We start from the raw sequence: 47351 nt of genomic DNA, 5'->3' as shown, positions 1-47351 counted from the left end.
ATCCCGTTCCTGGGGGCTCCGCCCCCAGACCCCCGTTCGGCCTGAACGGCCTCGTCCTCAAACGCCGGACGGGCTGGAAGTGGTCAGGGGCGCGGGGAACTGCGCGCCCAGCCCCCACCCTCCCGCAGCAAAAGAACCACCTGCCGGGGGTCCGGGGGCGGAGCCCCCGGGGGATGGGACGGGTAGGGGCGGCGGGGGCGAAAACCGGCTCGGCGGGCCCACTCCGACCCCCGGTAGACTTGGTGCACCACACCCCTCGCTCACCGCCGGAAGGCAAACCGTGCCAGAAGTGTCCCCCGCCGCCCCCGACACCGTCCTGGTCGTCGACTTCGGTGCGCAGTACGCCCAGCTCATCGCCCGCCGCGTCCGCGAGGCCCGGGTCTACAGCGAGATCGTGCCGAGCACCATGCCGGTCCAGGAGATGCTCGCCAAGAACCCGGCGGCGATCATCCTCTCCGGCGGCCCCTCGTCGGTGTACGCGGAAGGCGCCCCCCGCCTCGACCGCGAGATCTTCGAGTCCGGTGTCCCCGTCTTCGGTATGTGCTACGGCTTCCAGCTGATGGCGACGACCCTCGGCGGCACCGTCGACAACACGGGCGCCCGCGAGTACGGCCGTACGCCGCTGCACGTGTCGCAGTCAGGGTCTCGTTCCACCCTCTTCGAGGGCACCCCGGACGAGCAGTCGGTGTGGATGTCGCACGGCGACGCGTGCAGCGCCGCCCCCGAGGGCTTCACGGTCACGGCGTCCACGGACGTCGTCCCGGTCGCGGCCTTCGAGAACGACGAGAAGAAGCTGTACGGGGTCCAGCACCACCCCGAGGTCATGCACTCCACGTACGGCCAGCAGGTGCTCGAGCACTTCCTGTACCGGGGCGCGGGCCTCACCCCCTCCTGGACCACCGGCAACGTCATCGACGAGCAGGTGGCGCTCATCCGCGAGCAGGTCGGCAGCAAGAGGGCCATCTGCGGCCTCTCCGGCGGCGTGGACTCCGCCGTCGCCGCCGCCCTCGTCGCCAAGGCCATCGGCTCCCAGCTGACCTGCGTGTATGTCGACCACGGCCTGATGCGCAAGGGCGAGAGCGAGCAGGTCGAGAAGGACTTCGTGGCCGCCACCGGCGTGCAGCTGAAGGTCGTCGACGCGGAGGAGCGGTTCCTCGCCGCGCTCGCCGGGGTCTCCGACCCCGAGGAGAAGCGGAAGATCATCGGCCGGGAGTTCATCCGGGTCTTCGAGCAGGCGCAGGCGGAGATCATCGCCGAGGCCGCGGAGGGCGAGGACGTCGCCTTCCTGGTGCAGGGCACGCTCTACCCGGACGTGGTCGAGTCCGGTGGCGGCACCGGCACCGCCAACATCAAGTCCCACCACAATGTGGGCGGTCTCCCCGAGGACCTCGAGTTCGAGCTCGTCGAGCCGCTGCGCAAGCTGTTCAAGGACGAGGTGCGGATGGTCGGGCAGGAGCTCGGTCTTCCGGACGAGATCGTCCAGCGCCAGCCGTTCCCCGGCCCCGGCCTCGGTATCCGTATCGTCGGCGAGGTCACGAAGGAGCGGCTCGACCTGCTTCGCGACGCCGACGCGATCGCCCGCGAGGAGCTCACGGCCGCCGGCCTCGACCGCGACATCTGGCAGTGCCCGGTGGTCCTGCTCGCCGACGTCCGCAGCGTGGGCGTCCAGGGCGACGGCCGTACGTACGGCCACCCGATCGTCCTGCGTCCGGTCTCCTCCGAGGACGCGATGACGGCCGACTGGTCGCGTCTCCCGTACGACGTCCTCGCCAAGATCTCGACCCGGATCACCAACGAGGTCGCGGACGTCAACCGAGTCGTCCTCGACGTGACGTCGAAGCCCCCGGGCACCATCGAGTGGGAGTAGTCCCGCGGCTCATGTCCGCCTGAGAGTGCGCACCGGCTCTCCGGGCTTCCAGATCTCGACGACCAGATAGGTGTCGTCCTCGATGTAGGTCCGTACGACCTCCGTCAGCTCGGTGCGGAAGAGGTGGAACGGCTGCGGCGGTTCCACCTCTTCCACGTACAGGGCCTTCGCCCCGGGCTCGTCGACCTCGACCGCCCGCCCGCTGATCCGGACGTCACCCCCGGCCATCCCGGTCCCCGGCCCAGGGTTCGCCTGGAGCGCGAAGCGCGGGTCGCGGCGCAGGTCGAGCGCCTTGAGCGAGTCCGGCATCATGCCGAGCCAGAGCTCGCCGTGCACAAAGCGCACCTCGAGGCCGCTGGTGCGGGGCGAACCGTCCGCGCGGAGGGTCGCCAGGACGTGGTGCGTGAAAGCGCCGAAGCGGTTTTCGGCCAGCTGGGCGAGGTCGGGTTCGGCGGCCGTGAAGGCTGCCCAGTTCGTATGACTCGTATGGCTGGTCTGGCTCGTCTGGCTGATCCGGCTCATACGGTGAGTCTCGCGCCGATACCTGACATCTTCTGTCTGGTATCGGCGAGGCCTTTTCGCCGGACGCGGCCGTACGACATCCCGCTCCACACCCTGCGTAACGGTTGCGCACTCTCTTCACGGAACGGCTCTGTTCTCCTGCACCGGCCGGAGGTACCTTCCGCTCCGTCACCGCCGAACAAGCCAGCGCTGGAGGACCTATGCAAGGGCCCACGCCGCCCCTGCCCCTGCCCACCGACCAGCTGCAGTTCGCCATGCCGCCGATGCACGAGTCGCCGGACGACGAGCGGCGGCACCGCAAGGAGCGGCTCGCCGGGGCGTTGCGGATCTTCGGGCGGCTCGGATTCGAGGACGGGGTCTCCGGCCACATCACCGCGCGTGACCCGGAGTACAGCGACTGCTTCTGGGTGAACCCCTTCGGGATGCCGTTCAAGCACGTGACCGTGAGCGACCTGGTCATGGCCAACCAGGACGGGCAGGTGATCGAGGGCCGCTACCACGTGAACCAGGCGGCGTTCACCGTGCACGCGCAGGTGCACGCCGCCCGCCCCGATGTCGTCGCCGTCGCCCACTGCCACTCCGTGCACGGCCGCGCCCTCTCCGCCCTCGGCGCCCTCCTCGATCCGATCAGCCAGGAGAGCTGCGCCTTCTACGAGGATCTCGCGCTGTACGACTCGTACACCGGTGTCGCCGTGGACGCCGAGGAGGGCCGCCGGATCGCCTCCGCGCTCGGCACCCGCAAGGCGCTCGTCCTGCGCAACCACGGGCTGCTGACCGTCGGCGACTCGGTGGACGCGGCGGCTTGGTGGTTCCTGTCGCTGGAACGCTCCAGCCAGGTCCAGCTCCTTGCCCAGGCCGCGGGCCGCCCGATCCTGATCGACCACAAGCAGGCGACCGCGACGCGCGAACAGCTCGGCGGCGACCTGGTGGCGTGGATCAACTACCAGCCGCTGTGGCAGGACATCAGCAGGAGCGAGCCGGACCTGCTGAGCTGAACGTCCCGGAAGCCCTCCAGACAGGCCCTGGCTCAGAAGCCCCGCAGGACCGCCGCTTTCGTCGCCGCGAACTCCTCGTCCGTGAGCACGCCGTCGCGATGCAACTCGCCCAGCTCCCGCAGACGCCGCAGGAGTACGTCGTGGTGGTCGGCCTGGGGCGGAACCGCGGAGGCGAGTTGCGGGGGCTGGTCGACGTGTTCGCCCGCCCGCGCGGACGGATGCGGCAGACGGGCCGTCACAGCGGCGGCGACGAGCGCCGTCAGCAGGTCGCGGCGGGCGCTGCCCCACAGGTCCAGGGCGAACGGGTCCTTTTCGGGGGGCAGTTTCGAGAACACGGCCTCGCGCGTCACGAAGCGCAGAAACCCGTCCTCGTAACCGGAGTTGGGCAGCCACTCCACCTGCACCAGGTCCCCGACGGCGATGATCCGCGGGCCCGTCGCCCGCTTGACCCGGTCGGAGGTGTCCGCCCAGTCGATCCGCACCTGTGTGCCGTCGAAGGAGACCGTGCCGTCGCTGGAACGGACGGACACGGGCACCGGCGGGCCCGCGAGGAGGTAGGCCTTGGACGGCTCCTTGGGGATCTGATCGAGGAGCAGGGCATGCCGGATCTCCTCGGCCACGTACTCGGCGACCCCGGAACGGTCGATGTCGACCATCAACCGGTACGGATCTGCCGCGTCCGGAAGCCGGCCGCCGGTCGCCTGGAGCAGCGGATCGGCGCCCTCGCGGAGCCTGAGGCGCAGCCGGCCGCGCTTGCGTTCGGGTTCATAGACGATGCCGGAAACCGCCTCCAGGGGAACGGTGATCTCTCCGTACGTCTGCCGGAACAACGGAACGGAGCGGTGGAGTCCCGGCGTGATCCTGACCGTGCTGCCGTCGAAGGCCCAGGTCCCGTCGCGCTGGATGATCTCGGCCATGGACAAATTCTCGCAGCCCGGTCAACACGGAGTCCGCCGCTTCACCCGCGCTGACCAGACCTGCCGGATGCGAGCGCTGTTACGTACGGCACAATGCGCTGTCATCGCAAGGCAGTTGTACGGCGGTCAGGCGTACGGAACTCGTACCGAGCAAGGCCTGGCCGCACGAGAGTTCTTGGCGCGGAAGGCGGCAGTGGGCGTGGCGGTGCAGGAGGCTAGACACGGCGCGGAGCGCGGTGGGGGGTCCGGAGGCGGGCTCGGCGCCGGGCAGGGCGCGCACGGGGGCGGCTGCACCTGCGGGGACTGTCCGCACGGGGCGCGCGAGGGGCACCGGCGGGCGGTCGCCGCGTTCCTCGCCAAGCGCGACGAGTTGGCGTCCGGGCAGGGGCTGCCCGCAGCCGTCGCCCACTCGGCGTCCGCGTCCCGGCAGTGGGTTTCGGACGAACTCACGCAGTCCGCGGACCTCGTCGCCGAGCGCGGGCGCGTCGACGGTGAGGCGTGGCTGGGGCGGCTGTGGCGGCGTACGGCGTTCGCGGTCTGGGGAGCTGTCGGCGTACTGCTTCTCGTACAGGCACTCACCGCGATCGGCGCGGGATGGACGGCCGCGCGGACGGCGGGCCTGCTCGCCGCCGTGCTCGTGGGCGGCCTGCTGACCGGCGCGGGCTACCTGCACCGGGCCCGCGGCGGCGCCCTCGCCCCCGTCATCGGCGAGGACAACCGTCTCTCCACCTCGCGTGTGATGGCCGCGGGGTGGGTGTTGTTCGTGGTGTACGCGGTGCTCGTCCTGGTGGGCCAACTGGCGGCGGCCTCCGCCCATGGGAAGCGCGACGACCTGATCGCCGGTCTCGAACTCGCCCGGGGCGCCGGTGCGGTGACCGTCGTCGCCGTGGTCTGCGGGATCGCGGTACTGGTGCGGCGGGTGGTAGGCCTGCGGGTCCACGGACAACGTCTGCAGAAGGTCCCCGCCGACCGGCCGCGCGCCGCCGACCTCCTGACCGACGACTCCGGCCGGGGCAGCTTCGCCGACATCCAGTACGTCGTCATCGGCGCCGTCGCCCTGGTCTTCGCGGCGGTACGACTGGCCCGACGGCCGGAGCAGCTGCCGGATCTGCCCTGGGGGCTGGCGCTGCTCGTGCTGGTGTCCGCGGGTACCTACCTCGCCGGGAAGTACGCCGAGGGCGGGCGTCCCGTGATCCTCTCCGTCGTCCGCTCCCGCGAGGCGGGCGACCTCGACGCGCCGATCCGCACCGGCGACGACATCGAGATCCGCGGGGCCGGATTCGTGCCCCCGGGAGCCCAGACCGCCGACCGACTCTCACGGATGGTCGTACGGATCGGCGCGGTCCATGTCCATGTGCCGTTGGTGCCGGTGCCGGGCGGCTTCAGCAATCCCACGGACGCGGTGCTCACCGTGCCGGTGCCGGTGGATGTGGAGCCGGGGCGGGTGGAGGTGCAGGTGGTGACGGCGGCCGGGGTGGAGACGAACCGGTGCGTGATCGATGTGACGGACTGAGGGGGCTCCGCCCCCGCTGCCCCCGTTCCTGGGGGCTGCCGCCCCCAGACCCCCGCTTCGGCCTGAACGGCCTCGTCCTCAAACGCCGGACGGGCTAAAAAGATTGCCCCCGGCGCTGTTGGCGTCAGCCTTTTGGGCGAGCGGGGGTTTGGGGGCGGGCGGGGGCGAAAACCCACCCCGGTCAGCCCCACACCGATGGGCCGGAGTAGGGCCGTAACTCGGCCGAAGTCAGGAAAACCGCCCCCAAGTATTGAGCGGGGACCGGCTGTCGTACGTATGGTCTCTTGAGGGGTCAACGGCACGCGGGCGAGAGGCGGCGGAGAGCGATGACTCACGGTATGCGGACGGATACCCCTACCCCCTACCTCGACGGCGGCGGTGGACGGGACTGGCGAGACACCGCCACCCGCTACGCTCTGCTGCCCCTGCGCGTGTTCCTGGGTGTCACCTTCATCTACGCCGGCCTCGACAAACTCACCGACAGCGCCTTCATGTCCGACTCCGGCTCCGGTTCGGTCGGCGACATGATGCGCACGGTGCGCGACTCCTCGGCGATCCCGGCCCTGGTCGACCTCTCGCTGAAGAACCCCGTCGGCTTCGGTTACGCCATCGCCCTGGGCGAGCTGGCCGTCGGCATCGGCACCCTGATCGGCCTACTGGCCCGCCTCGCCGCGTTCGGCGGTGCGCTCATCTCCCTCAGCCTGTGGCTGACCGTGAGCTGGGCCGCCGACCCGTACTACTACGGCAACGACCTCGTCTACCTCATGGCCTGGCTGCCCCTGGTCCTCGCGGGCGCGTCCGTCTTCTCCCTGGACGCGGCCCTGCGCACGAGGCGCAGGCAACGGGCCGGTGACTACGGTTACTAGTAGTCCTGGGCAGGGCGCAGGGCGCAGAGGGCCGCTCCTATGCCGGCCCCGGCTTCCGTCGCCTCGAGCGGTGTCTGCGTATGCCCTGGGTCAGGAGCGCCACCGCCCACGCCAGACAGAGCCCACCCGTGACGACGGGGATCACCGCGAACCACGGGGTTTCCCACAGGCCGCCCGCGTCACCCGCGTAGATGACGCCCGCCAGGGTGAGGAAGAAACCCGCGACCAGTTTTCCCGGCTGGAACTCATGACGTAGCACGGGTCACCTCCGCCTGGCCCAGGCCGACGTGCAGGTCGAGGTCCAGCGTGCCGCCGTTCTTGTCGGCGGTCGGGGGTGACAGCGTCACTTGCTTGCTCTTGCCCGGCTCCACGTCCACGTCCTTCTCGTCGTCGCCCGGCAACTGGATGTCTCCTACGCCCACGTCCACGTTCAGCTTCACGGTGGCGTCCTTCGGGACCACGACCTTGAGTTGGCCCACGCCCACTTCGGCGCTTGTCGTCACTGTCTGGCCCTTGGTGAGGTTCAGGTGGGTGAGGTCGAGGGTGCCGACGCCCGTGCCGAGGTCGTACGTCTTCTGTACGTCGGCGGTGGCGGTGGGAGCCCATTCCGTGCGTATCCAGTGCGTGCTGATGTCCTTGGGCAGAGCCGTGGAGCCGGCCAGCAGGCCCGCCGTGATCACGGCCAGGAAGATCGAGCCCGCTCCCGTACGCCCCAGGAACGCGCTGAGCGCGATGCCCACGCCGAACACGATCAGCGCGCAGGACAGACCGGTCTGCAGGCTGGTGCCGAGCGCGTGGTCCTCCCACGTCAGGCTGGTGCCGAGGCCGCACGCGAGGAGCGCGAGCAGGAACACCCAGCCGCCTGTCCAACGCGGGCCGCGCGGCTGTGGTTCCCGGGTCGCGCGCTCCGGGCGGGTCGTGCCGCGGGCGATGTTGACCGCCGCCGCGACATCGCGGTCCCGGGTGTCCTGCGGCCCCCACAGATAGCCGGTGCCTCCTACATGCGAGCCGTCCTTGACGATCGGGTCGCGCCACCAGGAGGGGTAGGAGGTGGGGACGGGTGGGGCCTGCGCCTCGGGCGGGGCGTCAGCGACGGCCTGGGCGGCGAGGGGGTCGGGGTCGGGGGCGCCGCGCTGCTGCGACCAGAACCCGGCGCCCGCCAGGAGCAGGGAGAGGACCACGGCGAAGGTCAGCACCCCGCCGTTGTTGAGCATGGAGAGGAACACTCCGCAGCCGACCAGCGCGAAGAGGACGGCGGCCAGCGCATGTCCGTCCACGCGGCCGGTGAGGAGCCTGCGGACCTCGTTCTCCTCCTCGTCGTCGTACGACACGAACAGCCATACGAAGCCGTAGAAGATGAGGCCGATGCCGCCGGTCGCGGCGAGCACCGCGAGGACGATCCGGAAGATCACCGGGTCCATGTCGCAGTGCCGCCCCAGCCCGGCACACACCCCGCCCAGCATCTTCTGCCGCCGGTCGCGCCGGAACTTGCGCGGCACCTCGGGCGCGGCCGGGTCCGAGGGCTCGGCCGCGCCCTCGTGCGCGCGCGACTCCTCACCGCCGGCGCGGGTGGCGCCGGTGGCGGTTCCCGGGGCGGGCGGGACGGCTTTCCCCGGCCCGGCGCCCGATGGTGGGGGGCCGGGGCCGCGGTCCGGCTCCGCTGCCGCGTGCTGCTGATCCGTCATGTGTCCATGGTGACGGGCGAGGAGCCGCGACGGCAGTCGGGATGACCCTGGCCGAACCCTGATATCGGCCCTGACGGAGGCGGCGGGATCCGTTCGGTCACCGGTTTCTCGAAGATCAGGGGAGTCTCGGGGGTCGACCCTGATGCTCCGGCCCTCCCGCCATGTGAACATCGATGGCATGCCGGAAGCCGCAGCAGTGTCCCTCGACGACCCGCGGCCCCCGCGCAAGCTCTACCGCAGCAGCGACGGGCGCTGGCTCGGGGGAGTGGCGCGAGGGCTCGCCGGGCATCTCGGGCTGCCCGTCATCTGGGTGCGGCTGGTGTTCGTCGGCCTGTTCATGGCGGACGGGCTGGGGGCGCTGCTGTATGCCGCGTTCTGGTTCTTCGTGCCGCTCGGGGTCGGCGGCGTCGGCTCCGGGCGTACCTCGGCCTTCACCACCGAGACCGCCCCGGACGGCCGCCGCCGACTCGTGGCCCGCAAGCCGGACAAGGGCCAGATAGTCGCCCTGCTCCTCATGGTCGTCGTGGCCATGGTCTTCGTCGGCAATGTGAACCTCGGCGGCGGAGCCACGGCGTATCTCTGGCCGACGGTGCTCGTCGGCGCGGGCGTCGCCCTGGTCTGGCGCCAGGCGGACAACGCGCGGCGGGCCCGCTGGGTCGAGGTCGGCCGTCGCCGGCGCACCCTGACGCTGCTGCGGTCCGCGGCCGGTGTCCTGCTCGTCACCGCGGGCGTCTCCGGCATCTTCGTGCTCCAGGGCTCCGCCGCCCACCTCGGCTCCGTCCTGCAGGCCGCGCTCGCCGTCCTGGTCGGGATAGCGCTCCTCGCCGGTCCCTATCTCGTGCGCATGACCCAGGACCTCTCCGAGGAGCGCCTGATGCGCATCCGCGCCCAGGAGCGGGCCGAAGTCGCCGCCCACGTCCACGACTCGGTGCTGCACACCCTGACCCTGATCCAGCGCAACGCGGAGAACGCGAACGAGGTGCGACGGCTCGCCCGCGCCCAGGAGCGCGACCTGCGGACCTGGCTCTACAAGCCGGAGGGCACCGGCAAGGACGAGGCCGACGAGCCCACGACCCTCGCCGAGGCGGTGCGGCGCAACGCGGCGGAGGTCGAGGACAAGCACGGCGTTCCCATCGAAGTGGTCGTCGTCGGTGACTGCCCGCTCGACGAGGGCCTGACCGCACAGATGCAGGCCGCGCGCGAAGCGATGGTGAACGCGGCCAAGTACGGTGGCGAAGGCGGCGCCGTACAGGTCTACGCCGAAGTCGAGGGCAGTACGGTCTTCGTGTCCGTCCGTGACCGAGGCCCAGGCTTCGACCTCGACGCGATACCCGCCGACCGCATGGGCGTCAGAGAATCGATCATCGGCCGCATGGAGCGCAACGGCGGCACGGCGCGGCTGCGCGCGGTGCCGGGCGGCGGCACGGAGGTCGAGCTGGAAATGGAGAGGGCGGAGAAGACGTCATGAGCGACGCGAACGGACCGACCGAGGCCAAGGGAGCTGCCGAGCCCGGCAGTTCGGCCACCACGGACGAAGCCCCGCTGTCCGGCGAGTCCGCGGCCGCCCCTGAGCCGGCCGCTGCCGGATCGGCCGCCGCCGGGTCGGGCAGCGGTGCGGGCGGGCGACGGGCCCGGGTCGTGCTCGTCGACGACCACCGCATGTTCCGTACGGGGGTACAGGCCGAGATCGGAGAGACCGACCGGACCGGAGTCGAGGTGGTCGGTGAGGCCGCGGACGTGGACCAGGCGGTCACGGTCATCACGGCCACCCGGCCCGAGGTCGTCCTGCTCGACGTCCACCTGCCGGGCGGCGGTGGCGTCGAAGTACTGCGCCGCTGCGCCCCGTTGATGGCCGACGCCGAGCAGCCCGTCCGCTTTCTCGCGCTGTCCGTCTCGGACGCCGCGGAGGACGTCATCGGCGTGATCCGTGGCGGCGCCCGGGGGTACGTCACCAAGACGATCACCGGCACGGACCTGGTCGACTCCATCTTCCGCGTCCAGGACGGCGACGCGGTCTTCTCGCCCCGCCTGGCCGGATTCGTCCTGGACGCGTTCGCCTCGACCGACGCCCCGCCCGTCGACGAGGACCTCGACCGCCTCACCCAGCGCGAGCGCGAGGTTCTGCGTCTCATCGCCCGCGGTTATGCGTACAAGGAGATCGCCAAGCAGCTGTTCATCTCGGTGAAGACGGTCGAGTCCCACGTCTCGGCGGTCCTGCGCAAGCTCCAGCTCTCCAACCGGCACGAGCTGACGCGGTGGGCGACCGCGCGTCGACTGGTGTGACCTACGCGGTCCCGGCTGTGTGGAGTCGGAGTGGCTGCGCGCGTACCCGGAGGGCCGGCGCCGGTTCCCTACTGGTGTTTGTCTACGGGCGCCGGCCCCAGCATTCGTAGCGCCCACCGGTAGTGGCGTACGGCCTTCACGATCCCGATGAGGCCGGTCAGCCACAGAATCAGGCCGATCCCCATGCCGAGCACGACATCGCTGTACAGGCTCCGGCCGTGCTCCGCCTGCGCGGCCGCGGCGAAGGAGGACCAGGCGCCGATCGCGCAGACGCCGAGCGAGGAGAGCAGCCAGAAGAGACTGAGGCCGGGGGAGCGGAGCCGGGAGTCGGTCGCGGGGTGACGGTCCAACGCGGACCAGACGTCGAGCAGTTCGTGTATGTGGCGATCGTGGCGGACGGAGAGGGTGACGGCGACGACGGACGGGGCGAGCGCGGCCAGGCCCAGCAGGGCGAAGAGCGGACCCAGGATGAATCCGGTGGGGTCGTGCTGCTCGAACTGTTGCAGCGGCAGCACCAGCAGGGCCCAGCCGACGATCGCCGCGAGCGCCAGCAGCCAGAGCAGCAGCACCCGGTGCACCCCGAGACTCCGTCTCCGCAGCTCCTCCAGCGCCCGTCCCCGGTCGGCCAGCAGCGCCGCCCGGTCCGGCCAGGTCCTGATGTGCGCGGGCGGCGGGGGCGGCGGCAACAGGGAGGAGGGCATCAGAACCTCTCGAACGGCCGGACGGGACGGCCGACGCTACCGCGATCCGCCCGCCTGCCCCATCACGCCCTGTCGGTTTCGGCCGCGCGCCCTCATGCCCTCACGCCACCCGAGTGGCCCCCGCGAACGGCATCTCGTCGACCGGCGCCACTCGTACGGGCGCCGACGGATTCGGGGCGTGGATCATCATGCCGTCACCGACGTAGATCCCCACATGGCTGATGCCCGAGTAGAAGAACACCAGGTCACCGGGGAGGAGTTCGGAACGTGAGACCCGGGGGCCGGCGTTGATCTGGGCGTACGTCGTGCGCGGCAGCGAGATGCCCGCGGCGCGGTACGCGGCCTGGGACAGCCCCGAGCAGTCGAAGGCGTCGGGTCCGGTGGCGCCCCAGACGTAGGGGCTGCCGAGCTTCCCGTAGGCGTACGAGACGGCCGCCGCCGCACGGGAGGTGGGGGCCGCTGCGGAGCCGGACGGCATGGGGCCCAGGTCCCGTGCGGCGGAGCGCGAGGCGTGCTGCCCCGCGTACCCGGCCGCTCCGGTGCCTCCAAGCCGCGTGCGCTGCTCGTCGGTGAGTTGCGACAGCAGCCGCCGCGCCGCGTCCAGCTTCCCGGTGATGGTCTGCTTGGTCCGCTTCAGTTCCGCCTGGCGCGACTTGAGCGAGGTCAGCTCGACATGTGCGGCCCCGCGCAGCTGTTCGATCTCCCGCAGCTGCTTGCGTACGCGGCCCACCGCCTGCGACTGCCGGCTTCCGGCCCGCTCGGCGTACGCGGCCCCTTCGAGGTACTGGTCGGGGTCGTCGGAGAGCGCGAGTTGCAGCGCGGGGTCGAGGCCCCCGCTGCGATACTGCGCCGTGGCGATCGCACCCAGCGATTCCCGCGCCGAGTTGAGCCGGTCCGCCTTGCGCGCCGCCTCGTCCTGCAGCGACCTCAGCCGCCGCCCCGCCGTGTCGGCCTTCTCCTTGGCGCCGTTGTACTTCTCGGTGGCTATCTCCGCCTCCTCGTACAACTTGTCGACCTTGGCCTTCACCTGCGCCGGGGACAGTTGCGGCTCCGCGTGCCCCGTCCCCTCGAAGCCGGTCGCCGTCGCCGCTCCCGCGAGGGCGATGGTCACGGCCGTGCGGGCCGTGTTCCCGCCGAGCGAACTCTGTCTGGGCTTGCGGTGCGCTGCCACTAGGGCCCACATCCTTCCCGGGGGCTTCCGTACGACCGCCGAGGCGAGACGACCGCCAGGACGAGCGCGGTCAGCCCTTACGCGTCCGGCGGCGGCCTACACAGGGGGAGCGGGCCGCCGCCGGACCTTCTCGGCGGTGGTGTCCGGCTGCCGCCCCTGGCCCGGGCGGCGGTGGGGAGCCGGTCACCTGGTGGAGGACGCTAAACCTGAGAGTGATGCCTTGGTAACACCATGTACGGAACTGGCGTGACTGGATCGCCGGCTGACCGCATCAGGCCGTGATCCCGGCCCGGCGCGGGCGACTTCGCACAGCGTGATGACCGATGGGGTGGTTCCGGGACGACCGTGGGTTCCCGGGTGCTAGGGGTCTACATGGGGTGGGCCGGTGACAAGGAGGATGGGTAGCGCCGATTAGGGTCGTGCGCAGTGCTCCTGATGGCCTGTGCATCCTTGGTGCGACTGGGTATCACGGGGTGGTGCTCAATGTGGTGCGATCAGGTTTTTGTGGCACTTTCCAGTGACGGTGCGTCTGTGAGGTGCAGGAGCGTGATGGTGGGCCCGGTAACGTGCGTGCCACTGCGAGGCCGGTGGGAGCAGCAATCACGATTCCGGTCTCCTTGAGAATCCGCCCCGTGCCCAGGAAAGCGACGCGGGGTCCCCGCCCCGCCCGGGTCCACACCGGAGCGGAAAGCGTCCGGCGGGGCGGATACCGCAGCCTCCGAATCGCCGCAGCCGGCAGCGCCACAGGCGGCAGGTACCGCACACGATGAGCACCCGCACCGCACCCGGCGGCGACGGCCCACGGTCCACCGGCAGGCGTCCACACCCCGCCCGGCACGACGGACCGCTTCCCGGCATCCAGGAAAACCCAGGATCGCCCAGGGAACCTCAGCTCATCAGCGACGCTCCGGTTTCATGGACGTACTCATCCATCTCGAGGATCCGCCGCCTGCCGCGGACGCGACGGCTCCCGCCGCGATGGCCAGCCAGGCCGCGACCGCGATCCACAGCAGTACCTGCCCGGTCCCCCTGAGCCACGGGACGTCGGCGGCGGCCGCGACCGACAGGGCCGCTGCCGCAGTCATCCCCATCGGGAAGACCGTCGCCCAGCGCCGCACGTCGTAGCGCGGGCGCGGCCACCCCAGCTCCGCGAGGACCAGGACGCCGTACCAGCCGAGGGAGAGCACGGCCAGGGCGAGGGTCACGGCGCGCAGCACACCGCTGTCGTCGTCGTTCCACAGGTAGGCGTTCACATGGTGCGCGGCGATCAGCTTCGACCCGGCCAGCGCCGAGATGGCGAGCGCTCCGCCCGCGATCCAGTGGTCCCCGGTCCCCACGGCGATCTCCCGGAAGTCGAAGCAGAGCAGCGCCACCACATACAGCACGATCCCCAGCCAGAACAGCACCAGCGCCGTGTGCGCGAGCCAGTCCGCGTGTGTGACCGGGGCGAGCACCGCGCCCAGCACCGCGAGCCCCTGCGTGGCCACACACCCGAGGAACACGGCACCGGGCATACGGGGCCTGAAGCGCCGTACGACCAGGAAGAGCAGCCCCGGCCAGAGCACGGCCGAGAGGGCGAGCAGGGCCTCGGCCACTTCCTGCCGGCCCAGTGTGGTGAGCCGGGTGCCGAGCACGGTGGTCGCCGCGACCGCGGTGAGCGCACCCGGCGTGCCGGCCTCCGCCACCCACCGCACCCGCTCCCGCAGCAGCCGTACGACGAAGTCGGCGGCGAGCCCGAGCCAGGCGACGGCCGTCAGGACCAGCGCGATACGGGACAGGGTCTCGTGGCCGGTCTCATACAGCCCGACCGAGATGATGCCGGTGGCCATGACGGCGGCTCCGTCGCTCGGTGGACGCCGCGCCCACCAGGCGCGAAGTCGGGCCCACCGGGTGCGGGGCGGGGAGGTGGCTGGCATGGGCCTGATGCTAAGGAACTTTGGACCGGTTGCCCGCGGGGCACGCGCGCGTGGAGCTCGACGAGTCTCACGCGCGCGTGCCCCGCGGCCAAGGCGTTACGCCGGACGCACCACGCTGTGGATGATCGACTCGCCGGCGTAGAAGATCGACTCCTCGCGGACGTACGTACCCGGCTTGGGGGCGTGGATCATCATGCCGTTGCCGACGTAGAGGCCGACGTGGCTGATGTCGTCGTAGAAGAAGACGAGGTCACCGGGTTTGATGTCGGAGAGGGCGACCGTCGTGCCCGCCGTGACCTGGTCCCAGGTGGTGCGCGGGAGGGTGACGCCGGCGGCCTTCCAGGCGGCCTGGGTGAGACCGGAGCAGTCGTACGAGCCGGGCCCGGTCGCGCCCCAGACGTACGGCTTACCGATCTGGGCGCGGGCGAAGGCGATGGCCTTGTCGGCCTTGGCGGTGTACGAGGCGTCGGTGGCCGAGGTCCCGGAGGAGCTGGAGCTTCCCGTGGTCGCGGACGACGAGTCCGTCTCCTGCTGGGCCGCCGCCTCCTGGCGCGCCTTCTCCTCCGCCTCCGCGGCGGCCTGCTGCTGCGCCAGCTCCGCCGCCTTGCGATCGGCCTCTTCCTGCTTCTCCTTCTCGATCGCCGCGAGTCGCGCCTTCTCCTCGGCGGTCAGCTTCGAGAGCAGTTCGCGCGCCTCGGTGAGCTTGCGCTGCACCTCCGTCTTGGACGTCTGCAGCGCGTTCTCGGAGGTGGTGAGCGTCTGCAGGCTCTGGGAGGCCTCCGCGCGCTTCTTCGTGGTGTCGGCCTGCTCGGTGATGTAGTCGTCGACGGCCGCCTTCTGGCGGGTGGTGAGACGGCTCATCAACTGGGTCTGGTCGAAGTAGTCCTGCGGGTCGTCGGCCAGCAGAAGGGTCGCGGTGTCGGGGGTGGTGGCGCCGGTGCGGTACTGGGCCGCGGCGAACGAACCCAGCTCCTCACGTGCGGTGTTGAGACTCTCGGTGCGCTGGGCCACGTCGTCGAGGAGGGCGTCGACGCGCTTCCGCTGCTTGGCGGTCTTCTCCCTGGTCGCGTTGTACTTCTCGGTGGCCGTCTCGGCCTGGTGGTAGAGGTCGTTGACCTTCTTCTCGACCTCTTCGATGCTCGGCTTGGGCTCCGCCGAGGGCGCGGCGTTGGCCGTCTGGGAGAGCAGGGCCATGGAGGTGAGGGCCGCCGTGGCGAGGGCGGGAGTCCGTATGCCCGCTACCCGCGCGCCCCTGGAACTCCTCTTGTGTTGCGACGCCAAGAGAGGCGACTCCTTCCGTGATCCGCCTACCGAGTTAGCTGTCGGGTTCGGGCGGGTACTTCCGGAAGGTTTGCCCTACGGTCCTTGTCCCCCAGGACAGTTGGACCGATTCACCCCAAGGTCGGTTGGGTCCCCGGCTCCGACTGCCTTACGGCGCACCGGACTCGGCGGAGGCCGCACGGCCCGGCGACGTTCGCCGGTGAGTGTCGAGCGGCCTGCCCGGCACGCTAGCCAATGCGTGTGGCTTCTGTGAAGTTTGATGTGCGATATGCCCGATACATTTTCGTGACCTTATTCGGTGGCGTTGTTGTGCGCGGGAAATCCTGGGGGGATAACTGGTGGTTTTTCGCTTTCTGTCCATTCATTACTGGCGGATTGCCGACCGTAATGGAGCGATTCTGGAGGGTGATGGGGCGGCGACTGGGACGGCGACGGGGTGGTCTGCCCGTCCCGGGTCACGGAATCCGGTCGAGTTCGCGGGGTGGCGGCGGGGTGTCAGTGGGGCGGCCTAGACTCGGAGAGCGATGAGCAGCCTCTTTGATGACAGCTTCCTGGCGGACCTCAAGCCCTCGCGGGGCCATGAGGGAGAGCCCCCGCCGCCGCCCGAGGACGATCACGTACCGGAGCCGATTCCGGACGATCTGTTCGGCGGCAAGTTCGACGTGCCGCCGGACCGGGACGCGTACTACCGCGACGGCGCCCCGCGCCCCGCCGTGGACCCGGCCGCGCTCCTCGACGGGCTGAACGAGAACCAGCGAGCGGCCGTGGTGCACTCCGGCTCCCCGCTGCTCATCGTGGCCGGCGCCGGCTCCGGCAAGACCCGTGTGCTCACCCACCGGATCGCGCATCTGCTGGGCGAGCGCCATGTCCACCCCGGCCAGATCCTCGCGATCACCTTCACGAACAAGGCCGCGGGCGAGATGAAGGAGCGCGTCGAGCACCTCGTCGGCCCGCGCGCGAACGCGATGTGGGTGATGACCTTCCACAGCGCGTGTGTGCGGATCCTGCGCCGTGAGTCGAAGAGGCTCGGCTTCACCTCCTCCTTCTCGATCTACGACGCCGCCGACAGCAAGCGCCTGATGGCTCTGGTCTGCCGCGACCTGGACCTCGACCCGAAGCGCTTCCCGCCCAAGTCGTTCAGCGCCAAGATCTCGAACCTGAAGAACGAGCTGATCGACGAGGAGGACTTCGCCGCCCAGGCCACCGACGGCTTCGAGAAGACCCTCGCCCAGGCGTACGCGATGTACCAGTCGCGGCTGCGCGAGGCCAACGCGCTCGACTTCGACGACCTGATCATGACGACGGTCAACCTCCTGCGCGCCTTCCCGGATGTCGCCGAGCACTACCGCCGCCGCTTCCGCCACGTCCTGGTCGACGAGTACCAGGACACCAACCACGCGCAGTACGCGCTGGTCAGGGAGCTCGTCGGTCCGGCGACCGGCGACCGGCCCGAGGACGCGCCGCCGGCCGAGGGCGACCTCGAGCCCGCCGAGCTGTGCGTCGTGGGCGACGCCGACCAGTCGATCTACGCCTTCCGCGGCGCGACCATCCGCAACATCCTCCAGTTCGAGGAGGACTACCCGGACGCGACGACGATCCTCCTGGAGCAGAACTACCGCTCCACCCAGACGATCCTCAGCGCGGCCAACGCGGTCATCGAGCGCAATGAGTCACGCCGCCCCAAGAACCTGTGGACCAACGCGGGCGCCGGTTCCCACATCACCGGGTACGTCGCCGACACCGAGCACGACGAGGCGCAGTTCGTCGCCGACGAGATAGACCGTCTCACCGACGCGGGTGAGGCCAAGGCGGGCGACGTCGCCGTCTTCTACCGTACGAACGCCCAGTCCCGTGTTTTCGAAGAAGTCTTCATCCGCGTCGGCCTGCCCTACAAGGTCGTCGGCGGAGTCCGCTTCTACGAGCGCAAGGAGGTCCGGGACGTCCTCGCGTACCTCAGGGTCCTGTCCAACCCCGAGGACTCGGTCCCGCTTCGTCGCATTCTCAACGTGCCCAAGCGGGGCATCGGTGAGCGGGCGGAAGCGATGATCGACGCGCTCTCGCAGCGCGAGCGGATCAGCTTCCCGCAGGCGCTGCGCCGCGTCGACGAGGCGTACGGGATGGCGGCGCGCTCGACCAACGCGGTCAAGCGGTTCAACACGCTCATGGAGGACCTCCGTACGATCGTCGACTCCGGAGCGGGCCCGGCGACCGTCCTGGAGGCGGTCCTCGAGCGCACCGGCTATCTCGCCGAGCTGCAGGCCTCGACCGACCCGCAGGACGAGACACGCATCGAGAACCTCCAGGAACTCGCCGCCGTGGCCCTGGAATTCGAGCAGGAGACCGGCGAGGGTGAGGGCGGGGGCGAGGCGCAGGCATCGGGCGGACTCTCCGACTTCCTGGAGCGGGTCGCCCTCGTCGCCGACTCCGACCAGATCCCCGACGAGGAGGACGGCAACGGCGTCATCACTTTGATGACCCTGCACACCGCCAAGGGCCTCGAGTTCCCGGTCGTCTTCCTCACCGGCATGGAAGACGGCGTCTTCCCGCACATGCGCGCGCTGGGACAGGTCAAGGAGCTGGAGGAGGAGCGGCGCCTCGCGTACGTCGGCATCACGCGCGCGCGGGAGCGGCTGTACCTCACCCGGTCGGCCCTGCGCAGCGCGTGGGGCCAGCCCTCGTACAACCCGCCGTCCCGCTTCCTGGAGGAGATCCCGGACGCGCACCTGCAGTGGAAGCGCACGGGTGCGACAGCTCCGGTGTCGTCGGGTCCCGTCTCCGGCGTGGCGGCCTCGCTTTCGTCCTCGCGCTCGCGGTCCGCGGCGTCCGGTGCCTCCGGCTTCGCGACGCGCCGCGGGGTCTCCGAGAAGCCGGTGGTCTCACTGGCGGTCGGCGACCGGGTCACCCACGACCAGTTCGGCCTCGGCACCGTGGTCGGGGTGAAGGGCACGGGTGCGAACGCGGAGGCGACGATCGACTTCGGGGAGCCGAAGCCGAAGCGGTTGCTGCTGCGGTATGCGCCGGTGGAGAAGCTGTAGCCCCTCGGGGGCTCGCTGGTGGGGACCCGGCCGTTGCCTACGTCGGGTTCGGGGCCCGGCGGTTGGTTACGTCGGGTCCAGACCGTGGCTGCGCAGCCACGCCAGCGGGTCGATCGCCGAACCGCCGGCCGGGCGGACCTCGAAGTGCAGGTGCGGCCCGGTGGAATTGCCGGAGTTCCCGGAGAACGCGATCGTGTCACCGGCCTTCACGGTGGTGCCGGACGCGACGTTGTAGCTGGAGAGGTGGCAGTACCACGTCTCCGTGCCGTCCGTGCCGGTGACGATCATCATGTTTCCGTACGCGCTGTTCCACTGCGTCCGTACGGTTCCGTCGGTCGCGGCCAGCACCGTCGTGCCGTACGACACCGGGAAGTCGATGCCCGTGTGCACGGACATCCAGTTGACGCCGGCCTGGCCGTAGTAGGCGCTGAGCCCCTGCTGCGCGACCGGCAGCGCGAACTTCGGCCGCAGCCGCTCCTTGCGGGCCGCTTCCTCTGCCGCCTTCTTCTTCTCGACGGCCTGCTGAGCCTTGAGGTCGATACGCTCCTGCGTGCGGCTCGCCCGGTCGGCGAAGTCGTCCGCGCCCGCGGAGAGGCTCTCGAGCTGGGTGTCCAGCTTGTTGTTGACGGCCGAGGGCTTCACGGCGACCGCGTCGGACGCGCTGGTCGTCGTGTTCTTGCTGTCGCTCGCGCCGCCGCTGCCCACGGAGGCGGCCGCGATCCCCGCGACACCCATCACACACGCCGAGGGCACGGCGACGGTCAGCATCGCGGAACGTTTCGCGGGGGTACGGCGGCGGGAGCGGGAGGCCGACCGGGACGCGGAACGGGGGGCCGGAACCACTTCTTCCATGTCGTCGAGCAGCGGCGTCTCGTGCGCGTCGCCGACATCCCCGAACTCGCTCTCCACCGCGGCGGACTGCTCGTGCGCGACCTGTTCGAAGGTGGCGGTCGCCTGCTGGTCGAAGGTCTCGGGTTCGGATTCCGGTTCGGGCGCGGGGTGTTCGTACGTATCGGTGGGCTGCTGCTGTTCGTACGCCTCGTACGTCTCGTACGTCTCGTGCTCGCCGGTGGTGTTCCACTGCGTGGCGTCGTACGCGCCCGTGTCCTGGGTCTGCGCGGTCCACTGTTGGGCCTGGCCGGCCGTCTGCTCGGGCTGGAGCCAGGCCGCGGCGTCCCACTGGCCGGTGGCGTCGGGGCCCGGGTGCTGCGCGGGGATGTGGGCGAGCTGCTGGTAGCCGGTCGCCCAGGCGGTCGTGTCGTAGGCGCCGGTGTCGTACGCGGCCTGGTGCTGTGCCGCGTACGGGTCGTAGTTCAGCGTCTGGTGGCTGCCGGTGGACCACTGGGTGGCGTCGTACGAACCCGTGCCACCGTTGTCCTGCATGTCGCCGAAGAGGGGGTCGGTCGCGAAACCCGCGGTCTCGAAGCTCGCGGTCGGGTAGGCGCCGGTGCCGGTCGAGCCCGGGTCAAAACCGGTGGTGGCATAGCCGTCGTACGTGGTGAAGTCGCCGTACGAGGCTTCCTGGCCGCCGTAGGACGCGTAGTGCGCCGAGACGGCATCGGGAGCCGGAGCCGGGGGAGTTGCGGTCCCCGACGGGTGACGGTCGTTCACCAACTTCTCTTTCGCCTCGACAACAGGGGCTGGCAGAGCAGTGCGGCGACTGTACCCGGCGGTAAGCGGGCGCGACAATCTTCGGCAGGTTTCCCGCGCGCAGGAAACGGGCATTCGGCCGTGTTTCGGGGGACTGTGGGCACGGCTTTGGCCTGGTGTTCGACGAGTGTTCGAAGTTGGGTCGGTGTCCGGTGGCTGTCCGGCGGGTCTCCGGCGGTGGTTATGCCACTGTCAGGTCGCCGGTGTCGGCGGTGGGGCGGGCTTCTGTCTGCTCGATGTCGAGTGCCTGCCGTATGCCGGCGGCGACGGCAGGATGGACGGGCAGGGCGAGATGGCCGATGCCGCTCACCTGAACGCTCTGCGTGAGCAGGTCCGGATGATCGATGGCGGCCGTCTCGAGCGGGTCCATCAGGCCGTCGAGGTCGCTCCAGAAGCTCACGAACTGCGTGCGGCAGCCCGGCGCGGGCTTGCGGAGATCCTCGATCACCTTCGAACCCGGGCGCATCTGACGGACGATCGGGTGTGCGTTCATCAGCGGGAGGACCCGGGTGCCCGCGTGGGGGGTGCCGAGCGTGACGACCGTGCGCACCCGCAGGTCACCGCCGAGGCACTGCACGTAGTACCGCGCGATCAGTCCGCCGAGACTGTGTCCGACGATGTCCACCTGGTCGCGGCCCGTGCGCTCGCAGATCTCCTCTATGTGCCGGCCGAGAAACTCTGCGGCGGCGCGGATGTCGCGCGTCAGCGGCGAGTAGTTGAGCGACTCGATGTGCTGCCTGCCGTGCTGCGCGAGATTGCGGCGCAGGAAGAAGAAGACCGAGCGGTTGTCCACCAGCCCGTGCAGCAGGACGACCGGGGGCTTGGCCTCGGTGGGCAGTTGGGTGGCATCGGACGGCGGGGGAGCGGGGGCGGTGCGGCGCTCCTGCACGATGCCGGATGGATAGAGGAGGAGGTGTCCGGCGAGGATCGCGAGCTCGAGAGCCGTCGCCTTCAGCAGGGCCATCGAGAGCCCCGCCAGCGAGCTTGGCAACAGGCGCTGGCGGAAGGGGAGAAAGGGCGACTCTGCCCTGGTGACCTTCATGGCCGACCTCCAGTCGGCACGCGACGGGACCGCTCTGTCCCCCGTGTGCCCTCGTGGAAAGCCGTGATGACGGTGCCCGACGGTGCGTACGCGGCGCGTGGTGCGCCGGTGACGCGAGGGGAATCCCTGCCGTCGTGCTCTCGCCGGTGTGTCGCACCGCCGCCGCCGCGCCTCAACGGCACGACGGCGGTGCGACCACCTGATGGCGGCTCTCCTTGCGCAGACTCCGGCTGCGGCCCGTGCGCCGCAGGTCCATGCGGTGCGCGGGCCGCGGGTAGGTGGAGTGGTGCGCGGCGAATGTGTCCCACCGTGTGATTTCCCCCTCGGTCTTCAGCGGGAAACTGCGGTTTGCACGCTTCTGACGATAACGTTCGTTCACTTGCCCGGCCGGTGCGGTGCGGGCTGCCTGCGCCGCCGAGACGCGTCCGGTGCGGTGAGCGGCAGAATGTTCCATATGTATCGGTACGGTTCGGTGTAGTCGGTTCATGGAGGCAGTGATGGGTGTGGCAGCCGGTCCGATCCGCGTGGTGGTGGCCAAGCCGGGGCTCGACGGCCACGATCGCGGGGCCAAGGTGATCGCGCGGGCGCTGCGCGACGCCGGTATGGAAGTCATCTACACCGGGCTCCATCAGACCCCCGAGCAGATCGTCGACACCGCGATCCAGGAGGACGCCGACGCGATCGGCCTGTCGATCCTCTCCGGCGCCCACAACACGCTGTTCGCCGCCGTCATCGACCTGCTCAAGGAGCGCGACGCGGAGGACATCAAGGTCTTCGGCGGCGGGATCATCCCCGAGGCGGACATCGCGCCCCTCAAGGAGAAAGGCGTCGCCGAGATCTTCACACCGGGTGCGACGACCACGTCGATCGTGGAGTGGGTGCGCGCGAATGTGAGGCAGCCGACGGGGGCGTAGCGCCTTGCCGGCGGGGGGTTGGGCGCGTCGTCTGCCGGTGGTGTTGCGGGTTGGCTCGGTGCCAGTGCCAGTCTCGGTGGCAGTGGCAGTGCCGGTGCCGGTGCCGGTGGCGGGTTGGGGCCGGGTGGCAATTTCCAGCCCGTCCGGCGATTGAGGACGAGCCCTTCGGGCGACCGGGGGTCTGGGGGCGGAGCCCCCAGGGGACGGGACCGGGTAGGGGCGGCGGGGGCGAAAACCCCCGAGCCCGGCACTCACGGCACGGTCAGCTCCGAGGCCATCGCCGCGCGGAGCCGCAACGTGGTGACGAGGCGTTGGAAGGCCTCGGCCCAGTACCCCCCGGCACCGGGCGCCGCGTCCTCCGGCTCGTCGGGAACCGCCAACAGCCCGTCCAGCCGCCCCGCCTCCACCGGATCGAGGCACCGCTCGGCCAGCCCCATCACCCCACTGAAGCTCCATGGATAACTCCCCGCGTCCCGCGCGATATTGAGCGCGTCGACCACCGCCCGCCCCAAGATTCCCGACCACGGCACCGCACAGACTCCGAGCAGCTGGAACGCCTCGGACAATCCGTGCGCGGCGATGAACCCCGCCACCCATTCGGCCCGCTCGGCAGAGCCCAGCGTGCTGAGCAGCTTCGAACGCTCCGCCAGTGACACCGCCCCCGGCCCGCCGGCCTCCGGGGCGGAGGGTGCGCCGAGGAGCGCCCGGGACCACCCCGGGTCCCGCTGCCGCACCGCTGCCCGGCACCACGCGGCATGCAGCTCGCCCTGCCAATCGTCCGCCACGGGGAGTGCCACGATCTCCTCCGGCGTACGTCCCCCGAGTCGCCGTGGCCACGTCCCGAGCGGTGCCGCTTCCACCAACTGGCCCAGCCACCACGATCGCTCACCTCGTCCCGCCGGGGCTTTCGGTACGACACCATCCCGCTCCATGCTCGCGTCGCACTCGTGCGGTGCTTCGACCACGATCGTGGGCACCCCCTGTGTACGGTCGACGGCCACACACGAACCGGCCCGGGCCGCCATCCGCGCGGCGAGCGCCGAACCGGGCAGCGCGGACAGCAGCTCCGCCGCCGTGGCCCGCACATTGCGGCTCCGGTCGGTGAGCGCCTGCTCCAGGAACGGCTCGTCCGCCGCACACAGCCCCGACCGCAGGGAGTCGAGGAACATCAACCGATCCTCGGCCCGCTCCGTCGCCCAGGTGGTGGCGAGCAACTCGCGTGCGGCCGTGGGGTCCTGGGCCCGCATCGCCGTGAGCAGCGCGACCCGCTCGGCGAACAGCCCTTCCTGCCACAGCTGTTGCGCGGCTTCGGGCTCCTCGGGGTCGGGCAGTGCGGCGCCGCCGCCCGGTGTGGAGCGCAGGGCGAACCGCCAGTCCGGGTTCAGCCGGGCCAGCCACAGGGCGCGCGGCCCTGCGAAGGCGAGCGCGGCCGGCCGCAGGTCCGTACGGCCTCGTGCCGCGTCGAGGAGGGCGGGCAGTGTTTCCGGGGGCGCCGCGAAGCCACGCGTGTTCGCCAGCGCGAGCCACTGGGGCAACAGCTCCATGAGGTCGGGCGCCGTTCCCCTGCGGCCTCCGCCTCCCGTGCCGGGCCGGTCCGTCAGCAGCATCGCGAGTCGGCGTGCCGCGGCGGGTGGGAGGGACGGTCGTGGATCGGGTGCCGCGGGCTCGGGCCGGGCAGCCGCCGGCGCGGGCCGCACCCCGGCCCGCCGCCGCAGGGTCTCCACGGCGGCGGCGTCCAGCAACGCCACCGGCGCTGCATGCCCGGCCGCCCCTCTCGGAGGCGTACGCCGCTCTGTCCCGAGCAACGCCACGGTGACGAGCTCCTCCCAGGAACCCCCGACGGGCGCGCCCGCGGAGGCGGAGGTCGTGTTCATGAGCGTCCTTTCCGCACGGAGGTGGGTGAGGTCGTGGAGGTGGAGGTCGAGGTGGTGGAGGTCGAGGTGGTGGAGGTCGAGGTGGTGGAGCCGGTGGAAGTGGTGAAGCGTGTTGCGGTGGTGGAGGTGGCGAAGCCGATGGCGGTCGCGGCAGTGGTGCGGATCGCGAAGCCGGTCAGCACAGCGGCACCGCCTCCCCCGCTCCCTCCGGCCAGGCCGTCAGGGGAGTGAAGCCGCGGTGGCCGCACTCGCCGAAGACGGTGACGGGGGCGCCGCCGGAGAGGGCGGCGAGGCGCCACAGGCCGGGGCGGGAGAGCAGGGAGGGCGCGATCGGGAGCGCGAAGCCGCCTTCAGCGTCCGCGAGTTGCCAAGCGTCGCCGTCGGGGGTGGGTATCACGCGGGCCAGAGTCACTGGATAGGAGTCGAGCCAGGGGTCGGCCCGCAGGGCTTCGCCGTAGCAGGCCGCCGCCTGGGGGGTGGTCACCCCTCGTGGGCGTATCCGCGCGGGTGCGGGGGGCGTGAACCGCTCGCCCAGGGCCGCGCGGAGCTGCCCCGCACCCGGGTACGCGGACACCTCCGCCTCGAAGGCCAGCCCCACGGGCAGCGTCAGCTCAGGTGCGCGCCCGGCGGCCCCGTAGGAGAGGAGCAGGGCGGTGCGGTCGGACTCCGCGCCGTGCAGCCAGATCCTGCGCGTCGTGAGCCGGCTGTCCGCCGTGTCGTACTGAGCGAGGACCAGCCAGCGGTCCCGCACCGGCGGCCCGTCCGCCGATCCGGGCAGCCCGACCCGCGAACGGACCGTCTCGGCCAGCCCGTCCGGCAGCCGCTCACGACGCAGCCAGCCCTGATCGAGGAGATGGAGCAGCGCGCACTCCTCGAGCAGTCGCACCGGCCAGCCGGCTCCGGAGGAGGGGATCGCCCCCAACTCCCTCACCCGCGCGGCCAGTCCGGGCGCCTGCGCGTCGACCATCCGGGCCGCCGTCTCCTCCCACTGCCCATACCCCGCCTGCTCGGCAGCCGCCAGGCCGCCCCGCAGCAGATCCGCCAGCCGCCGCTCCAACTCCTTCGCCCCCGCGGTGATCCGCTCGGCCCGCCGCTCCGCCCTGCGCCGTGCCGCCTCCGGATCACTCGGTGACGCCGTCCCAGATGCCCCGCCCGTCGTCCGCTTCTCCTCCGCGCGCTTTCTTCTCCCCTCTATCCACTGCTCCGCCCAATCCGGCGCCTGTCCCCGCGCCACCGTGCCGTCCTCGCCCGCCCAGAGCAGCAGCAGCCCCAGCGCGTGCTTGCACGGGAACTTGCGGCTCGGGCAACTGCACTTGTACGCGGGCCCGCTGGAGCCCGCGATGTCGATGACCGTCTGATAAGGCTTGCTGCCACTTCCCTTGCACAGTCCCCACACCGTCCCCTCGTCAGAACTGCCCGTCTCCGACCACGGCCCGGCCGCGCCGAGCTTGCTGCCCGCTTTGCGTGACGCGACGTCAGGCGCCAGTGCCAGCACCTGATCCGCCGTCCAGCGCACCCCCTGCTGAGTCATGTCATCGAAGGTAGATCCCACCACTGACAATCGGCCGCGACGAGCGCGTTTGTGCAGGTCAGAACGCATTGTCAGTGGCGTGGTGCACGGTGGAACCAGATCCGAACCGGCCGAGCTGGAGGGGGACCGAGCCATGTCCGTGTCCGTTGAACCGACGACCATCAATCCGTCCGTGGGAGAGCCCGTGGGAGAGCCCACGGGCGAGCACATGGGAGAGGCGGGTGAGGCGCTGCGGCCGCACGCCGAGCACGCCTTCGCCGCCGAACTCGCCGCGCTGGCCGCGCAGGACGACCGGCCCCGCCCCGCCCGCTGGCGGCTCTCGCCGTGGGCGGTGGCGACGTATCTCCTGGGCGGCACCCTGCCGGACGGCACAGCGATCACGCCGAAGTACGTGGGACCGCGCCGCATCGTCGAGGTCGCCGTCACCACTCTCGCCACCGACCGCGCCCTGCTGCTGCTGGGCGTGCCCGGCACCGCGAAGACCTGGGTGTCCGAGCACCTGGCCGCGGCGGTCAGCGGCGACTCGACGCTGCTGGTGCAGGGCACGGCCGGGACACCGGAGGAGGCGATCCGCTACGGCTGGAACTACGCGCAGCTGCTCGCGCACGGGCCCAGCCGGGACGCCCTCGTGCCCAGCCCCGTCATGCGGGCCATGGCCGAGGGCATGACGGCCCGCGTCGAGGAGCTGACCCGCATCCCGGCCGACGTGCAGGACACGCTGATCACGATCCTGTCGGAAAAGACCTTGCCGATCCCTGAGTTGGGTCAGGAGGTGCAGGCCGTCGGCGGCTTCAACCTGATCGCCACGGCCAACGACCGCGACCGCGGGGTGAACGAGCTGTCCAGTGCCCTGCGCCGCCGCTTCAACACCGTGGTGCTGCCGCTGCCGGAGAGCGCCGAGGCCGAGGTCGACATCGTCTCGCGCCGCGTCGACCAGCTCGGCCGCTCCCTCGACCTGCCCACCATGCCCGACGGTATCGACGAGATCCGCCGTGTCGTCACCGTCTTCCGCGAGCTCCGCGACGGCGTCACGGCCGACGGGCGTACGAAACTGAAGTCGCCCAGCGGCACACTGTCCACCGCCGAGGCGATCTCCGTCGTCACCAACGGGCTTGCGCTCGCCGCCCACTTCGGCGACGGCGTTCTGCGGGCCGGCGACGTCGCCGCCGGCATCCTCGGCGCCGTGGTCCGTGATCCGGCGGCCGACCGTGTCATCTGGCAGGAGTACTTGGAAGCGGTCGTCCGCGAGCGGGACGGCTGGAAGGACTTCTACCGGGCCTGCCGCGAGGTGAGCGTATGAGCGGACTCCAGAAGGAGACGGAGGAGGAGCGTGGCTTCGGCATGCCGGAAGGAGGGCCACTACTGCTCGGTGTCCGGCATCACGGGCCCGGTTCGGCACGTGCCGTGCGGGCAGCGCTGGAGGCCGCGGCTCCCCGGGTCGTGCTGATCGAGGGGCCTCCGGAGGCCGACGCGCTCATCCCGCTCGCCGCCCACCAGGACATGCGTCCCCCTGTCGCGCTCCTCGCCCATGTCGTGGACGAGCCCGGCCGCTCCGTCTTCTGGCCGCTGGCGGAGTTCTCCCCGGAGTGGGTGGCGATCCGGTGGGCCCTGGACCACGGAGTCCCGGCCCGGTTCATCGACCTCCCGGCGACCCACACGCTGGCGTGGGGGAGGGACGAGCCTCCTTCCGAGGAGATCGCCGAATCCGCCCGGCCCGTCGACGAAGCCGTGCGGATCGACCCTCTCGCCGTGCTCGCGGAGACGGCCGGTTACGACGATCCCGAGCGCTGGTGGGAGGACGTGGTCGAGCACCGGGGCGGCGTCGGCGCCGACCCGTTCGCGCCGTTCGCCGTGCTCGAGGAGGCGATGGGAGCACTGCGGGAGGCGTTCGGGGCCGGGGGCCACGACCGGGACCTCGTGCGGGAGGCGTACATGCGGCTCCAGGTGCGGGCGGCGCAGCGGGAGTTCGGGGACGACGTGGCCGTGGTGTGCGGCGCCTGGCACGTGCCCGCGCTGCGCGGCAGGAGCGCCGTCGCCGCCGACCGGGCGTTCCTGAAAGGGCTGCCCAAGGTGAAGGCCGACATGACATGGGTGCCGTGGACGCACCGTCGGCTGTCCCGGGTCAGTGGGTACGGCGCGGGCATCGACTCGCCAGGTTGGTACGGGCATTTGTTCGGCGTCCCCGATCGCCCCGTCGAGCGCTGGATGACGAAGGTCGCCCGGCTGCTGCGCGACGAGGACCGGATGGTGTCGTCCGCGCATGTCATCGAGGCGGTGCGGCTGGCCGACACCCTCGCCGCCATGCGCGGTCGGCCGTTGCCGGGGCTGACCGAGACCACCGACGCCGTGCGGGCCGTGATGTGCGAGGGCTCGGACGTGCCGCTGGCACTTGTGCACGACCGGCTCGTCGTCGGCGACGTGCTGGGCGAGGTGCCGGAGTCCGCCCCCGCGGTGCCACTGCAACGCGACCTCGTACGGTCGCAGAAGCGGCTCCGGCTCAAACCCGAGGCCCTGGCGCGGGAGTTGGAGCTGGACCTGCGCAAGGAGACCGACGCCGGGCGGAGCAGGCTTCTGCATCGGCTGCGGCTGCTGGGCATCGAGTGGGGCGAGCCCACCGCCTCACGCGGCAGCACCGGCACCTTCCGCGAGACCTGGCGGCTGCGCTGGGAGCCGGAGCTGTCCGTGCGGGTCGCCGAGGCCGGAGTGTGGGGCACGACCGTGCTGTCGGCCGCCACCGCCAAGGCCGAGGCGGACGCCGTCACCGCGCACGCCCTGGCCGATGTCACGGCACTCGCCGAGCGCTGTCTGCTCGCCGAACTGCCGGACGCGCTGCCCGTGGTGATGCGCGTCCTCGCCGACCGGGCCGCCCTGGACGCGGACGTCGGCCACCTCGCGCAGGCCCTGCCCGCGCTGGTCCGCTCCCTGCGGTACGGCGATGTGCGCGGCACGGACACGCACGCCCTCACGGACGTCGCGGCCGGCCTCGCCGAGCGGATCTTCGTCGGTCTCCCACCGGCCTGCGCGGCCCTCGACGCCGAGGCCGCCGAGCAAATGCGGCGCCATGTGGACGCGGTGCACGGCGCGGTGGGGTTGCTCGGGGAGACGAGCCCGTCGTCACCCGACGGCATACGCCCGTCGGGCGGCCCAGGGTCCTCCGCCGACACACCGTCATCCTCGTCCGGCGGCATACGCGACCGTTGGCACTCCGTGCTCCGGGTGCTGGGCGGGCGCGACACCGTGCCGGGGGTGATCCGCGGGCGGGCCGTCCGGCTGCTCCTGGACGACGGTGAGTTGGGTCAGGACGAGGCCGCGCGGCTCATGGGGCTCGTGCTGTCGCCGGGGACGGCGCCGGGGGACGCGGCCGCCTGGATCGAGGGGTTTGTCGGCGGCGGCTCCGGGGGCGGGATGCTGCTCGTGCACGACGAGCGACTGCTCGGGCTGGTCGACACGTGGCTGACCGGGGTGCCGGCGGCGGCATTCACCGATGTGCTGCCGCTGCTGCGACGCACGTTCTCGGCATACGAGGCGGGGGTGCGCAGAACGCTGGGAGAGCTCGTCCGGCGCGGCCCGGGGGCGCGGGGGAGCGCCGAGGCCGCCGCCTCCGGGATCCCCGGGTTCGCGTCCGACCTCGACCCCGAGCGCGCCGACGCCGTCCTGCCGGTGCTGCGCCTGCTGCTCGGGCTGGATGAACGGGATGAACCGGAAGTATCCGATGACGTCAACGACCTTGTGGGGGTGGCCCGATGAGCTCAGCACCGGTGGATGTGAGCGACGCGACCGACGAGCGGTTGCGTCGCTGGCGGCTCGTGCTCGGGGGCGATGAGGCGGACGGCACCGGGTGCGTGCTCGGCGGGCAGGACGCCGCGATGGACGGGGCGCTCACCGCGCTGTACGGGAAGGAAGGCAAGGCGGCGCAGTCGGGGCGGGATCGTTCGGCGGGGCTCGGGGCGTCTGCGCCGTCGGTCGCACGCTGGCTCGGGGACATCCGGACGTACTTCCCTTCCTCCGTCGTCCAGGTCATGCAGCGGGACGCCATCGACCGGCTCGGGCTGTCCACCCTCCTGCTGGAGCCAGAGATGCTGGAGGCGGTGGAGGCCGATGTGCACCTGGTGGGCACGCTCCTCTCCCTCAACAAGGCCATGCCGGAGACGACGAAGGAAACGGCGCGGGCTGTCGTGCGCAAGGTCGTCGAGGACCTGGAGAAGCGGCTCGCCACCCGCACCCGGGCCACGCTCACCGGCGCCCTCGACCGCAGCGCCCGCATCAGCAGGCCCCGTCACCACGACATCGACTGGAACCGCACGATCGCGGCGAACCTCAAGCACTACCTGCCCGAGTACCGCACGATCGTGCCCGAGCGGCTGATCGGCTACGGCCGCGCCTCGCAGTCCGTGAAGAAGGAGGTCATCCTCTGCATCGACCAGTCGGGGTCGATGGCGGCGTCCGTCGTCTACGCCTCCGTGTTCGGTGCCGTCCTCGCGTCGATGCGGTCCATCTCCACCCGGCTTGTCGTGTTCGACACGGCCGTCGTCGACCTCACCGACCAGCTCGACGACCCGGTCGACGTCCTCTTCGGCACGCAGCTCGGCGGCGGCACCGACATCAACAGGGCGCTCGCGTACTGCCAGTCGCAGATCACCCGGCCCGCCGACACGGTGGTCGTGCTCATCAGCGACCTCTACGAAGGGGGCATACGGAACGAGATGCTGAAGCGGGTCGCGGCCATGAAGGCGTCGGGGGTGCAGTTCGTGACGCTGCTCGCGCTGTCCGACGAGGGGGCGCCCGCGTACGACCGCGAGCACGCGGCGGCACTCGCGGCGCTGGACGCACCGGCGTTCGCCTGCACGCCCGATCTGTTTCCCGAGGTGATGGCGGCGGCGCTCGAGAAGCGCCCGCTCCCGATACCGGACACCGTGTGAGGAGATGTGAGGAGAGTTGAAAAAGCGGACATGAGTACCCATCGGTAACAGGGGGCTTGCGCAACCTCGGGAGTCCCGTGCGAGGATCGAGGCGTCTTCGAATCGAAGAATCGAACGGTGCGCAGTGTTCCGCCCCGTTCCGCTGGTCCCGCCGCACGGAGGCTTTCCCCGTTTTGACCCCGCCCGCCGCACTGCCCTTGACCGGTGCCGCTCTGCGCGTGCTGCGCACGGCGGCCGGGCGGCGTGCGCTGCAAGTGGCGCTGCTGGTGGGTGGGTTGTTCGCCCTCGGGTTTCTTTGCGGGGAACAGGCGAATGCGGCGGCCGGGTTGGCGCCGACGACTCGGGTGACCCCCACGGCTCCAGTGACTCAGACGGCTCCGGCTGCTTCGGCGACTCCTGAGACTCCTGCGGCTTCAGCGGCTCCGGTGGCCGAGGTTGTGCGGTCGGCGGAGAGTTCGGTGGAGCGGGTTGTGAAGCCGGGCGCCTCCGCTTCGACCCCGTCGAGGGGATCGGTACTGCCCTCGGCGGGACGGACCGTCGCGCATGTCGCCGGTACCGACGACGTCACGGACACCGTCCGGCACGTCGCACGACCGGTTGGCGGCACCGTTGTACCGCCGGCCGCAGACAAGGCCGTACGGCCGATCGGCGCTCTCGTGGAGGCACTCACCGGCGGGTTGGCCGAAGCCCCGCCGAAGATCCTGCCGTCGCTGCCGTCGCTGCCGTCGCTGCCGTCTCCGCCGGAGCTTTCCGGGCTGCCAGGGCTTCCGGGTGTGGGGGGACAGCCTCCGCATGCAGGTTCGGGTTCGCAGCCGTCGGGTGGGGGGTCCGTGCCTTCGTTCGGCGCGACCGTCCCGCATGTGGCCGGTCGGCAGTCCGGCGCCGGGGTCACCTCCGTGTACGGCCCCGTGGTCGTCGGTGCGAACGTCGACGGTGTGGTCGCGCTTCGTGCCCGACACGGCGTGGCGGCGGGAGTTGCTCCCGCGCATCAGACACCCCCGGGTGCCCCCACGGGCGCGCTGGGTGATCAGTCGGCCGTCGGTAACGGCGCGCCGCGGCACGGCGATCCGTGTGCCGTCACTCCGAACCACCGGGCGCCGCTGCGGCTCGTGCCCGGTGCATCCGCGGTCGTGACCGCGGCCGAGACCCGGGACAGGTACCGGGACATTCCGGTTTTCCCCGGCTAGGGCAGTCCTTCCCCCGCTGACGACCTGCCGCGCGGGGGCGGAACAGGTCTGCCCGCCGTCCGGACACCCCTCCGATCCCCGGACGGAAGCCTCAGGAATTCTCCCGATTTCACGGTGATCAGCAGAAATCGGCTGTGATCGTAAGAAATCAATCGAATCTCCGGAATGTCCCGAACTCTCGGAATCCCGAAGGATCTGACGTACGCATGAACAAGAACATCCGCCGTTCCATTGTCATAGCCGCCGGAGTCACCGGCGCGTGGGCACTCGGCTCCGCCGTCGCCAGCGCCGATGAGCTGCCCTCCGCGGCAGTCTCCGCGCCCGACGCGGCCGTCGGCGTCACGGACACCGTCAGCGCGGTCACCGGCTCAGTGACCGGCTCGGTGACCGGCTCGGTGACCGACGCGGTCACCGACACCGTCGACGGCGTCGTCGGGAACGTGCCGAACGACGTGCAGAAGACGGCCTCCGGCACCACTGCCGCCGCCGGCACCACCGCCACGACCGGCACTACGGCCATCACCGGCACCACCGCCACCGCCGACACCCAGGCCAAGGAGACCGCCATGGCCGCCACGGACGCGACGGCGGAGACCGCCGACCACGCCCGCCGTTACGTCGACGCCAAGGTCCCGACCGTCGCCCACCTCTCGCACGCCGTGGACCCCACCGCCTCCGCAGCGGACCACGCCGCGACCAGGGTCACGGCCGCAGCCAAGGAGACCATCGCCGACGCCCCGGCTCGCCAGGGCGAGATCGACTACCTCTTCGGCCCGCTCGCGGCCTTCGCGCCCGAGCTGGAGCAGGCCCTCGCCGGGACGCAGACGAAGCTCGCGGCCGTCCAGGGCGCGACCACCGCCACCGCAATCACCGCCACCAACCTCGCGGGCCCGGTCGCCCACGAGACCGCGTCCGCCGCCCTCCCGCCGGTCGCGGCCACCGCCGTGCAGGGCGTCATCCCGGTCGTGGACCGCGCCGTCGGTCAGGTCGTCGGCGACACCGCGGCCTCCGTCCTTCCGCCCGTCGCCGCGACCGCTGTGCACGGCGTGGTCCCGGTTGCCGGGCAGGCCGTCGGGGACGCGGGGGCGCTGGTGTACGGCGTGGTCGGCGACGTGCGGCCCTTCGCGGGCGGGGTCGTGGCCGACGCGGGCACCCTCGCGTACGGCGTCACCGGTCCGGTCGGCCCCTTCGCGCAGGGCGTCGTCGCAGACGACGTGCGGCCCTTCGCCGGGGGCGTCGTCGGCGCGGTGCAGCCGGTCGTCGACCTGGTGCAGCCGGTCGTGGCGGGCGTCGGGGGCAGTGCCACCGGCCTCGCGTACGGCGTCGTGGGCGATGTGCGGCCCTTCGCCGCCGGTGTGGTCGGCGAGGTCGGCCCGTTCGCGGGTGGCGTCGTCGGTCAGGTCGGTGCGCTCGGGCAGGACGTGACCGGGACCGTCGGGGCGACCGGCGGACCGCTGGCCGGGCACGCGGTGACGGGCGTCCAGGGTGTGACCGAGTCGGTCACACCGAGCTACGTGCAGGACGTGCAGGACGTGCAGGACGTGCACTACGGCACGTACAGCGCCTGACGGTCCCCTCCCTCGCCGTACGGCCATCCTCGGCGGAACAGCCGTACGGCATCCGACAGACTCCGCGGGGCCACGGCCCCGGACGGCCGAAAGCCGTCGGTCCCGTCCGACCTAATCCCGCGGGTGGGGAGAGCGGTCCCCATGGGGGTGGGGACCGCCCGCCCTGGGCCCCTTCGGGGCTGTTCAAGGGGCCTCACCAGGCAAACCCCAGCCTGGTGAGGCCCTGCTCTGTGACAGGTATCACCGCTCAGGTGTGATCTGCGATTTAGGGACCCGCGTCCAGCGGCGATAACCTGCGAGACGGACATGCCGCGCTCTCGGACACCGTGTGCGCCACCCTTGTGACAGCGGACGTCACGTTGCCCTTCGCGGCACGCCCACGCATCCAACGAACCGCGAGATCACTGATAGGGATGACGCGCGTGGACCTGTTCGAGTACCAGGCGAGGGACCTCTTCGCCAAGCACGGTGTACCGGTGCTGGCCGGTGAAGTCATTGACACGCCTGAGGCAGCCCGCGAGGCGACCGAGCGTCTTGGCGGCAAGTCCGTCGTCAAGGCCCAGGTGAAGGTCGGTGGCCGCGGCAAGGCCGGCGGCGTCAAGCTCGCCGCCACCCCGGACGAGGCCGTCGCCCGCGCGACGGACATCCTCGGCATGGACATCAAGGGCCACACGGTCCACAAGGTGATGATCGCCGAGACCGCGCCCGAGATCGCCGAGGAGTACTACGTCTCGTACCTCCTCGACCGCACCAACCGCACTTTCCTCGCCATGGCGTCCGTCCAGGGCGGCGTGGAGATCGAGGTCGTCGCCGAGGAGAACCCCGAAGCCCTCGCGAAGGTCCCGGTCGACGCCAACGAGGGCGTCTCGATCGAGAAGGCCCGCGAGATCGTCGCCCAGGCGAAGTTCCCGGCCGAGGTCGCCGACCAGGTCGCCGACATCCTCGTGACCCTGTGGGACACCTTCATCAAGGAGGACGCCCTCCTCGTCGAGGTCAACCCCCTCGCCAAGGTCGCCGACGGCCGCGTGATCGCGCTCGACGGCAAGGTGTCCCTGGACGAGAACGCGGAGTTCCGTCAGCCGGAGCACGCCGCCCTCGAGGACAAGGCATCGGCCAACCCGCTCGAGGCCGCCGCCAAGGCGAAGAACCTCAACTACGTCAAGCTCGACGGTGAGGTCGGCATCATCGGCAACGGCGCGGGTCTCGTCATGAGCACCCTCGACGTCGTCGCATACGCCGGTGAGAACCATGGCGGCGTCAAGCCCGCCAACTTCCTCGACATCGGCGGTGGCGCCTCCGCCGCGGTCATGGCGAACGGCCTGGAGATCATCCTCGGCGACCCGGACGTCAAGTCCGTCTTCGTCAACGTCTTCGGTGGCATCACCGCCTGTGACGAGGTCGCCAACGGCATCGTCCAGGCGCTGCAGCTGCTCAAGGACAAGGGCGAGGAAGTCACCAAGCCCCTGGTCGTGCGCCTCGACGGCAACAACGCCGAGCTGGGTCGCAAGATCCTGTCGGACGCCAACCACCCGCTCGTGCAGCGCGTGGACACCATGGACGGCGCGGCCGACAAGGCCGCCGAGCTCGCGGCTGCGAAGTAAGGGAAGAGGGACTAAACAGCCATGGCTATCTTCCTCACCAAGGACAGCAAGGTCATCGTCCAGGGCATGACCGGTGCCACGGGCATGAAGCACACCAAGCTCATGCTGGCCGACGGCACGAACATCGTCGGTGGCGTGAACCCGCGCAAGGCGGGCACGTCGGTCGACATCGACGGCACCGACATCCCCGTCTTCGGCACGGTCGCCGAGGCCATGGAGAAGACGGGCGCCAACGTGTCCGTCCTCTTCGTGCCGCCGGCCTTCGCCAAGGCCGCCGTCGTCGAGGCCATCGACGCGGAGATCCCCCTCGCGGTCGTCATCACCGAGGGCATCGCCGTCCACGACTCCGCCGCCTTCTGGGCGTACGCGAAGTCGAAGGACAACAAGACCCGCATCATCGGCCCGAACTGCCCCGGCCTGATCACGCCTGGCCAGTCGAACGCCGGCATCATTCCGGGCGACATCACGAAGCCGGGCCGCATCGGTCTGGTCTCGAAGTCCGGCACGCTGACGTACCAGATGATGTACGAGCTCCGTGACATCGGCTTCTCGTCGGCCGTCGGCATCGGTGGCGACCCGGTCATCGGCACCACGCACATCGACGCGCTCGCCGCGTTCGAGGCCGACCCCGACACCGACCTGATCGTCATGATCGGCGAGATCGGTGGCGACGCCGAGGAGCGGGCCGCGGACTTCATCGCGAAGAACGTGACCAAGCCGGTCGTCGGCTACGTCGCCGGCTTCACCGCGCCCGAGGGCAAGACCATGGGCCACGCCGGCGCCATCGTCTCCGGTTCCTCCGGCACGGCCGCCGCCAAGAAGGAGGCCCTCGAGGCCGCCGGCGTCAAGGTCGGCAAGACGCCGACCGAGACGGCCAAGCTGGCGCGCGAGCTGCTCGCGGGCTGACTTTTCAGCTGAGTACGCCGACGGGCCCGCACCCTGGAAAAGGGTGCGGGCCCGTCGGCGTACTCAACGACTCTGCGGAACCAGTCGCTCCGGACCGCTCACCGTCGCCTTCTTGAGCCTGGAGTGCAGCGCCAGCTGCTGCGCGGACAGCGGCCCGGGAGCGGCCCGGGGCGGCAGCCCGCCGACCGTCTCGCCCGGGGCCAGCGGGGGCTCGTAGTGGTCCGGGGCCGTTCGGAGCGTCAGGCTGGTGACCCCGATCAGGACGGCTGTGAACGCGATGGCCGCACGGGTCCAGCGACGGGCGCGGCGTTCGCTGGACCAGCGCACCGTCCGGGGCTTCGCGGCGCGCAGTCGCTCCGTTCCGGCGAGTTCGGCGAGCCGTCGGTGCAGATCCTCCGGCACCGCCAGTTCCGGCAGACGCGCGGCGACGGTCCCGCGCGCGTGCAGCAGCCGGTTGGCCGCCGCGGGCGTGCTCGCCTCCGTCTCGGCCGCGGTCTCCGGCAGGTCGAGCCCGACCCCGTCGTAGAGCACCAGGGTCCGCCGGTACACGGGTGGCAGCTGCAGGAGTACGGCGAGCAGCGTGCGGTCGGCGGCCTCGGCGGGCGGCGCCTCCGGATGCCGGTGCCGGGGGCGGAATCGGTGCCAGGGCGAGAGCGCGTACTCGTATGTCGCCGCCCGCACCCACCCCGTCGGATCCCGGTCCACGGCCACCTCGGGCCAGCGGTGCCAGGCCAGTTGAAAGGCCCGCTCCACGGACTCCCGCGCCAGCTCCCGCCGTCCGGTGAGCAGATAGGCCTGCCGTACGAGGGCGGGGGCGCAGAACGCGTAGAGCGTGTCGAAGGCCTGAGCGGGCGTCAGGGCCGTGGTGGATTCGGATTCCGGCGGGGGCGACGGTTCGGATTCGGATTCGGATTCGGATTCGGGTTCGGGTTCGGATTCGGGTTCAGGGTCGGGCTCGAGCTCGGGCTCGGCGTGATCGTCCGAAGGGTGCGGCACTTCTGGAGGCGGGGATAAGGGGCTGGAGGCATCGCCGACCAGTACGGGGGCGGAGTCCTCCTGTCGGGCAGTCGCTTCAGTGGAGGTCAGCAACTTTGCGTACGCTTCCCGTTTGCGGCCGCGCGGCGTCGTGCGGCCGTTCTCCCACGAGCGCACCGTCTTGGGGGTGACGCCCACCTCGGCCGCGACGTCGGCGTGGCTCAGAGCCTTCGCCTCGCGCAGGCGGCGGAGCTCCTCGGGGGAGGGCAGCGGGGTCGCAGGGCTCTGTGTCATTGCGGACCCCACAGGGCGCCCCCGCGTACGAAAAAGTGCATAGCTGCATATTGAGCGACACATCCGAGGTTCGCCTGTTACGACGAGAAAGCGCGTGTCGTTGGGAGCATGGCGGTCGTGACCCCAATGACCGACCGCAGGCTGTCGTTGTCGTCCTTGCTCACCCGGATGCGCGACCGACCACCAGGATTGGCCGCCAGCCTCCTGGGTGGCGCCCTCGCCGCGGGGCTCGGACTCGGCTCGTTCGCCGTTCTCGTCATGGTGCTGTGGATCAGCTCGCCTTACCCGGACAGCGGGCCGGGCGGCGCGCTGCACGTCGCTGCGGCTCTTTGGCTCTTGGCGCACGGTGTCGAACTCATCCGCACCGACACGCTGTCCGGCCTGCCCATGCCGGTGGGCCTCACGCCGCTGCTCCTGGTCGTCCTGCCCGCGTGGCTGCTGCACCGGGCGGCGCGCGACGCGGCGGCGGACGCCGACCTCGAGGCCACGGCGCGCACGGTGTGGGCCGGGTCCGTCGTGGGCTATCTGACCGTCGGTGTGGCCGCCGCGCTGTACGCCACGGGCGGGGAGCTACGGCCGTCGTGGCTGTGGACGGTCGTATGCCTGCCGCTGCTCGCCGTGAGCGCGGCGGGGGCGGGAGTGTGGACGGCGTACGCGCGCCCCGGTGGGCCGTTGCCTGTCTCGTTGCGCCGGGTTCTTGCCACGCTGCCCGCCGGCGTACGCCGTCACGTCACCCTTCGTGTGCCGGCGCCGTCGACCCGGCGGTGGGTGGGGGCCTCGACGCGTGCGGCGGGGGCCGGGGTGGCGGTGCTCGTCGGGGGTGGTGCGCTGCTGGTGGGGGCGTCGCTGGTGTGGCACGGGGGCTCCGCGCGGGACTCGTTCGTGCAGCTCACCGGGGTGTGGTCGGGGCGGTTCGCGGTACTGCTGCTGTGTCTGGCTCTGGTGCCGAACGCGGCGGTGTGGGGGGCCGCGTATGGGCTGGGGCCGGGGGTCGTGCTGGGGGCGGGGCATGTCGCGGGGCCGTTGTCCGCGGCTGCGCCGGGGCCGTTGCTGCCGGCCTTTCCGCTGCTGGCGGCGGTGCCGGGGGAGGCGGCGGGGGGGCCGTGGAGTTGGGTGGGTGGGGTGGTGCCGGTGGCGGCGGGGGGGACGGTGGCGTGGTTCCTGGTGGCTGCGGGGGTGTCGGGGGCCGCGAGGGCTTCGGGGGCTTCGAAGGTGTCGGGGGTGTCGAAGGTATCGGGAGTGTCGAAGGCGTCGGGGGTGTCGGGGGGTGCGGCCGGGGTACGGGGTGATGTCTGGTCGCGGGGGCGGACCGTTGCGGGGGTGGGGCTCGCGTCCGTGTTGTGCGGCCTTGTGCTGGCCGGGCTGGCCGGGCTGGCCGGGGGGCCGCTGGGGGTTGCGGCGTTGGCTCACTTCGGGCCGGTGTGGTGGCAGGTAGGGGCTGCGGCGGTTGCTTGGACGGTGGGGGTGGGGATTCCGGCGGCGGTGGGGGTGCGGGCGTGGAGGCTTCGGGAGGGGGCGGGGCGATCGGGGCGGGGTTTTCGTCGACCTTCGTGGCTGGGTTGGGCGGTGTGGCGTGGGCGGATCTCGTGGCCTTCGTGGCTGTCCCGGGGGAGGCGGGTGCGGGGTGACGGGGGTGAAGGTCCGCCGGTTCCGCAGACGGGGGCGGCGGAGTGAGGACATCTTCCGTGAGTCTCGCTGGGCGGCGCTGAGGGAGAGGGGGCGGCTCCTGCGGAGGCGCCGGAGCCGAGGCGGTGGGGGTGGCCGTGGGGTTTGCTCGCCCCCGCCGCCCCTACCCGTCCCATCCCTGGGGGCTCTGCCTCCAGACCCCCGCCTAAGCCCGAAGGGCTCGTCCTCAAACGCCGGACGGGCTGAAGATTGCCGCCCGGGGCCGAAAACATTCAGCCCCGGCCACAACCCTCGAGCCCCCGGCGAAGCTCTCAAGCCTCGACGGAAGCCTTCAGGCCGCGGAGCCCTCAATCCCCAGCCGGAGCCTTCGATGCCCCCGCGGATCTGAAGCTCCCGGCGGAGCCTTCGAAGCCTCGGTCGGGGATACCCCAGCCCGTCCGGCGTTTGAACGAGGCCGTTCAGGCCGAACGGGGGGGTGGGGGCGGAGCCCCCAGGGGGTGCGGGAACGGCTAGCTGCGCGTTCCCAGCAGGCCCCGCAGCTCCTTCGGCAGAAGGTCGTTGCAGGACTGCTTCGACGCGTTGGTGAGGGCGTCGTTCGTACAGGCGTAGTAGTCGCTGTAGACGAGCTGGGCGGTGAACGTCGCGGCGACCAGGACGATGGCCAGGGACGCGGTGACGAGACCGCTCACCGCGGCTGTCCTCTGGGGCCGGGTGTTCGAGTCGGGGGCCGGTGCGTCCGGGTCCGGTGTGCGGGGCTTGGCGCGCAGGGCGCTGCCGCCCCAGTACAGGGCGAGTGCGCCGAGCAGCAGGGCCACGTACGGCCAGCTGAACAGGGCGAAGAAGAACGCCCACATGCCTGAGAGCAGTGCGTAACGCGCACGGCGCTGGGCCGGGTCCGTCGGGTCCCAGCGCATCCCAGCGCCCGGGCCGCCGCCGGGACCATCCTGGCCGCCCTGGCCCTGGGGAGCCCTGGGCCGGTCACCGAAACCGCCGCCCGTCGAACGTCCCGGCTGCCGGTCGCTCCACTGGCCACCCCAGGGGGACCGTCCGGAATCACCTCCGGATCCACCGCTCCCGTCAGAGTCCTGCCCCTGTCCGCCCGCGGGCCGCCTCGGCTGCCAGGGCCGGTCGGGCGTCCCCTCCGGCGGCGGAGCGAACGGATTGTCGTCGGAGCCGGAGCCGGAGCCGGAGCCGGAGCTGTTTCCGTCCGCGGAGTCACGTCCGTCCGAGGAGCCGTGCCCGCCCGAGGGCGCGTCCCCGCTCTCCCGCGGCGGGGTAGGCGAAGGGCGCCGCTCGCGCAGCAGGAGCGGAGGGAGTCGGAGACTGCGGTCCGGCATCAGGTGTGCGTCTTCCCCTTGGTGGTTCTGGCGGGCGGCGTGTCCGCACAGCATCGTGCTCGCGACGCGCACCCCGGGTTTCCTGCCCAGGGCTCGCGCCCCGGACGTTCGTATCCAGGACTCGGCGCCCCGGGCACTGCGACCCAGGACTTGGCGCCCCGGGCACTGCGACCCAGGGCTCGCACCCCGGGCGTTTGCTTTGAGGGTCCGCTCCCTGGGCTTCCCGCTCGAGGCCCGCACCTCGGACGTTCGTTTCCCAGGCTCGCACCCCGGACGTTCGTTTCCCAGGGCCTGCGCCCCGAGCATTCGTACCCGTCCCCGATCAACGTCCCACGCGCACAGGGCGTTCCCCATGCCGCAGGGCGTTCCCGGGAGGATCCTCCCCAGACGCTACCTTCCGGCCACGCCCCCGTCCCGTGGGGGCCGCCCGGAGTGCCGGTATCGTTGCTGACGGTCGGCCGCTTCGTAGACTTCCCCGTATCCCGGGGCGCGAAGCATTCGTACGACCGTACAAACGCTCCCCCGAGAAAGGGCCCCGCCGTGGCCAAGACCAAGCGCCTCGTCGTGCTGGTCTCCGGATCAGGCACGAATCTGCAGGCACTGCTCGACGCCATCGCGGCGCACGGCACCGAGGCCTACGGAGCCGAGATCGTGGCCGTCGGCGCCGACCGCGACGGCATCGAGGGGCTCGCGCGTGCCGAGCGGGCGGGGCTGTCCACCTTCGTCCGGCGCGTCAAGGACTACGAGACCCGGGACGAGTGGGACGCGGCGCTCGCCGAGGAGGTCGCCGCCCATGAGCCCGACCTCGTCGTCTCCGCCGGGTTCATGAAGATCGTGGGGAAGGAATTCCTCGCCAGGTTCGGGGGGCGGTTCGTCAACACGCATCCCGCCCTGCTGCCCAGTTTTCCGGGGGCCCACGGCGTGCGTGACGCGCTCGTGTACGGCGCGAAGGTCACCGGCTGCACCGTCCACTTCGTCGACGACGGCGTCGACACCGGACCGATCATCGCTCAGGGCGTGGTGGAGGTCCGGGACGAGGACGACGAGAGCGCTCTGCACGAGCGCATCAAGGAAGTCGAGCGAAGGCTGCTCGTCGATGTCGTGGGGCGGCTCGCCCGCAACGGCTATCGCATTGAGGGACGAAAGGTAGTAATCCAGTGACCGCCGAGAGCAACAAGCGGCCCCTTCGCAGGGCGCTCGTCAGCGTCTACGACAAGACCGGCCTGGAAGAGCTGGCACGCGGGCTGCACGAGGCCGGTGTCGAGCTGGTGTCGACCGGCTCCACGGCCGCCCGCATCGCCGCCGCCGGCGTCCCCGTCACCAAGGTCGAGGAGCTGACCGGCTTCCCCGAGTGCCTGGACGGCCGGGTCAAGACCCTGCACCCCAAGGTCCACGCGGGCATCCTCGCCGACCTGCGGCTCGCCGACCACCGGCGCCAGCTGGAAGAGCTCGGTGTCGAGCCCTTCGACCTCGTCGTCGTCAACCTCTACCCCTTCCGCGAGACGGTCGCCTCGGGTGCGACGCCGGACGAGTGCGTCGAGCAGATCGACATCGGCGGGCCGTCGATGGTCCGCGCCGCCGCCAAGAACCACCCGTCCGTGGCGGTCGTGACCAGCCCCGCGCGTTACGGCGACGTCCTCGCCGCCGCAAAGGCGGGCGGCTTCGACCTTCGCTCCCGCAAGCGGCTCGCCGCCGAGGCCTTCCAGCACACCGCCGCGTACGACGTGGCCGTCGCCTCCTGGTTCGCGGACGAGTACGCCGCCGCCGACAGCAGCGGCCTCCCCGACTTCCTGGGCGCGACCTACGCGCGCAAGAACACCCTCCGCTACGGCGAGAACCCGCACCAGGGGGCGGCCCTCTACGTCGACGGCACGGGCGGCCTCGCCGAGGCCGAGCAGCTGCACGGCAAGGAGATGTCGTACAACAACTTCACGGACACGGACGCCGCGCGCCGTGCCGCGTACGACCACGAGGACCCCTGCGTCGCGATCATCAAGCACGCCAACCCGTGCGGTATCGCGGTCGCCTCGAGCGTCGCCGAGGCGCACCGCAAGGCGCACGCCTGTGACCCGCTGTCCGCGTTCGGCGGCGTCATCGCGGTCAACCGGCCGGTGACGAAGGAGATGGCGGAGCAGGTCGCCGAGATCTTCACCGAGGTCATCGTGGCGCCGGAGTACGAGGACGGCGCGCTCGAGGCCCTCACCAAGAAGAAGAACATCCGCGTGCTGCGCGCCCACCGGGCGCCCGCCAACCCGACCGAGATCAAGCAGATCGACGGCGGCGCGCTGCTCCAGGTCACCGACCGCCTCCAGGCCGACGGCGACAACCCGAGCTCCTGGACCCTCGCCACCGGTGATGCCCTGAACGAGGGCGAGCTCGACGAGCTGGCCTTCGCCTGGCGTGCCTGCCGTGCGGTGAAGTCCAACGCGATCCTGCTGGCCAAGGACGGCGCCTCGGTCGGCGTCGGCATGGGCCAGGTCAACCGTGTCGACTCCGCGAAGCTGGCGGTCGAGCGGGCGGGCGCCGAGCGGGCCCGCGGGTCCTACGCCGCCTCGGACGCGTTCTTCCCGTTCCCCGACGGCCTGGAGATCCTCGCCGAGGCGGGCGTCAGGGCCGTGGTCCAGCCCGGCGGTTCGGTCCGCGACGAACTGGTCGTGGACGCCGCGAAGAAGGCGGGCATCACGATGTACTTCACGGGGACGCGGCACTTCTTCCACTGAGTGGTACGCGTACGCGTACGCACGGCGGCGGCCCACCGGACCTTCCGGTGGGCCGCCGCCGTGCGCCTTTGACGGGGTGTCAGCAGGGGTGTACCGCGTAGATCACTGCGAGGCACTCCGGACGTCCACGCCGGGGAGGAACCGAACCGCTCGGTACTTCTCGGCTCAGTACTTGGGCCTGTTGAACCAGGCGTCACCGTCGGCCTTGCCGACGAACACCGCTATGAGGACCGCGAGCACGGTGTGCACCAGGCCGATGATGATGAACGGGTAGATGCCGAGGATCGCCGTGATGATGCCGAACACCAGCGCGGTGACGCGGACGCCGTTGCCGCCGTTGCCGCACTTCACGCCGAGCCAGATCGCGAGGACGCCCCAGGCCAGGATCGCGACGGTCACGCCCCACAGGGCGCCGGCCGAGTAGTCGGCGAGCTGCTGGAACTGGACGTCGTCCTTGAGGGACTCGTCGTTCTTCGCGGCCGAGACGGCGAGCGCGGACAGCGCGACCAGGATGGCGCCGAGTACTTGCAGACCGGCGATGACGAACAGCATCACGCGCGCGGCCTTCACCCCGCCGGGCATCACCATCGGGCCGCCGGGGTAGCCGCCGTACGGCGACTGCTGGACCGGCGGGGCCTGCGGGTAGCCGTAGCCGGGCTGCTGCGGGGCGCTCTGGGGGTAGCCGTAGCCGGGCTGGCCCGGGGGCGGGTAGCCGGACGGCTGCTGGCCCTGCGGGGGGCCGTAGGGGTTGTTCGGGTCGCCGAAACTCATGGCGGGGTTTCCTCCGTTGCGTAGTGCGGGGACGACGTGCGCGGCACGACGCGGAGGAGTTTTCTTCAGAGCGGTCTGTCCCCCCGGTACTGTCCGCGACACTGTGGCGTTCATCGTTCTAAAGGCCTTACTTACTTGTCCAGCGCCCTCACGATTGTGTTGTGCAAGTGCAACATCGCTGATCACAGGCGGAAACGAGGGTGGGGCGGGGACGGTACAGCGGATGGACAAGCGGCGCCCGGATTGGAACCGGGGCCGGGTCATCCGCGAGGATGGGGTCATGACCGCCCAGATTCTCGATGGCAAGGCCACCGCAGCCGCGATCAAGTCCGATCTGACCGTCCGCGTGGCGGCCCTGAAGGAGAAGGGCGTCACGCCCGGCCTGGGGACCGTCCTCGTCGGTGACGATCCCGGCAGCCAGAAGTACGTCGCGGGCAAGCACCGCGACTGCGCCCAGGTCGGCATCGCCTCCATTCAGCGTGAGTTGCCCGCGACCGCCACCCAGGAGGAGATCGAGGCGGTGGTGCGCGTGCTGAACGAGGACCCGGCCTGCACCGGCTACATCGTCCAGCTCCCGCTCCCCAAGGGCATCGACGAGAACCGCATCCTGGAGCTGATGGACCCGGACAAGGACGCGGACGGACTCCACCCGATGAACCTCGGCCGCCTCGTGCTGAACGAGCCGGCCCCGCTGCCCTGCACCCCCAATGGCGTCCTCACCCTCCTGCGCCGCTACGGCGTCGAGATCAAGGGCGCGGAGGTCGTGGTCGTCGGCCGCGGTGTGACCATCGGCCGCCCGATGCCACTGCTGCTGACGCGGCGCAGTGAGAATGCGACGGTCACCCAGTGCCACACCGGCACCCGTGACCTCTCCTCCCACCTGAAGCGCGCCGACATCATCGTCGCCGCGGCCGGCTCAGCGCACCTCATCAGGGCCGAGGACGTGAAGCCGGGCGCCGCCGTCCTCGACGTCGGTGTCTCGCGCAGCGCCGAGGGCAAGATCGTCGGAGACGTCCACCCGGACGTCGCCGAGGTGGCCGCCTGGATCTCCCCGAACCCGGGCGGCGTCGGCCCGATGACCCGCGCCCAGCTGCTCGTCAACGTGGTGGAAGCGGCGGAGCGCAGTGTCGGCTGACGGCAGGTCCGAGGGTGCCGGGGCGCGCGCCGGGCGGGGCACCGGCGCCACGCCGCCCGTACGGGACGCGGAGGCCGCGAGTGCGAGCGGCGAGCCGACCACGCTCGACGCCGTGAGCGCGCCCGACGCCGAAGGGCAGCCGCGCCGTGCCACGCGCCGGTTCCCGAGACTCACGCGGGACACCGCGCGTCCCGAGGGCGGCGGCCGGGCGGCGGCCCGGGACGCCCCGGCGCCCGCCCGTCAGTGGCCCATCCTCGCCGTGCTGTCGGCGGTCGGGCTGGGCCTGCTGCTGACAGCGCTGGACGCGTTCAGGATCGGCACGATCCTGATCGGCGCCGCGCTGCTGGCCGGCGCCGTGATGCGCTGGATGCTGCCCGACGTGGGCATGCTCGCGGTCCGCTCCCGCTTCACGGACCTGATCACGTACGGGGTGCTGGGCGTCGCCATCGTGCTGCTCGCCCTGATGGCGCAGCCCAACCCGTTGCTGGAGATCCCGTTCCTGGACGACACACTGCACTTCACGGTCCGCTGAGTCCCGTACGTCGTCCGCCGTCCGCGGACATGGCCGCGACCCGTCCCCTCCCCCGAGTAAGGACGGGCCGCGGCCGGGCGGTCGGGCCGCCCGGGAGTCAACACTCCTGCACAGGAACAAGCTGTTCAACAGCCGGCAGTTCGCTGTGGCACTGAGGTGACCATTCCGCTACGGTGTCCGCGCCGCGCAACGAGGACCGTCCGGCGTCCTCAGGGGGCCCAGCGGGTGAGTTGAGCGCTCCCGTGATGGCTGAGGTCGGACTTGTGTTCCCCTGGTGTCGATGTCTTGACAAGTTCAGGGATTTGCACTGATCCGCGCCAACAGCCCGGTTAACGTGGGCAATCGGGACGGTCCGGGACGTCCTGTGCGGAGCCCGAGCGTCCGATTGGCGTGCGCGATGTCGATGGGACACTGGACCGCAGCCCAACGGGCGTGCAACGGCGCACGCCCGGCCCGAATGCTCCCGTGCGCCCCCACCCCGGGAACTGAGATCCCGACCGAGGGCATCCCTGTGGGTAGCCAGAACGGGGACTCGGCGGAGATGAGGGGGTAGCCCCTGCTCGAACGTTCTTGAGAGCTTGGGGGAGCCACGCGTGGGAGAACAGTCAGGCACGTACGGGGGGAAAGAAGCAGGGGGGAGCAGTAATGCCTCGTTGGAGGGCTTTGCCGGATGAACTCGATCCGCAGGTCAGGGAGTTCGCCAGCCAGCTGCGCCGGCTGGTCGACCGAAGCGGGCTGAGCATCGCCGCAGTGGCCGACCGTACGGGCTACAGCAAGACGTCCTGGGAGCGTTACCTCAACGGCCGGCTCCTCGCGCCCAAGGGTGCGATCGTCGCCCTGGCCGAGGTGACCGGAACCAATCCCATCCATCTGACCACCATGTGGGAGCTGGCCGAGCGCGCCTGGAGCCGCTCGGAGATGCGCCACGACATGACCATGGAAGCGATCCGGATCTCCCAGGCGCGCGCCGCGCTCGGGGAGTTCGGGGCGCCCCCGGCGAAGGGGAGCAACGGCAAGCAGGCCCGCAAGGGCGGCAGCGCGACCGCGACACCGGGGATCGCCGGGCCCGCGGGTGTGGCACCGACTGTGCCGCCTCAGCCGTCCGCCACCGAGGTGGAGGACTCGTCGTACGGGGGTGGCTCACGCGGCGATTCCGGGTACGGCAGGTCCTCGTCCGGCGGCTCCTTGCCCGGGGGTTCCTCGTCCGGTGGGGCCTCGCGGGGCGGCGGCGGTTGGGGGGTCGTCGCCACACCTTCCGGCTCCGGCTCCGGTTCCGGTGGCGCGGGGCAGTACGGTCCGCCGGCTCCGGTCGGGCCGGCCGGTCCTGGCGCACCCTCTGGTGGTCCGCCGCGGGACTCCCGGCCGCGCACCGGCGCTTCGCCCGACGGGGCGCGGCGCAAGCGGCGGGTGACGATGTTCCTCGCGGGCGTCGTGGGCGCACTCGTCGTGATAGCCGCGGCCGTCTTCTTCACGGACGGCGACGACAAGAAGGAACAGAGCGCAACCAAGACGCCGCCGACCTCCGCCGCCGCCGACCCCGACCTGCCGGCCGGAGTGAAGTGCAGCGGCGACGGCTGCACCGGCAAGGACCCGGAGAACATGGGGTGCGGCGGCGAACTGGCGACGACCACGACCAGCGTCACGATCGGCACCACCCTCGTCGAGGTCCGCTACAGCAAGACCTGTGCCGCGGCCTGGGCCCGCATCACCCAGGCCGTGGCCGGTGACACGGTCGAGGTGTCCGCCGACGCCGCGGCCAAGCAGACCGGCTCGGTCGACACGGACACCGACGCGTACACCCCGATGGTCGCCGTCAAGGACGCCGGCGACGCGAAGGCGTGCGCGACGCTGGCGTCGGGCCAGAAGGGCTGCACGACGTGAATTAGGGGGCGTGTGGACGGGGGGGTGGGGGTGGGGAGGCGCGCGCGGGGGTTGGTTTCTCGCCCCCGCCGCCCCTACCCTCCCCCAAGCTCTCGGCTTCGCTCGAGCAGGGGGGACCCCCATCATCCCTGGGGGC

General features: G+C 71.3%; 37 protein-coding genes and 1 riboswitch. Of the genes, 21 read left to right on the top strand and 16 right to left on the bottom strand.

Translation table 11 applies throughout. From position 1 onward, the window contains the following. Positions 1–280: 280 nt before the first annotated feature. Positions 281–1867 carry a glutamine-hydrolyzing GMP synthase gene (gene guaA / locus ACX28W_RS36845; protein WP_459004369.1) on the top strand — a complete coding sequence of 529 codons (1587 nt, stop codon included), beginning with the start codon at positions 281–283 and terminating at the stop codon, positions 1865–1867. Positions 1868–1876: 9 nt separating this feature from the next. Here guaA and ACX28W_RS36840 read toward each other — a convergent pair whose 3' ends face one another. Continuing rightward, on the bottom strand, positions 1877–2389 hold the full coding sequence (locus ACX28W_RS36840) for a pyridoxamine 5'-phosphate oxidase family protein (RefSeq protein ID WP_459004368.1): 513 nt from the start codon (positions 2387–2389) through the stop codon (positions 1877–1879). A gap of 200 nt (positions 2390–2589) precedes the next feature. On the opposite strand from ACX28W_RS36840, the gene ACX28W_RS36835 reads away from it, so the two are divergent. Next, a complete protein-coding gene (locus tag ACX28W_RS36835) occupies positions 2590–3384 on the top strand; it encodes a class II aldolase/adducin family protein (RefSeq protein ID WP_459004367.1) in 795 nt (264 codons plus the stop codon). 32 nt (positions 3385–3416) lie between these two features. Here the strand turns inward: ACX28W_RS36835 and ACX28W_RS36830 are convergent, their stop codons facing one another. Then, positions 3417–4301: a DUF4429 domain-containing protein gene (locus ACX28W_RS36830; RefSeq protein ID WP_459004366.1), complete on the bottom strand. Its 885-nt coding sequence runs from the start codon at positions 4299–4301 to the stop codon at positions 3417–3419. A 199-nt stretch (positions 4302–4500) separates the two neighbouring features. Between ACX28W_RS36830 and ACX28W_RS36825 the strand changes: the two genes are divergently transcribed. Further along, a complete protein-coding gene (locus ACX28W_RS36825) occupies positions 4501–5814 on the top strand; it encodes a hypothetical protein (RefSeq protein WP_459004365.1) in 1314 nt (437 codons plus the stop codon). A 326-nt stretch (positions 5815–6140) separates the two neighbouring features. Then, the gene (locus tag ACX28W_RS36820) at positions 6141–6680 is read left to right on the top strand and encodes a DoxX family protein (RefSeq protein WP_459004364.1); all 540 of its coding nucleotides are present in this window, start codon (positions 6141–6143) and stop codon (positions 6678–6680) included. 37 nt (positions 6681–6717) lie between these two features. Here ACX28W_RS36820 and ACX28W_RS36815 read toward each other — a convergent pair whose 3' ends face one another. Together ACX28W_RS36815 and ACX28W_RS36810 are read right to left on the bottom strand one after the other, a co-directional pair. Continuing rightward, positions 6718–6939 carry a hypothetical protein gene (locus tag ACX28W_RS36815; RefSeq protein WP_459004363.1) on the bottom strand — a complete coding sequence of 74 codons (222 nt, stop codon included), beginning with the start codon at positions 6937–6939 and terminating at the stop codon, positions 6718–6720. Continuing rightward, positions 6926–8365 carry a PspC domain-containing protein gene (locus tag ACX28W_RS36810; RefSeq protein ID WP_459004362.1) on the bottom strand — a complete coding sequence of 480 codons (1440 nt, stop codon included), beginning with the start codon at positions 8363–8365 and terminating at the stop codon, positions 6926–6928. Before ACX28W_RS36810 ends, ACX28W_RS36815 begins: the two co-directional genes overlap by 14 nt. A 178-nt stretch (positions 8366–8543) precedes the next feature. On the opposite strand from ACX28W_RS36810, the gene ACX28W_RS36805 reads away from it, so the two are divergent. Both ACX28W_RS36805 and ACX28W_RS36800 read left to right on the top strand, forming a co-directional pair. Continuing rightward, entirely contained in the window at positions 8544–9833 is a 1290-nt protein-coding gene (locus ACX28W_RS36805; protein WP_459004361.1) for an ATP-binding protein, read from the top strand. Further along, entirely contained in the window at positions 9830–10648 is an 819-nt protein-coding gene (locus tag ACX28W_RS36800; RefSeq protein WP_459004360.1) for a LuxR C-terminal-related transcriptional regulator, read from the top strand. Before ACX28W_RS36805 ends, ACX28W_RS36800 begins: the two co-directional genes overlap by 4 nt. A gap of 68 nt (positions 10649–10716) precedes the next feature. Here ACX28W_RS36800 and ACX28W_RS36795 read toward each other — a convergent pair whose 3' ends face one another. From ACX28W_RS36795 to ACX28W_RS36780, 4 genes are all read right to left on the bottom strand, one after another. Continuing rightward, a complete protein-coding gene (locus tag ACX28W_RS36795) occupies positions 10717–11349 on the bottom strand; it encodes a hypothetical protein (RefSeq protein WP_459004359.1) in 633 nt (210 codons plus the stop codon). 100 nt (positions 11350–11449) lie between these two features. Continuing rightward, positions 11450–12520, bottom strand: a complete 1071-nt coding sequence (locus ACX28W_RS36790) for a C40 family peptidase (protein ID WP_459004358.1) — start codon at positions 12518–12520, stop codon at positions 11450–11452. Positions 12521–13416: 896 nt separating this feature from the next. Then, a complete protein-coding gene (locus tag ACX28W_RS36785) occupies positions 13417–14436 on the bottom strand; it encodes a tellurite resistance/C4-dicarboxylate transporter family protein (protein WP_459004357.1) in 1020 nt (339 codons plus the stop codon). 96 nt (positions 14437–14532) lie between these two features. Continuing rightward, positions 14533–15717: a C40 family peptidase gene (locus tag ACX28W_RS36780; protein ID WP_459004356.1), complete on the bottom strand. Its 1185-nt coding sequence runs from the start codon at positions 15715–15717 to the stop codon at positions 14533–14535. Positions 15718–15725: 8 nt separating this feature from the next. Continuing rightward, positions 15726–15897, bottom strand: a riboswitch (cyclic di-AMP (ydaO/yuaA leader). Between the two features lie 344 nt (positions 15898–16241). Between ACX28W_RS36780 and pcrA the strand changes: the two genes are divergently transcribed. Continuing rightward, positions 16242–18752 (top strand): DNA helicase PcrA, encoded by a 2511-nt coding sequence (pcrA, locus tag ACX28W_RS36775; protein ID WP_459004355.1) that lies wholly within the window; start codon positions 16242–16244, stop codon positions 18750–18752. Positions 18753–18818: 66 nt separating this feature from the next. On the opposite strand, the gene ACX28W_RS36770 is transcribed toward pcrA, so the two are convergent. Together ACX28W_RS36770 and ACX28W_RS36765 are read right to left on the bottom strand one after the other, a co-directional pair. Continuing rightward, the gene (locus ACX28W_RS36770) at positions 18819–20363 is read right to left on the bottom strand and encodes a M23 family metallopeptidase (RefSeq protein ID WP_459004353.1); all 1545 of its coding nucleotides are present in this window, start codon (positions 20361–20363) and stop codon (positions 18819–18821) included. A gap of 220 nt (positions 20364–20583) precedes the next feature. Further along, entirely contained in the window at positions 20584–21444 is an 861-nt protein-coding gene (locus ACX28W_RS36765; protein WP_459004352.1) for an esterase/lipase family protein, read from the bottom strand. 497 nt (positions 21445–21941) lie between these two features. On the opposite strand from ACX28W_RS36765, the gene ACX28W_RS36760 reads away from it, so the two are divergent. Next, a complete protein-coding gene (locus tag ACX28W_RS36760) occupies positions 21942–22358 on the top strand; it encodes a cobalamin B12-binding domain-containing protein (RefSeq protein ID WP_362071567.1) in 417 nt (138 codons plus the stop codon). Positions 22359–22609: 251 nt separating this feature from the next. Here ACX28W_RS36760 and ACX28W_RS36755 read toward each other — a convergent pair whose 3' ends face one another. Genes ACX28W_RS36755 through ACX28W_RS36745 form a run of 3 tightly spaced genes read right to left on the bottom strand, consistent with a single transcriptional unit; the run spans position 22610 to position 25763 of the window. Further along, positions 22610–24232, bottom strand: coding sequence for a DUF5691 domain-containing protein (locus ACX28W_RS36755; RefSeq protein ID WP_459004351.1), 1623 nt, complete (start codon positions 24230–24232; stop codon positions 22610–22612). After that, on the bottom strand, positions 24229–24414 hold the full coding sequence (locus ACX28W_RS36750; protein WP_459004350.1) for a hypothetical protein: 186 nt from the start codon (positions 24412–24414) through the stop codon (positions 24229–24231). The genes ACX28W_RS36755 and ACX28W_RS36750 overlap by 4 nt, the downstream gene beginning before the upstream one ends. Further along, a complete protein-coding gene (locus tag ACX28W_RS36745) occupies positions 24408–25763 on the bottom strand; it encodes an SWIM zinc finger family protein (RefSeq protein ID WP_459004349.1) in 1356 nt (451 codons plus the stop codon). Before ACX28W_RS36745 ends, ACX28W_RS36750 begins: the two co-directional genes overlap by 7 nt. A 133-nt stretch (positions 25764–25896) precedes the next feature. Here ACX28W_RS36745 and ACX28W_RS36740 point away from each other — a divergent pair, with 133 nt between their 5' ends. The 7 genes from ACX28W_RS36740 to sucD all read left to right on the top strand — a co-directional run bounded on the left by ACX28W_RS36740 (position 25897) and on the right by sucD (position 35944). Beyond that, entirely contained in the window at positions 25897–27063 is a 1167-nt protein-coding gene (locus ACX28W_RS36740) for an ATP-binding protein (RefSeq protein WP_459004348.1), read from the top strand. Continuing rightward, complete coding sequence (locus ACX28W_RS36735; protein WP_459004347.1) at positions 27060–29510, top strand: DUF5682 family protein; 2451 nt, start codon at positions 27060–27062, stop codon at positions 29508–29510. Before ACX28W_RS36740 ends, ACX28W_RS36735 begins: the two co-directional genes overlap by 4 nt. Further along, a complete protein-coding gene (locus ACX28W_RS36730) occupies positions 29507–30682 on the top strand; it encodes a VWA domain-containing protein (protein WP_459004346.1) in 1176 nt (391 codons plus the stop codon). The genes ACX28W_RS36735 and ACX28W_RS36730 overlap by 4 nt, the downstream gene beginning before the upstream one ends. An 830-nt stretch (positions 30683–31512) precedes the next feature. Next, positions 31513–31869 carry a hypothetical protein gene (locus ACX28W_RS36725; RefSeq protein WP_459004345.1) on the top strand — a complete coding sequence of 119 codons (357 nt, stop codon included), beginning with the start codon at positions 31513–31515 and terminating at the stop codon, positions 31867–31869. 206 nt (positions 31870–32075) lie between these two features. Next, complete coding sequence (locus ACX28W_RS36720; RefSeq protein ID WP_459004344.1) at positions 32076–33437, top strand: hypothetical protein; 1362 nt, start codon at positions 32076–32078, stop codon at positions 33435–33437. A 422-nt stretch (positions 33438–33859) separates the two neighbouring features. After that, a complete protein-coding gene (gene sucC / locus ACX28W_RS36715; RefSeq protein WP_459004343.1) occupies positions 33860–35038 on the top strand; it encodes an ADP-forming succinate--CoA ligase subunit beta in 1179 nt (392 codons plus the stop codon). A gap of 21 nt (positions 35039–35059) precedes the next feature. After that, positions 35060–35944 carry a succinate--CoA ligase subunit alpha gene (gene sucD / locus ACX28W_RS36710; RefSeq protein ID WP_459004342.1) on the top strand — a complete coding sequence of 295 codons (885 nt, stop codon included), beginning with the start codon at positions 35060–35062 and terminating at the stop codon, positions 35942–35944. Positions 35945–36007: 63 nt separating this feature from the next. Here the strand turns inward: sucD and ACX28W_RS36705 are convergent, their stop codons facing one another. Next, entirely contained in the window at positions 36008–37213 is a 1206-nt protein-coding gene (locus tag ACX28W_RS36705; protein ID WP_459004341.1) for a helix-turn-helix domain-containing protein, read from the bottom strand. Positions 37214–37321: 108 nt separating this feature from the next. Here ACX28W_RS36705 and ACX28W_RS36700 point away from each other — a divergent pair, with 108 nt between their 5' ends. Continuing rightward, positions 37322–38887: a cell division protein PerM gene (locus ACX28W_RS36700; RefSeq protein ID WP_459004340.1), complete on the top strand. Its 1566-nt coding sequence runs from the start codon at positions 37322–37324 to the stop codon at positions 38885–38887. Positions 38888–39348: 461 nt separating this feature from the next. Here the strand turns inward: ACX28W_RS36700 and ACX28W_RS36695 are convergent, their stop codons facing one another. After that, entirely contained in the window at positions 39349–40176 is an 828-nt protein-coding gene (locus ACX28W_RS36695) for a hypothetical protein (RefSeq protein ID WP_459004371.1), read from the bottom strand. A 540-nt stretch (positions 40177–40716) separates the two neighbouring features. Here ACX28W_RS36695 and purN point away from each other — a divergent pair. Then, positions 40717–41337: a phosphoribosylglycinamide formyltransferase gene (purN, locus tag ACX28W_RS36690; RefSeq protein WP_459004339.1), complete on the top strand. Its 621-nt coding sequence runs from the start codon at positions 40717–40719 to the stop codon at positions 41335–41337. Beyond that, the gene (gene purH, locus ACX28W_RS36685) at positions 41334–42896 is read left to right on the top strand and encodes a bifunctional phosphoribosylaminoimidazolecarboxamide formyltransferase/IMP cyclohydrolase (RefSeq protein ID WP_459004338.1); all 1563 of its coding nucleotides are present in this window, start codon (positions 41334–41336) and stop codon (positions 42894–42896) included. The genes purN and purH overlap by 4 nt, the downstream gene beginning before the upstream one ends. Before the next feature lie 165 nt (positions 42897–43061). Here purH and ACX28W_RS36680 read toward each other — a convergent pair whose 3' ends face one another. Continuing rightward, a complete protein-coding gene (locus tag ACX28W_RS36680) occupies positions 43062–43667 on the bottom strand; it encodes a hypothetical protein (protein ID WP_459004337.1) in 606 nt (201 codons plus the stop codon). 280 nt (positions 43668–43947) lie between these two features. On the opposite strand from ACX28W_RS36680, the gene ACX28W_RS36675 reads away from it, so the two are divergent. The 3 genes from ACX28W_RS36675 to ACX28W_RS36665 all read left to right on the top strand — a co-directional run bounded on the left by ACX28W_RS36675 (position 43948) and on the right by ACX28W_RS36665 (position 47215). After that, a complete protein-coding gene (locus ACX28W_RS36675) occupies positions 43948–44802 on the top strand; it encodes a bifunctional methylenetetrahydrofolate dehydrogenase/methenyltetrahydrofolate cyclohydrolase (RefSeq protein ID WP_459004336.1) in 855 nt (284 codons plus the stop codon). 112 nt (positions 44803–44914) lie between these two features. Then, complete coding sequence (locus ACX28W_RS36670; protein ID WP_459004370.1) at positions 44915–45334, top strand: DUF3017 domain-containing protein; 420 nt, start codon at positions 44915–44917, stop codon at positions 45332–45334. 645 nt (positions 45335–45979) lie between these two features. Beyond that, complete coding sequence (locus ACX28W_RS36665; RefSeq protein WP_459004335.1) at positions 45980–47215, top strand: helix-turn-helix domain-containing protein; 1236 nt, start codon at positions 45980–45982, stop codon at positions 47213–47215. Positions 47216–47351: the final 136 nt, after the last annotated feature.

Source organism: Streptomyces sp. SD15, assembly GCF_054462255.1.
Note: the sequence above shows the minus strand (reverse complement) of the source record. Positions and strands in the feature narration are given on the sequence as shown.

What these genes read in the sequence shown, in the direction of transcription:
- ACX28W_RS36840 (WP_459004368.1), bottom strand. Translation starts at nt 2,389, where the DNA reads ATGAGCCGGATCAGCCAGACGAGCCAGACCAGCCATACGAGTCATACG.
- ACX28W_RS36835 (WP_459004367.1), top strand. Translation starts at nt 2,590, where the DNA reads ATGCAAGGGCCCACGCCGCCCCTGCCCCTGCCCACCGACCAGCTGCAG.
- ACX28W_RS36830 (WP_459004366.1), bottom strand. Translation starts at nt 4,301, where the DNA reads ATGGCCGAGATCATCCAGCGCGACGGGACCTGGGCCTTCGACGGCAGC.
- ACX28W_RS36820 (WP_459004364.1), top strand. Translation starts at nt 6,141, where the DNA reads ATGACTCACGGTATGCGGACGGATACCCCTACCCCCTACCTCGACGGC.
- ACX28W_RS36810 (WP_459004362.1), bottom strand. Translation starts at nt 8,365, where the DNA reads ATGACGGATCAGCAGCACGCGGCAGCGGAGCCGGACCGCGGCCCCGGC.
- ACX28W_RS36805 (WP_459004361.1), top strand. Translation starts at nt 8,544, where the DNA reads ATGCCGGAAGCCGCAGCAGTGTCCCTCGACGACCCGCGGCCCCCGCGC.
- ACX28W_RS36800 (WP_459004360.1), top strand. Translation starts at nt 9,830, where the DNA reads ATGAGCGACGCGAACGGACCGACCGAGGCCAAGGGAGCTGCCGAGCCC.
- ACX28W_RS36795 (WP_459004359.1), bottom strand. Translation starts at nt 11,349, where the DNA reads ATGCCCTCCTCCCTGTTGCCGCCGCCCCCGCCGCCCGCGCACATCAGG.
- ACX28W_RS36785 (WP_459004357.1), bottom strand. Translation starts at nt 14,436, where the DNA reads ATGCCAGCCACCTCCCCGCCCCGCACCCGGTGGGCCCGACTTCGCGCC.
- pcrA (WP_459004355.1), top strand. Translation starts at nt 16,242, where the DNA reads ATGAGCAGCCTCTTTGATGACAGCTTCCTGGCGGACCTCAAGCCCTCG.
- ACX28W_RS36765 (WP_459004352.1), bottom strand. Translation starts at nt 21,444, where the DNA reads ATGAAGGTCACCAGGGCAGAGTCGCCCTTTCTCCCCTTCCGCCAGCGC.
- ACX28W_RS36760 (WP_362071567.1), top strand. Translation starts at nt 21,942, where the DNA reads ATGGGTGTGGCAGCCGGTCCGATCCGCGTGGTGGTGGCCAAGCCGGGG.
- ACX28W_RS36755 (WP_459004351.1), bottom strand. Translation starts at nt 24,232, where the DNA reads ATGAACACGACCTCCGCCTCCGCGGGCGCGCCCGTCGGGGGTTCCTGG.
- ACX28W_RS36745 (WP_459004349.1), bottom strand. Translation starts at nt 25,763, where the DNA reads ATGACTCAGCAGGGGGTGCGCTGGACGGCGGATCAGGTGCTGGCACTG.
- ACX28W_RS36740 (WP_459004348.1), top strand. Translation starts at nt 25,897, where the DNA reads ATGTCCGTGTCCGTTGAACCGACGACCATCAATCCGTCCGTGGGAGAG.
- ACX28W_RS36735 (WP_459004347.1), top strand. Translation starts at nt 27,060, where the DNA reads ATGAGCGGACTCCAGAAGGAGACGGAGGAGGAGCGTGGCTTCGGCATG.
- ACX28W_RS36730 (WP_459004346.1), top strand. Translation starts at nt 29,507, where the DNA reads ATGAGCTCAGCACCGGTGGATGTGAGCGACGCGACCGACGAGCGGTTG.
- ACX28W_RS36720 (WP_459004344.1), top strand. Translation starts at nt 32,076, where the DNA reads ATGAACAAGAACATCCGCCGTTCCATTGTCATAGCCGCCGGAGTCACC.
- sucD (WP_459004342.1), top strand. Translation starts at nt 35,060, where the DNA reads ATGGCTATCTTCCTCACCAAGGACAGCAAGGTCATCGTCCAGGGCATG.
- ACX28W_RS36705 (WP_459004341.1), bottom strand. Translation starts at nt 37,213, where the DNA reads ATGACACAGAGCCCTGCGACCCCGCTGCCCTCCCCCGAGGAGCTCCGC.
- ACX28W_RS36700 (WP_459004340.1), top strand. Translation starts at nt 37,322, where the DNA reads ATGGCGGTCGTGACCCCAATGACCGACCGCAGGCTGTCGTTGTCGTCC.
- ACX28W_RS36695 (WP_459004371.1), bottom strand. Translation starts at nt 40,176, where the DNA reads ATGCCGGACCGCAGTCTCCGACTCCCTCCGCTCCTGCTGCGCGAGCGG.
- ACX28W_RS36680 (WP_459004337.1), bottom strand. Translation starts at nt 43,667, where the DNA reads ATGAGTTTCGGCGACCCGAACAACCCCTACGGCCCCCCGCAGGGCCAG.
- ACX28W_RS36675 (WP_459004336.1), top strand. Translation starts at nt 43,948, where the DNA reads ATGACCGCCCAGATTCTCGATGGCAAGGCCACCGCAGCCGCGATCAAG.
- ACX28W_RS36665 (WP_459004335.1), top strand. Translation starts at nt 45,980, where the DNA reads ATGCCTCGTTGGAGGGCTTTGCCGGATGAACTCGATCCGCAGGTCAGG.